The sequence below is a fragment of the Microlunatus aurantiacus genome (assembly GCF_039536605.1).
Classification (GTDB): domain Bacteria; phylum Actinomycetota; class Actinomycetes; order Propionibacteriales; family Propionibacteriaceae; genus Microlunatus; species Microlunatus aurantiacus.
This window is the reverse complement of sequence record NZ_BAAAYX010000013.1, coordinates 567,409-624,684: the sequence shown is the minus strand read 5'-3', so window position 1 is coordinate 624,684 and position 57,276 is coordinate 567,409. Positions and strand designations below refer to the sequence as shown.

Genomic DNA, 57,276 nt, shown 5'->3' with positions numbered 1-57,276 from the left:
GAGACCACCAACCGACGTACGCGCTCGGGGTGCTCGACCGCCAGCCGAAGGGCCACGGCACCGCCGACACTGAAGCCGAAGAGGTCGACCTCGGCCAGGCCCAGGTGGTCGAGAAGACCGACGATGTCCTGGGCCAGGAACTCGGTGGCCAGCGGCCGGTCGATGTCGTTGGTCCGGCCGTGTCCCTGGAAGTCGACGGCGACGACCTGGCGCCCGGCGGCCAGCCCCGGCAGCACCGCCCCGAACTGGAGGTCGATGTTGAACAGCCCGCCGTGCAGCAGCACCAACGGGACCCCGCCGTCGCCGTGGATCTCGTAGTAGAGCTCGAGGTCGCCGAGCGGGGCGTAGCCGGTGGCGACGGGGGAGGTCGGGTCGGTCATCTCGTGTCCTGTTCTCCGGGTGATGTCAGTGGCTAGACCCTGACGGGCCGCACAACTCATCGCCCGCCGACGGATGGCCACCGCAGCGCCCGCCGGAGCCGGGACCCGGCTCGGCGCAGCTGCGTCGGCAGCGGGATGACCGGCCGGTCCGGGTAGCCGCCCGCCGCCAGGCCCGCGTGCCGTTCGAAGGCGTGGCGCGCGGCGCGGTCGCCGGTCCGCAGCACCGACCAGCCCATCATGACGACGTAGACCGGGTAGAACGGCAGGCCGAGACAGCACAGGTACTGCCAGCTGTGCCGCTCCTCGTGCTCCAGCAGCCGCGGGGTCACCCGCAGCCGCTCCGCGAAGGTGCTGCCGGTGAGGACGACGTCCCCCACGGTGAAGGCTCCCGCCACCGGGAAGCTCAGCCGGTACCCCTCGGCCAGCAGCAGCCCGCGCGGCCCCCGACGGATCTCCGCGCGCCCGATCCGGGCGACGACCAGCCCGAGCGGGGTGGTCAGGTTGGTGACGTTGCCGATCCGGCGGACCCACTGCATGGCGCTCAACCGGGTCGGCGCGAGCGGACCGTCGGAAGAGGCGCTGACCATGACGGCATGCTGTCACCCCGCGCCACGTCTCGTCTGTCGGACGGGATGTTCATCAGTCGAGACGGGGATATGCCGGGATCGGCCACTCGCGCCTAGGCTGGGCAGCACATCCAGAGGGGACGAGGGACCGGCCCGTCGACTCCCCGGCAACCGGCTGACAGATCAGCCACGGTGCCAACTCCGGCCCGGTCGATCGTCGACCGGGTGCAGATGATGAAGGACTGATCGATGACTGCGGTCTTCTCGGCCGATCCCGCCACCGGCTGTCGCCCGGGCGCGTTCGGCAATGCCACCCACCTCGTCTGTCGCGCTTGTGGTGCTCACAGCCCACTCGGCCCGTTCTACGCGTGCCTGGAGTGCTTCGGTCCGCTCGAGGTCGGCTACGCGTACCCGACCATCACCCGGGCCGAGATCGAGGCCGGCCCCAAGTCGATCTGGCGGTACGCCCCGCTGCTGCCGGTGCCGGCCGACATCGCCACCTTCCGGTCCACCGATCCCGGCTACACCCGGCTCGTCGACGCCCGGCACCTGGCCGACGACCTCGGTCTGAAGCAGCTCTGGGTGAAGGACGACTCCGGCAACCCGACCCACTCCTTCAAGGACCGGGTCGTCGCCGTCGCCCTGTCCGCCGCCCGCGAGCTCGGCCTGCAGGTGCTGGCCTGCCCGTCCACCGGCAACCTGGCCAATGCGGTGGCCGCCGCGGCCGCCCGGGCCGGCATCAAGAGCGTCGTCTTCGTGCCCGAGAACCTCGAGCAGCAGAAGATCATCGCCTCGGCCGTCTACGACACCACCCTGATCGCGGTGCACGGCTCGTACGACGACGTGAACAAGCTGGCCAGCGAGATCGCCGCCGAGGAGGAGGGCTGGGCGTTCGTCAACGTCAACGTGCGCCCCTACTACGCCGAGGGCTCCAAGACGCTGGCGTACGAGATCGCCGAGCAGCTGGGCTGGCGGCTGCCCGACCAGGTGGTCATCCCGGTGGCCTCCGGCTCCCAGCTGACCAAGATCGACAAGGGCTTCCACGAGCTGATCAGCCTGGGTCTGGTGGAGCCGAAGCCGTACACGATCTACGGGGCCCAGGCCACCGGCTGCTCGCCGGTCGCGCAGGCATTCCGCGCCGGGCACGACGTCGTGCAGCCGGTGAAGCCGGACACCATCGCCAAGTCGCTGGCCATCGGCAACCCGGCCGACGGGCCGTACGTGCTGGACGTGGTCCGCCGGACCGGTGGAGCCATCGTCGACGTCGACGACGAGACGGTGGTGGAGAACATCCAGCGGCTCGCCCGGACCGAGGGCATCTTCGCCGAGACCGCCGGCGGGGTGACCGTGGGCGTGACGGCCAAGCTGATCGCCGACGGCCTGCTGGACCCGGCGAAGGAGACCGTGGTGATCAACTCCGGCGACGGGCTGAAGACGCTCGACGCGGTCGCCGATAAGGTCGGGCCGAAGACTACGATCCCGCCTCGCTACGAGGCTTTCACCGAGTTCTGGAAGGCACGAGGCTGATGAGCGCCACCGTCCGCATCCCCACCATCCTGCGCAGCTACACCGGCGGAGCGAACGAGGTCACGGCCGACGGCGGCACGCTCGCCGAGGTGCTGGAGTCCCTGGAGTCCGCCCATCCCGGTCTGCGCGCGCGGGTGCTCGACGACGCCGGAGCGCTGCGCCGGTTCGTCAACATCTACGTGGGTGACGACGACGTCCGGTTCATCGGCGGCCTGGAGGCCACCGTGGCCGACGGCGCCAAGATCTCGATCATCCCGGCCGTCGCCGGCGGCTGACCCTCGGGCCGGCCGGGCCTCGAGCGGACCCGAGCGCTGGACCCGTCGACGCCTAGCCTCTGCGGATGATCAGCGCGGCGGACCCGGCCCCGGGCCGGACCCTCCTACGGGTGGGTTGGGTGCTGCTCGGCGCCGCAGTCCTGCTGGCCCTGGCCGTCGCCGTCCTGGTGCTCGGACCGGGCCTGGCGCTCACCCAGCGCGCGGCCATCGGAACGACCCTCGACGTCGATGTCCCCGCCGGCCGTGACTGGGCGGTCTACACCTCTCTGCGCACCTGGCGAGCTGCCGGGTGCCAGGTCTGGGATGCGGACGGCCGAGAGATCGTGCTGAGACCGGACATAACACAGCAGCGGGTCATCGGCAGACCCACCTGGTACCCGCAGGGCTCGTTCCGACTCGACCGGGGCCAGTCGCTCACCGTCCGCTGCGAGGGACCGCCGGGGCAGTTCGCGGTCGGCCGATCGGTCGGGCTGGGGCACCTGCTGCTGACTCTCGGTGTCGGCCTTGTCGGTGCCCTCGTGGCCCTGGCCGGTCTGATCTTGGTCATCGTCGCCGCCGCCCGCGGGGGTCGCCGATCCGGTGCCGGTCAGGCGGGCAGCTGACCCCGACTCGCCAGATTCGACCACAGTGCACGGATCCCGATCTCCCACGGCGGTGCGCCCTCGCTGCTGGTGACCGTGTTGATCAAGGTCCCGAGCAGCGGCGTGGAGATGGTGACCACGTCGCCCTCGTGGTGGGTGAAGCCCATCCCCGGGGCGTCCCGGTCCTTGGTGGGGGCGAACATCGTGCCGGTGAACAGGGCGAACCCGTCCGGGTACTGGTGGTGGGCTCCGCAGGTGTGGGCGAGGAGCTGGGGCAGCGTACGGCTCATCTGGGACATGGAGCTGGTCGCGGTCAGGGTGAAGTCGTCGTCGGTGCCCTCGATCCGCAGCGACACGTCGGCGGCGGCGACGTCGTCGAGGGTGAAGCCGTCGTCGAACAGCCGGATGAACGGGCCGATCGCGCAGGACGCGTTGTTGTCCTTGGCCTCGCCGAGCAGCAGCGCGCTGCGACCCTCGAAGTCGCGGAGGTTGACGTCGTTGCCCAGGGTCGACCCGACGGCTCGACCATCGGGTCGAGCGACCAGCACCACCTCGGGCTCAGGGTTGTTCCAGGCCGAGCGTTCCAGGACGCCGATGGGAGCACCGGCGCCGACGGCGGACAGCACCGGTGCCTTGGTGAAGATCTCCGGGTCGGGGCCGATCCCGACCTCGAGGTACTGCGACCACAGACCCTCCGCCTGCAGGGCTTCCTTGACCGCCGTCGCCTTGGGGCTGCCCGGCTCGATGTCGGCGATCGAGCCGCCGATGGCGGACTGGACCCGGGCGCGCACCTCCTGCGCACGCTGCGGGTCGCCCGCCGCCCGCTCCTCGATCACCCGCTCCACCATGCTGATCGCGAACGTCACGCCGGCGGCCTTGATCACCTGCAGGTCGATCGGGGCGAGCAGGCGTACGGACGGGTCGTCGACGGCCCAGGAACGACCGGCCAAGGCGCTGATGGCGATCTCGCGGACGTCGGGTCGCTCCAGCAGGTCGGCCATCGTCGGGGTGATCGGGGTGAGATCGGCCAGCTCGTCGCCGCGGACCGCGACCACGCACGGGCCGTCGTCGGTCAGCACCCGGCCGACGAAGATCCCCTCGGACCGGTCGGCGGGCAGCAGCTGGCTGAGGGGCGGGGTCTGGGCGGCGGCGTCCATCTGCTCATTCTGTCAAGGCCCGCGCTGACGCCCCGATTCGCTACCCGACGCCCCCTCCGCAGGCGGTGCGTGAGCGGGCGAAAGGGGGCGTCAGCGGATCGGGGAGTGAGCGGGCGCCGTTCTGTGGGTGCCGGGGGGCACTATGGCGGGCATGGCAGTCGACACCACCCTGGCCCTCTCCAGCGAGGACGCCCTCCGCCGGACCATCGCCGCGATGGCCGGTCCGGACGCGGCACCGCGCGAGGACCAGCTGCGGGCGGTGGCCGAGCTGGTCGACCACCGGCGGCGGGTGCTGGTCGTGCAGGCCACCGGCTGGGGCAAGTCGGCGGTCTACTGGGCGGCGACCAGGGCGCTGCGTTCCCACGGTGGTGGGCCCACCCTGGTGGTGTCCCCACTGCTGGCCCTGATGCGCGACCAGATCGCCGCGGCCGAGCGGGCGGGTCTGCGGGCGGCGACCATCAACTCCACCAACATCGACGAGTGGGACCCGGTGCTGGCCGATCTCCAGCAGGGGCTGATCGACGTCCTGCTGATCTCGCCGGAGCGGCTGGCCAACCCGGGGTTCGCCCGCCGGCTGCCCGACCTGCTGGCTTCCTGCGGGCTGCTGGTCATCGACGAGGCCCACTGCGTATCGGACTGGGGCTTCGACTTCCGCCCCGACTACCAGCGCCTGACCCGCACGCTGCTCTCCCTCGCTCCGGACACGCCGGTGCTGGCCACCACCGCCACCGCCAACGAGCGGGTCACCAGCGACGTGGCCGCCCAGCTCGGCGACGACACCGTGACCCTCCGCGGCTCGCTGGCCCGGGCCTCCCTGCGCTTGGCGGTCGTTCCCGGGCTGACGCCGTTGGAGCGGTACGCCTGGGTGGCCGACGCGCTGACCGAGCTGCCCGGGTCCGGGATCATCTACGTGCTCACGGTGAAGGAGTCGGAGCGGGTCGCCGGCTTCCTGACCAGCCTCGGGCACGACGTGGCCGCCTACTCGGGGCAGACCCAGAACCGCCAGGAGCTCGAGGACCGGCTGCGCGCCAACCAGGTCAAGGCGCTGGTGGCCACCTCGGCGCTGGGCATGGGTTACGACAAGCCCGATCTGGCGTTCTGCCTGCACCTGGGGTCGCCGGCCTCGCCGGTGGCCTACTACCAGCAGGTCGGTCGGGCGGGTCGAGCCCTGGACGACGCGACGGCGGTGCTGGTGCCCAGCGAGGCCGACGAGAAGATCTGGGACTACTTCGCCACCGCCGGCATCCCGGTGGAGGGGCAGGTCGAGCAGATCCTGGACGTGCTGGCCGACGAGCCGCAGTCGGTGCCCGCCCTGGAGAACGCCACCGGCATCCGCCGGGGCCGGTTGGAGACGGTGCTCAAGATCCTCGCCGTCGACGACGCGGTGACCCGGCAGGGGTCGGGCTGGGTCTCCACGGGCAAGGGGTGGCACTTCGACGAGGCCAAGTGGGCGGCGCTACGGAAGGTCCGGGCCACCGAGGCGGACCTGATGCGTCGCTACGCGCACGGTGAGGGCTGTCTGATGCAGTTCCTCCAGCTGGCGCTGGACGACCCGGACCCCAAGCCGTGCGGGCAGTGCTCGGTCTGCGACGGCCGGCTGCCGGCCCCCGGGCTGCGGCCGTCGGCGCCCACGATCGAGGCGGCGCGACGCTACTTCCGGGGGCAGGACGTGCTGGTCGAGCCGCGCAAGATCTGGGTCAGCGGGCTGCCCGGCAAGAAGGGCAAGATCGGCTTCCTCGGCGAGGGCCGGGCGATGGCGTACGCGGACGACCCCGCCTGGTCGTCGGTGCTGGCCGAGCTGTGGCGGCAGGACGGCGAGGCGCCTCCGGAGGTGCTGGAGGCCGTGGTCGAGGTCCTGAAGCGCTGGTCGAAGACCTGGCAGCGGCCGACCGCAGTGGTGGCGATGCCGTCCCGGCGCTATCCGCGTCTGGTCGGCTCGGTCGCTGCCCATGTCGCGCTGATCGGGCGGTTGCCCCTGGTCGAGGCGCTCGCGGTGTCCGGGCCGCCGCCGACCGAGGACGCCGCCTCCAGCGTGCGGGCGCGCGACCTGCTGGCCCGGACGTCACTCCTGCCCGGCGTCGAGCTGCAGGGTCCGGTGCTGCTGGTCGACGACAGGATCCGTACGCGGTGGACCGTCACCGTGGCGGGTTCCCTGCTGGCCGAGGCGGGGGCGTCGACGGTGTTGCCGCTGGCGCTGCACCAGCTCCCCTGAGGAGGCCGGCCCGCCCAGGGGCTCAGCGGCGGCTCAAGGGCTCAGCGGCGAGTCAGGGGATCAGCGGCGGGCCGGGGGCTCACCGGCGGGCCCGGGGCTCAGCGGCGGAAGTCCTTCGGCGCCACGGTCTGGAACTTCCCGTCGGCGTCGACGTAGCGGACCTCCAGGCCCAGCGGTGCTCGGGCGCCGGTGGCGCCGGGAGGCAGCGTGTCGGACGGCCGCGCGGATGGCGTCGCGGCGGGGGAGACCGATGCCTCCGGGGCCGGGGTCGTGCAGCCGGCGAGCAACCCGACGGTGCCACCGGCCAGGACGGCGGCGGCGATCGTGGTCAGGGTGCTCGTGCGCATGATGGAGCCAGCCTACCGAGCCGCGCCAGGACCACCCCGGGCCGAGCGGCCGAGATCGGTCTGTCAGGTTGGTGGCATGACCGTTCTCGCTCCGGAGAGGCTGCCCCGATGACCGACCGCCCGCCCGTGTCCTGCTGGCTCACCGACATGGACGGCGTGCTGGTCCACGAGGAGCGGGCCATCCCTGGCGCCGCCGAGTTCATCGCCGCGCTCGAGCAGCACGGGCGGCGCTTCCTGGTGCTGACCAACAACTCCATCTTCACCGCCCGGGACCTCCGGGCCCGGCTGCTGTCGAGCGGGATCGACGTCCCCGAGGACGCCATCTGGACGTCGGCCCTGGCCACCGCGCAGTTCCTGGCCGACCAGGCGCAGGGCGGCTCGGCGTACGTGATCGGGGAGGCCGGGCTGACCTCCGCGCTGCACCACGAGGGCTTCATCCTGACCGAGTCCGATCCGGATTACGTGGTCCTCGGGGAGACGCGGACCTACTCGTTCGAAGCCATCACCAAGGCCATCCGGCTGATCGAGCGGGGTGCCCGCTTCATCGCCACCAACCCCGACGTCACCGGCCCCTCACCGGAGGGTTCGCTGCCGGCCACCGGATCGGTCGCCGCGCTGATCTCCCGGGCCACCGGGGTGCAGCCCTACTTCGTCGGCAAACCCAACCCGCTGATGATGCGGTCGGCCCTCAACCAGATCGACGCGCACTCGGAGAGCACGGTGATGGTGGGGGACCGGATGGACACCGACGTGATCGCCGGCATCGAGGCGGGGCTGCGGACGGTGCTGGTGCTGACCGGCTCCACCCGCGCCGAGCAGGTCGCCGTCTACCCCTACCGCCCCACCCGGATCGTCGACTCCATCGCGGACGTGGTGCCGCTGGTCGAGCAGCTCGCCCCGCGGGAGGACGAGGAGATCTCCGCCGACTGAGGCCTCGGTTGCCGGGGCGCGCCCGTCCGGCCCAGGTGTCCTGAACTATCCGTCACTCGACGGCTTCTGCTGCATCAGGCGGGGGCCGGGTGCTGCGATACCCGTCGAATGACGGAAATTTCAAGGGGCCCGGCGCGTTCAGAGGGCGACCTCAGTCGGCGAGCAGAGGCGCGCACACCTCGAGGTCGCTCGCCCGGTCCAGATCGGGGAGGGCCATGAAGATCTGCTCGACCCCGCGCTCGGTCAGGTCCGCCCAGCGGCGCCGGTGCAGCTCGACCGGTCCGACCGGATGCCGGGCCGCGTACGCCCGGGCGGTGAGCCGACCCCGGACCCGCTCGACCCGCCGTGCCGCGTCCTCCCGGTCGGAGCCGACCACAGGCAGGTCGAGCACGGTGATCATGGACCGCCGACCGGCGTCCTCGCGGTAGCGGGTGAACACGTCGATCTTGTGCGGCAGCGCCTCGTCGACCCGCAGGTTGCACCCGTCGCCGAGGGTGGCGGCGATCTTCAGCGTGCGCTGCTCACCGCCGCCCCCCACGACGATCGGCAGCGGTCCGACGGGCCGGGGGTAGCAGGTCGTCTCGGGCAGCTGGACCCGGCGACCCGCGTACGGCTTCGTGCCGGCGCCCCACAGCGTCCGGAGGGTCTCGATGGTCGCCTCGAGCCGATCGAGCCGTTCCCGGGCGGGCGGGAAGTCGACCCCGTACGCCGCGTGCTCGCGGTTCCACCAGCCGGCGCCCAGACCGCAGAAGGCCCGACCGCCGCTGAGCACGTCGAGCGTGGCCGCGGTCTTGGCGATCACCCCGGCCGGCCGCAGGGTCACCGGCGAGACCAGGGTGCCGAGTCGGAGCGACGTGTCCAGGCCGGCGAGGAGGCCGAGGGTCACCCAGGGCTCCGGGATCGGCTCCCAGGCCCGGCCGACCTGGGGGATCTGGATCAGGTGGTCCATCACGGCGATGCCGGCGAAACCCATCTGGTCGGCGGTCAGGGCCACGTCCCGCAGCCAGCCGGCGGGGTCGTCGCCCCAGCCGAACCGGGACAGCTGCAGGATGACCGGCACCCGGCCGGTGCCGGTCTCGACAGCGGAGGCAGGCTCCGGCCCCGGTTCGGGTGCTCCGGGCGCAGCGGTGACCATGAGGACCCGGTCCCAGCCCTCGGTCTGGGCCACGGCGAGCAGGGCGCGAACCCGCCGGAGCTGACCGGTGAGGACGTCGGCATGGACCGGGCGGTCGCGTCCCGCGTTCCGGGTCCGGCACAGGGGGGCGTCGGTGTCCAGGATGACCAGGACCGCTGGCAGACCGGCCGTACGCGCCCGGTCCCGCAGCGCCGAGCGTCGGTCCGGGTCCAGGCCCAGTGTGTCGACCACGGTGGTCAGGCCACGGCGCAGCCGGGCGTCGATGACCAGATCGGCGACGGCGAACGCGTCCACCGAGGCGTCGAGGTCGGCTGGGCCGGTGCCCACCACCGCGCGCAGGGCGTCGGTGGAGACGATCTCGGGGCGGGCGTAGCGAGCCGCCGCCCAGGTGGACTTGCCGGCCCCGGCCGCCCCGGCCAGCACCACCACGCAGGGATCGGGCAGCGGCGCCTCGGCGGACGTGGGGTCGGGGACGCTCACCCGCCCCATCCTGCCGACTCGGCGGTGTGGGTGGTGGGCCGGGCCGGCACGGCTTCTGACCGGCCCGGAGTCAGCTCAGCGGGAGGCGGCGTCCACCTGGTGGGAGTCGGACTTCCGGGGCATCAGCGCGACGCCGAGCAGCATGGCCAAGGCCACCACCGCCGAGCCCACGAACACGCGGTGCAGGGCGTCGAACAGCTGAGCGGGGTCCACCCCGTCGAGGGTGATGCTGCCGTGACCACCCGACGCCGAACCGGCCAGGGCGGCGTTGGCGATCGCGCCGAAGACGGCGATGCCGACCGCGGAGCCCATCGAGCGGGCGAACATGTTGGTGCCGGTGACCACGCCCCGGACGTGCCACTCGGCGGAGGACTGGGCGGCGATCAGGGTCGGACTGGCGATCCAGCCCATGCCGAGACCGACGACGAAGCAGGTCACCGCGACCAGCCAGACGGGCGAGTCGACGGCGAGCGTGGCCAGCAGGCCGGCCCCGACGAGCGCCACCACCGAGCCGATCAGCGCGGTCGCGCGGAAGCCGATCCGCAGGTAGACGCGACCGGCGGTGGCGGCGGCGATCGGCCAGCCGATGGTCAGTGACGCCACGGCGAAGCCGCCGACCAGGGCGTTGTGGCCGAGCACCCCCTGCACGTAGAGCGGCACGTAGGAGGTCAGTCCGACGAGCATGGCGCCGACCGAGAGGCTCACCAGGTTGGTGGTGTTGAGCAGCCGGGCCCGGAAGATCCAGCCCGGGATGATGGGTTCGGCGGCGCGCCGCTCGACGAGGGCGAAGCCGACCAGCAGCAGCAGCGCCCCGCCCAGCACGGCGACGCCGGCCGGCGAGAGCCAGGGCCACAGGACGCCGCCTTCCAGCAGGCCGAGGATCAGCAGCGAGGACCCGCCGGTCAGCAGCACCGCGCCACCGACGTCGATCCGGTGGCGGACCCGCTCGACGTCCTCGTGGAACCGACGGACCAGGGTCCAGCCGGCGAACAGGGCCAGCGGCACGTTGACGAAGAAGATCCAGCGCCAGTCGAGCACCTCGACGAAGATGCCGCCCAGGGCCGGACCGACGACGGCGGAGATGGCCCAGACGCTGGCCATGTAGCCCTGCACGGTGGCGCGCTCGGCGAGGCTGTAGAGGTCCCCGACGATGGTCATCGACGTGGGCATGATCGCTCCGGCGCCGAGGCCCTGCAGACCGCGGAACACGATCAGCGACGGCATGCTCCAGGCGAAGCCGCACAGGATCGAGCCGACCAGGAACAGCCCGACCCCGATCAGCATGATCGGCTTCCGCCCGTACTGGTCGGAGAACTTCGCGTAGATCGGCACCGACACGGCCTGGGCCAGCAGGAACACCGAGAACAGCCAGGGGAACTGGTTGAAGCCGCCGAGGTCGTCGACGATGGCCGGGATCGCCGTAGCCAGGATGGTCGAGTCGATCGCCACCAGCCCGACCGACAGCATCATCGCCAGCAGGATCGGACCACGACTCGACCGCAGACCGACCTCGGCCCGACTCACCTGCTGTTGCACCATGACCATTCGCAACCTGCGGGTGTGCAGATGCATTCCCGGTCTATGGGATCGAGGCCGGGGCCGAAGCCGGGGCAGGGGCGGTGCGGCCCAGGTTGGTCGGAGAACGTACGAGGGCCGGGTCCCGCTCACGGGGACCCGGCCCTCGGCCGTACGGACGTCGACGCGGGAGGACCCCGATCAGAAGGCCGGCGGGGTGTGCCAGATCCGGTCGATGTAGTGGCGCATCGAGCGGTCGGAGGAGAAGAACCCGGACCGGGCGACGTTGAGGATGGCCGACCTCGTCCAGGCGTCGGTGTCGGCGTACGCGGCCCCGACCTTGTCCTGCGCGTCGATGTAGGCGCGGTAGTCGGCCAGGGCCATGAACCGGTCCTCGTAGAGCAGGTTGCCGACGACGGGGGCGAATACGTCCCGGTCGCCGTCGGAGAACGCTCCCTGGGCGATCAGGTCGATGGCCCGCTTGAGGCTGGGGTCGGACTCGTAGAACGAGCTCGGCACGTAGCCCTTGGCATAGAGCGCCTCGACCTCGGGCTCCAGCAACCCGAACAGGAAGAAGTTGTCGTCCCCGACCAGCTCGCGGATCTCGATGTTGGCGCCGTCGTCGGTGCCGATGGTCAGCGCACCGTTGAGGGCGAACTTCATGTTCCCCGTGCCCGACGCCTCCTTGCCGGCCAACGAGATCTGCTCGGACAGGTCGGCGGCCGGGATGACCTTCTCGGCCAGCGTCACGTTGTAGTTGGGCGGGAACAGCACCTTCAGCCGGCCCTCGACGCGCTTGTCGTTGTTGACGACCGCGCCCACCCCGTTGATCAGGTGGATGATGTCCTTGGCGATCTTGTAGCCGGGCGCGGCCTTGGCCCCGAAGATGAAGGTGCGCGGCGTGATGTCGGCCGGCTTCACCTCCCCGGAGATGATCCGCTCGTACTCGGTGACGATGTGCAGCACCTTGAGCGTCTGCCGCTTGTACTCGTGCAGCCGCTTGACCATCACGTCGAGCAGGTGGGAGTCGTCGACGGTGAACCCGTCCCGCTCCACCAGCACCCGGTTCAACCGGCGCTTGTTGTGCGCCTTGACCTCGCGGAACCGGTCCCGGAACTCCTCGTCCTCGGCGTACGGCTCGAGCTCCCGCAGCCGCTCCAGGTCGGTCAGCCAGCCGACCCCGATGGCGTCGGTGATCAGCTCCGACAGCGCCGGGTTGGCCAGCCGGACGAACCGGCGTGGGGTGACGCCGTTGGTGACGTTGGTGAACTTGCCCGGGAAGAACTCGTCGAAGTCGGGCAGCACCTTGTCCCGCAGCAGCTGGGAGTGCAGCTCGGCCACACCGTTCACCTTGGCCCCGGCCACGGTGGCCAGGTACGCCATCCGGACCGCCCGCTCGGGGTGCTCGGCGATGATCGACATCCGGCTGACCCGCAGCTGGTCGCCGTCGAAGCGCTCGGACACCCGCTCGAGGAACTCCTCGTTGATCCGGTAGATGATCTCCAGGTGGCGGGGCAGGAGGCGACCGAGCAGGTCCACCGACCAGACCTCCAGCGCCTCCGGCAGCAGGGTGTGACAGGTGTAGGCGAAGCACTGCTGGGTGATGGCCCAGGCCTCGTCCCAGTCCATCTTCTTCTCGTCGATCAGCACCCGCATCAGCTCCGGCACCCCGATCACCGGGTGGGTGTCGTTGAGCTGGAAGATGATGCGGTCCGGCAGCTTGTGCAGGTCGAAGTCCTTCGGCAGGACCGAGTTCACGAAGTCGTGGATGGAGGCCGAGACGAAGAAGTACTGCTGCTGCAGCCGCAGCTCCTTGCCCTGGGGGGTGGAGTCCTCCGGGTAGAGCACCTTGGAGATGTTCTCCGCGAACGTCTGGGCGCGGACCGCCTCCTCGTAGTCGCCGGAGTTGAAGATCTTCAGGTCGAACGCGTCGGTGGCCTGCGCACGCCACAGCCGCAGGGTGTTCACCCGACCGTTCTGGTAGCCCGGGACCATGTAGTTGTACGGGATGGCCTTGACCTTCCAGCCCGCCACCCACCGGGAGCGCTCCACCCCGTCGGTGTCGGTGTACTTCTCGGTGTGACCGCCGAAGGTGACGATCTGCGCGGCTTCGGGGTGCGGGAACTCCCACGGCGCACCGAGGGCCAGCCAGGAGTCGGCCTGCTCGACCTGCCGTCCCTCCACGAAGGTCTGCCGGAAGATGCCGTACTCGTAGCGGATGCCGTAGCCGATGCAGGGCACGCTCATGGTGGCCAGCGAGTCGATGAAGCAGGCGGCCAGGCGGCCCAGACCACCGTTGCCCAGACCCGGCTCGACCTCCTGGGCCCGCAGGGCGGCCAGATCCACCCCGCACTTGCCCAGACCCTCCTCGACGATCTCGGTCAGTCCGGTGGCTAGCAGCGCGTTGCCGAGCTGGCGGCCGAGCAGGTACTCCGCGGACAGGTAAGCCACGCCCTTGGCCTGGGTCTCGGCCTGGCGGCGAAGGGTCTCCAGCCAGCGGGCCATCAGGTAGTGCCGGACCGTGCGGGCCAGCGCCAGGTACTGGTCGTTGACCGAGCTCGTGGACAGCGCGACGCCCTGGCCGTAGTTGAGCTCCCGGAGGAACTCGCGGACGAAGCCGTCGACCGAGCTGGCGGGCGAGCCGACCGGAGCCAGCGCGAGGGCGTGCGTGGCCTTGGGCTTCGCGGGCGCGGCCGGCGTACCGGTCTCCGGCAGGTCGTTCACCGGGAAGTCGTCTGTCGTGGGGTTCTCGGACACGGGGTAACCGTAGCGGCGTCACGTCACCGCCGTGTGTCACCGGCGCCGGGACGGAATCGGCCGGCCCTGTGCCGGTGCTGAGAATGCGCCGGCAGGCGCTGAGAATGCGGCGCGAAGTGTTTGCACTCACCATGCCAGAGTGCTAAACATGGCGTTAGCACTCTCGAACAGAGAGTGCCACCTCACCAAGCGGTGAGTCCGGAGCGGAGACCTCTGCGTCGAAGCGTACGGGCGTCCGTCGCGGGCACCGCTCGGCGAGACCCAAACATCTATCCACACCAACGCGCGGGGACAGCACCCCGCTCGCGGGAGGACTCGCGGAGAACATGCCGAAACTCATTCAGTTCAACACCGAAGCGCGGCGCGGCCTCGAGCGCGGGATGAACCAGCTCGCCGACGCCGTCAAGGTCACGCTCGGCCCGAAGGGCCGCAACGTCGTGCTCGAGAAGAAGTGGGGTGCGCCCACCATCACGAACGACGGTGTGAGCATCGCCAAGGAGATCGAGCTCGAGGACCCGTACGAGAAGATCGGCGCCGAGCTCGTCAAGGAGGTCGCCAAGAAGACCGACGACGTCGCGGGCGACGGCACCACCACGGCCACCGTGCTGGCCCAGGCCATGGTGCGCGAGGGTCTGCGCAACGTGACCGCGGGCGCCAACCCGATGAGCCTCAAGCGCGGCATCGAGGCGGCCGTGGCTGCCCTGATCGCCGAGCTCGCGCGGACCGCCAAGGACGTGGAGACCAAGGAGCAGATCGCTGCGACCGCCTCCATCTCCGCCGGTGACGCCAGCGTCGGCGAGATCATCGCCGAGGCGATGGACAAGGTCGGCAAGGAAGGCGTCATCACCGTCGACGAGTCCAACACCTTCGGCCTGGAGCTCGAGCTCACCGAGGGCATGCGGTTCGACAAGGGCTACATCTCGCCCTACTTCGTCACCGACACCGAGCGCATGGAGACCGTGCTCGACGACCCGTACATCCTGATCGTCAACTCCAAGGTCTCCAACCTCAAGGAGCTGCTGCCGATCCTGGAGAAGGTCATCCAGTCCGGCAAGCCGCTGGTCGTGCTGTCCGAGGACGTCGACGGCGAGGCCCTGGCCGCGCTGATCGTCAACAAGATCCGCGGCACCTTCAAGTCCGTTGCCGTCAAGGCCCCGGGCTTCGGCGACCGTCGCAAGGCCATGCTGACCGACATCGCCATCCTCACCGGCGGTCAGGTCATCTCCGAGGAGGTCGGCCTCAAGCTCGACGGCGTCGAGCTTGAGCTGCTGGGCCAGGCTCGTCAGGTCGTCGTGACCAAGGACGAGACCACGATCATCGAGGGCGCTGGTGACTCCGACGCCATCGCCGGTCGGGTCAACCAGATCCGCACGGAGATCGAGAACAGCGACTCCGACTACGACCGCGAGAAGCTGCAGGAGCGGCTGGCCAAGCTGGCCGGCGGCGTGGCCGTGATCAAGGTCGGCGCGGCCACCGAGGTGGAGCTCAAGGAGCGCAAGCACCGCATCGAGGACGCGGTGCGCAACGCCAAGGCGGCCGTCGAGGAGGGCATCGTCGCCGGTGGCGGCGTGGCTCTGCTGCAGGCTGCTCAGCACGTCACGGTCGACCTGACCGGTGACGAGGCCATCGGCGCGCAGATCGTCTTCACCGCGGCCGAGGCCCCGCTGAAGCAGATCGCCATCAACGCCGGCCTCGAGGGCGGCGTCGTGGCGGAGAAGGTCCGCAACCTGCCCGTCGGCCAGGGCCTGAACGCGGCCACCGGCGAGTACGTCGACCTGGTCGCGGCCGGCATCATCGACCCGGCCAAGGTGACCCGGTCCGCGCTGCAGAACGCGGCGTCGATCGCGGCCCTGTTCCTCACCACCGAGGCCGTCATCGCCGACAAGCCGGAGAAGGCTTCGGCCGCTCCGGGTGGCGACGGTGGCATGGGTGGCATGGGCGGGATGGACTTCTGATCTGACGATCAGGTCCTGACTGCTCGAACCGAGCACAACGGCGGCGGCGGTTCCCACTTCGGTGGGGACCGCCGCTGTCGCGTTCTGCGTTCCCGCCCGGATCTGCTCGGGTTTGTCGGACCTGCTCGGGCTATAGACCGAGCAGATCCGACAAACCCGAGCAGCAGTGCCCGGGAGTGCTGCAGGCGCGGCGTGGGTCAGGGGTGCAGGTGCTGCATCAGGGCGAGCACCCCGACGTCATCGTGCTGCGGTCCGACGATCTGCAGGCCGATCGGCAGGCACTCGTCGCTCAGCCCGACCGGGACCGTGCCGGCCGGCGAGCGGGTCAGGTTGAACACCCCGGTCGCCCGGATCCACGACACCGCCTCCCCGAACTGCGGTGGGTCCCGGTGCAGGGTCGGGGTGAGCAGCAGATCGCAGGTCTCGAACACCCGGACCAGCTCCAGGTTCAGCCGGTGGCAGGTGTCCTCGGCGGCCAGCAGGTCGCGGGCGGAGAGCCGGTCGGCGTCCTCGATCCCCTCGCGCACCTCGTCGCTGAGCAGCGAGCGGTCGAGCTCGCCGACACTGCGCTGCACGTACGCCGCGATCAGCGGGCCCCAGGCGTCGTACGGCTCGGAGGTGAAGACGCGGTCGATCTCGACCACCTCCACGCCCTCGGCCGCCAGCCGTTCCACGGCCGCACCGCAGGCGGCGAGGATGCTCGGCTCGGTCCAGGCGTAGCCCAGCTGCGGACTCCAGGCGATCCGGCGGGGCAACGGGGTGCGTCCCACACCCACCGAGAACGGCTCGCAGGGCGCAGGCAGGGAGCGCAGATCGGTGCGCTCGGGTCCGACCACCACGTCGAGGGTGGCGACCAGGTCGGCCACCGTACGGGTGATCACGCCCCGGGTGGTGACCAGCGGCCAGTCGACCGGGTGCGGACCGCCGTCCGGCACCCGGCCGAGCGACGGTTTGAAACCCGGCAGACCGCAGGCCGACGCGGGGATCCGGATCGACCCGCCACCGTCGGAGGCCGTGGCCAGCGGCACCATGCCCGAGGCCACCGCCACCGCGGCCCCGCCGGAGGAGCCACCGGCCACCCGGTCGACGTCGTACGGGTTGCGGGTGGACCCGAAGACCAGGTTGGACGTGTCCGCCGAGGTGGCGAACTCCGGGGTGTTCGACTTGCCGACCACCACGCAGCCGGCGGCCCGGAGTCGGGTCACGAGAACGGAGTCGCTCGTGGCGTGGGCCGTGTCGGCGAACAGCCGGGACCCGTGGATCGTGCGGTAGCCGACGGTGTCCTCGGTGTCCTTGACCGCGAGCGGCACACCGGCCAGCGGCAGGTGCTCGCCGGCGGCCACCCGCCGGTCGACCTCGACGGCCTGGGCGACTGCCCGGTCGGCGTCGCTCGCGACGATCGCGTTGAGCTCGGGGTCGAGCCGGGCGATCCGGGTCAGCGCGGCTTCAGCCGTCTCGCGCGCACTGGTCCGGCCGGTCCGGACGGCGGCGGCGGTGTCGAGGGCCGACGGGGCGGCTTCGTTGATCATCGGCTCTCTCCGAGACGGGTGATGGCCTGGGCGGTCAGGTCCATCATGGTCGCCCCGCCGTGCCCCTCGTCGACCATGATCAGCTCGCTCCCCGGCCACGCCTGCTGGAGCTCGTACGCGAAGCCGGCCGGGCCGCTGACGTCGTACCGGCCGTGGACCATGACGCACGGGATGCCCGCCAGGGTGGGGATCCGGGCCAGCACGTGATCATGGTCGAGGAAGCCGTCGTGGCTCCAGTAGTGGGTGACCAGGGTGCTGGTGAGCAGCTGCTGGTCGGGGTCGTCGTGGTACATCGGGGTGCCGTCGATCCCCGGTCCGAGCGAGATGTGCACCCCCTCCCAGCGGCACCAGTCGGTGGCGGCTCGCCGGCGCACCTCCGGGTCGGGGTCGGTCAGCCGACGCGCGTACGCGTCCACCACCCGCTCGCGGGGTCGACGGTCGGCGGCGCGGGCGAAGGCCGCCCACTCGACCGGGAACAGCATCCCGACGGTCTCGGTGATCCACTCGACGTAGGGGCGGGTGGTGAGCGCCACGGCGGTGAGCACGACCCCGCTGACCCGGTCGGGGTGGGCCAGGGCGTACGCGACCGCCAGACCCGTGCCCCACGAGACGCCGTGCAGCAACCACCGCTCGATCCCGAGGTGGAGCCGGAGCTCCTCCAGGTCCGCGATCAGCTGCTCGGTGGTGTTGGTCCCCAGCGAGTCGAGGTCCTCGCTGGCCAGCGGTCGGCTGCGCCCGGAGCCGCGCTGGTCGAGACCGACGATCCGCCAGCGGGCGGCGTCGAAGCGACGGCGGTAGCCCCCACCCAGGCGTCCGCCGGGACCGCCGTGCAGGAAGAGGGCCGGCCGGCCGGCCGGGTTGCCGGACGTCTCCCACCACAGCTGCGAGCCGTCGGCGACGTCGAGCAGACCGCTGGCGTACGGCTCTACCGGGGGTTCCACGCGGGCGAGGTTACCGGGAGCCGGCCGGCGACGGCGGCGATCAGCTCGTCGGCCGCCCGCTCGAGTTCTTCGTCGGTGACGTCGGCCTCGAAGGTGAACCGCAAGGCGGTCTGGGCCGTCTCGGACGGGATCCCCATCGCCGTCAGCACGTGCGAGGCCTCGTCGCTGCCGGCGGCGCAGGCGGATCCGCTGGAGCAGATCACGCCACGTCGCTCCAGGTCGAGCAGCACCGACTCCCCGCTCAGGCCGGGCAGCACGAACGAGGCGTGGCCGGGCAGCCGGTGATGGCGGTGGCCGGTCAGCCGGACGCCGGGCAGAGCCTGCTCGAGGCGGGTGAGGAAGGCGTCCCGCCGGGTGCGTACGGCAGCGGCGTCGGCGGTCCGGGCCAGGCGGAGCGCCGTGGCCAGTGCCACCGCGCCGGCCACGTCCTCGGTGCCAGAGCGCAGGCCGCGCTGCTGGCCGCCGCCGTGGATCAGCGGCTCGACCGGGGTGCGGCGGGCCACGTAGAGGACGCCGACGCCCTTGGGGGCGCCGACCTTGTGCCCGGACAGGCTGAGGGCCTGGACCCCGAGCCGGCCGACGTCGAGGTCCAACCAGCCCGCCGCCTGCACGGCGTCGGTGTGGAACGGGACGTCGTGCGCGCGGGTGAGCGCGGCGAGCTCGGCGATCGGCTGGATGGTGCCGACCTCGTTGTTGGCGTACTGGAGGCTGACCAGTGTCGTGTCCGGCCGCAGGGCAGCCTCGAGATCGCGCGGGGAGACCCGGCCGTCGGGGTCGACGCCCAGCTCGGTGATCTCGTAGCCGAGGCGGCCGAGCCAGCGCGCCGACTCCAGCACCGCCGGGTGCTCGACGGCGGAGACGATCACGTGCCGGCCGCGGGGGCTCGCCAGGGCGATGCCCTTGATCGCGGTGTTGGCGCCCTCGGTGCCGCCGGAGGTGAAGGTGATCTCCGCGGGCCGGGCACCGAGGATGTCGGCGACGACCCGGCGAGCGTCCTCCAGAGCGCGAGCGGCGGCCTCGCCCAGCTCGTGTTGGCTGGACGGGTTGCCGTACGTGGTCGTGAGGTACGGCCACATCGCCTGCAGCACCTCCCGGCGGACGGGGGTGGTGGCGGCCGCATCCAGGTAGCTCATCGGGCGCCCGCGACGACCACGTCCAGACCGAGATCGAGGGCGCGGACGCTGTGGGTGAGGGCGCCCACGCTGATCACGTCGACACCGGTAGCGGCCACCGCGGCGATGGTGTCCAGGGTGATGCCGCCGGAGGCCTCCACGATGGCGCGACCGTCGATCCGACGGACGCCCTCGACCAGGTCGTCGAGGGAGAAGTTGTCCAGCATGATCGTGTCCGGTCCGGCGGCCAGCACCTCGTCCAGCTGGCCGAGCCGGTCGATCTCCACCTCCAGGTGCATCGTGTGCGGGAGCTCGGTCCGAGCCCGGCGGATGGCGGCGCCGATGTCGTCGACCACGGCCAGGTGGTTGTCCTTGGCCATCACGGCGTCCGACAGCGAGTAGCGGTGGTTGTGGCCGCCACCGCACCGTACGGCGTGACGTTCCAGGGCCCGGAGTCCCGGCGTGGTCTTGCGGGTGTCGACGACCCGCGCGTCCGTACCGGCGACGGCCTCGACGTAGCGGGCGGTGAGGGTCGCGACACCACACATCCGCTGCACCAGGTTGAGGGCTACCCGTTCCGCCTGCAGGACCGTGCGCGCCGACCCCTCGACCCGGGCCAGGACCTGACCTGTGGTGAACAGGTCGCCGTCGGTGATCAGCAGGGTCACCTTGACGGTGTCGTCCAGGGCGGTCATGGCGACGCCGAACACGTCGGCGCCGGCGAAGACCCCCGGTTCCCGGGCCACGAGCTCGGCGGTGGCGGTGGTCGTGGCCGGCACGAAGGTCTGGCTGGTCACGTCGCCGAACGGCGCGTCCTCCTCGAGCGCCATGGTCACGACGCGCTCGATCTGGTGCCGCTGCAGACTCATCGGGCTCCTTTCCTGAATTTGCTCGGGTTTGTCGGATCTGCTCGATCTATAGCCCGAGCAGATCCGACAAACCCGAGCAGATCCGTCATCGGGCGAGGACCAGACCGGAGTGGACGGCCTGGGTCGGGTCGGTGGCGGGGAAGTCGGCGCGGAAGTGGCCACCCCGCGACTCCGTACGCCGCAGGGCACCCGCCGTGACGGCCCGGGCCACCAGCAGCAGGTTCGCGTCCTCGGCCGACTTGGCGTCGGTGACCTCGGGGGTACGCCAGCCGCGGAGGGTGTCCAGCGCCTCGCGCAGTCCCTCGGCGGTCCGCCGCAGACCGACCGACTCCCACATCAGGGCCTGCAGATCGGACCGGTTGTACGCCTCCGCGTCCGCGGCGTCACCCAGGTCCACGGGTTCCGGGACCTGCCACCCCACGGAGTCGTCGGCGTCGGTGGCGGCCGGGGCGACCAGGGGATCCGCCGGGTCGGCGTTGAGGTGGTCGGCGACGCGCCCGCCGTAGACGAGACCCTCGAGCAGAGAGTTGGAGGCGAGCCGGTTGGCGCCGTGCAGCCCGGTGCACGCGACCTCGCCGACCGCGTACAGACCGGGGACCGAGGTGCGTCCCCAGACGTCGGTGCGAACACCGCCCATCCAGTAGTGCGCCGCGGGCGTGACCGGGATCGGCTCGACGTCCCAGGCGAAGCCCTGCCGGCGGCAGCTGGCGTCGATGGTGGGGAAGCGACGGGCCAGGAAGTCCCGGCCGAGACCCGTGGCGTCCAACCGGACCGGGGCGCCGTGCTGGCGCGCCATCTGGTCGGCGATCCCGCGCGCCACGACGTCGCGGGGAGCGAGCTCGGCCGCCGGGTGGACGTCGAGCAGGAAGCGCACCCCGTCGGCGTCGACCAGCGTCGCGCCCTCGCCACGGACGGCCTCGGAGATCAAGAAGTTGCCCGCCGCGGCCAGCGACGTCGGGTGGAACTGGTAGAACTCCACGTCGGCCACCGCCGCCCCCGCGCGCAGGGCGATGGCCACCCCGTCCCCGGTGGCGACCTCGGGGTTGGTGGTGTGGCGGTAGAGCTGCCCCGCGCCACCGGTGGCCAGGATCACCGCGTCCGCCGTGATCTCGCTGCCGTCCAGCAGCCGTACGCCGACCGCCCGACCGCCGTCCAGCAGGACGTCGACCACGGTCGTCCGGGCCCGCAGGTCGATGCCGGCCTCGGTGACCCGGTCCACCAGCGCGGCGGCGATCGCCGCACCGGTCGCGTCGCCGTGCACGTGCAGGATCCGGGGGTGCTCGTGGGCAGCCTCCAGCCCGAGGGCCAGCCGCCCGTCAGCGGTGGTGTCGAAGTCGACCCCCCGCTCGGCCAGCTCGCGGACGGAGGCCGGTCCGCCCTCGCAGAGCACGGTGGCCGCCGCCACGTCACTCAGCCCGGCACCGGCCACGAGGGTGTCCGCGACCTGGCTGGCCGGCGAGTCCGGCGGCGAGGTGACGACCGCGACGCCGCCCTGGGCGTACCGGGTGTTGCTCTCCGAGGCGTCGGCCTTGGTCAGCACCAGCACGTCGTGCTGGGGGTGGAGATCAAGAGCCGCGGTCAGTCCGGCGACACCGGAGCCGATGATGATCACGCGCATGCTGCGTCCCTTCGGGTGATGGTGGCGGTCGGGGATCGGCCGGCGGTCAGCGGGGCAGCGCCGCGAGCATCCGCTCGAGCGCGACCTTCGCGTGGACCGCCACCTCGTCGGGGACCACGATCTCGTTGCGGATCTCGCCCTCGACGAGTCCGTCCAGCGTCCAGGCCAGGTAGCCGGGATGGATCCGGTACATGGTCGAGCAGGGGCAGACGACCGGGTCCAGGCAGAAGATCGTCTTGTCCGGGTTCTGGGCGGCCAGCCGGTTGACCAGGTTGACCTCGGTGCCGATGCCGATCACGTCGCCCGGCTGCGCCGCGGCCACGAACGTGCGGATCGCGTCGGTGGACCCGGACGCGTCGGCGGCGTCGACCACGGGCATCGGGCACTCCGGGTGCACGATGATCTTGACCCCGGGGTGCTCGACCCGGGCCTGCTCGATCTGCGCCACGGTGAAGCGCTTGTGCACCGAGCAGAACCCGTGCCACAAGATCACCTGGGCGTCCTGCAGCTGGGCCGGCGTGTTGCCGCCGAGCGGCTTGCGCGGGTTCCACATCGGCATCTGCTCCAGCGGCACGCCCATCGCCTTGGCGGTGTTGCGACCCAGGTGCTGGTCGGGGAAGAACAGCACCCGCCGGCCGCGGGCGAAGGCCCACTCGAGCACGGTGGACGCGTTGGAGGAGGTGCAGACGATGCCGCCGTTCCGACCGCAGAACGCCTTGAGGGCGGCCGAGGAGTTCATGTACGTGACCGGGATGACCGAGGCCAGCCCGTCGGCGTCCAGACCGTCGGGCCCGGTCTCGTCGGCGTAGAGCTCCATCAGGTCCTCCCAGGCGGCCTCGACGGAGTCCTCGTCGGCCATGTCGGCCATCGAGCAGCCGGCGGCCAGGTTGGGCAGGATCACGTGCTGCTCGGGCCGGGCCAGGATGTCGGCGGTCTCGGCCATGAAGTGCACGCCGCAGAACACGATGGTGCTGGCCTCGGGGCGGGTGAGGGCGGCGTTGGCCAGCTGGAAGGAGTCCCCGACGAAGTCGGCGTACTGCACCACCTCGTCCCGCTGGTAGAAGTGGCCCAAGATCACCAGGTCGCTGCCGAGCTTCTCCTTGGCCGTACGGATCCGGGCGTGCAGCTCGTCGTCGCTCATCCGCTGGTACGCGGTCGGCAGCTGCCCCGGGCGGGTGACCGGCTCGGGGATGACGTCGAGCTCGGAGGCGCCCGGTCCGTAGCCGGGGGCCAGGTCGAAGTCCCACGGTCCGCGGGCCAGATCGGCGTCACAGCTGGCGCTCGGGGCGGCCGTGATGACGTCGTTGACGGAAAGGGTGATGGCAGTCATGAGCGGAGCCTCTCGGGAGTGCAGGAGCGATTCTGAACGACACGTTCTTCGTCGTTCGGAATCGTGACGAACGAGCGAGACGTTGCGGAGCTCAGGACCACGGAGCGCGGAGCGCGACCATCGGACAGGGTCATCGTGGGTTCCTGTCGCTGGAGGTGACCTGGAAGCGGTAGAGAGCTGGTGGTCGGTGGCTGGTGCCGGTGAGCTGGCTGCCGGTCGGGACCAGGGTCTTGGTGGCCAGGGCCTGGCGGCGGAAGTTGGCCGGGTCGATCCGCTTGACCAGCACCGCCTCGTGGACCGCCCGCAGCTCGGCCAGGGTGAACTCCGGACTGAGGAAGAACCGGGCGATGGGGGAGTAGGTGATCTTGGCCCGCAGCCGGTTCAGCGCGTACTGCACGATGCCGTCGTGGTCGAAGGCCAGCTCGGGGATCTCGTCGGCCACGCACCACTGCACGTTCTCCCCGTCGACGGCGCCGGCCACCTCGTCGGAGCGGACCAGAGCCCAGTAGACGATCGAGACGACCCGCTGCGGCGAGCGGTCGACCGCGCCGAAGGAGTAGAGCTGCTCGAGGTAGCTCGAGCTGAGACCGGTGGTCCGTTCCAGGGTGTGGCGGGCGCTGGCGGCCAGGTCCTCGTCGGGGAGCAGCGGTCCGCCGGGCAGCGCCCAGCGGCCCTCGTGCGGCTGACGGATCCGGCGCACCAGCGGCAGCCACAGGGTGGTCTCGCCGGTCGTGGGGTGCGGGCGCAGGGCGAAGATCACCGTGGAGACGGCGAGCTCGATGCCCTGGTCGGTCATGGCTCGGCTCCTCGTCGCTGCTCGGTGGGACTTCTGGTTAACCTGACCTTAAGTCGCTGGATCGAGCCTACGCCGCAGGTTATGGTCAGGTCAACTCTTACTGCCGTGACTCAGCCCACACGTGAGCCGGGACTACGGTCGGCGCGTGCAGCTGGCGGATTTCGTCGACCTGGCCGACCGGGTCGGCCCGATCCTGGTGTTCCTGGTGGCGATCACCGTGGTGGCGGAGCTGGCCGACGGCATCGGGCTGTTCGCGATCATCGCGCGCTGGGCGGCCGTCGTCGGCCGAGGCTCGGTGCTCGGTCTGTGGCTGCTGGTGGTGCTGGTCGCCTCCGTGGCCACCGCGGTGCTGTCGCTGGACACGACAGCTGTGCTGCTCACCCCGGTCGTGCTGGTGCTGGCCCGGCGGCTCGGCCTCGGGCAGGAGCTGTTCGCCTTCACCGCCGTCTGGCTGGCCAACACGGCCTCCCTGGTCCTGCCCGTGTCCAACCTGACCAACCTGCTGGCGTACGCGCGGCTGCGGCCGGCCGGGGTGGCGTTCACCCCGCTGCTGTGGGCGCCGGCCCTGGCCGTCTGGGCGGTGACGGTGGGGCTCCTGGGGGTGGTGTTCCGGCGTCGGCTCCGCGGCCGGTACGAGGTGCCGACCCCGTTCCCGGTGGAGGACCGACCGTTGCTGGTGGCCGCCGGGGTGGTCTGTGCCGGGCTCGGCCCGGCCTTCGTGCTCGGCGTCGACGTCACCGTGGCCGCCGTGGCGGGTGCCGTCGTGCTGGTCGTCGCCTGCCTCGTCCGCCGGCCGCGGCTGCTGCGCTGGAGCCTGCTGCCCTGGCCCCTGGTGCTCGGGGTCAGCGTCTTGTTCGTCCTGGTCCAGGGCGCGCACGCGTACGGGCTGTCGACGCTGGTGGGCGAGCTCGTGGGGCAGGGCGACGGCTGGCTCGAGCTGCTGCGCCTGGCGGGTGTGTCGGCCGTCGCGGCCAACCTGCTCAACAACCTGCCCGCCTACCTGGCCGTGGAGCCGACCGCCCTCGACTCGCCCGTCCGGCTGGCCGCCCTGTTGGTCGGGGTGAACGCGGGACCCTTGATCACCCCGTGGGCGAGCCTGGCCACCCTGCTGTGGGCGGGCCGGTGCCGCGCCGCCGGGTTGCAGGTGTCGTGGCTGCGCTTCGCACTGCTCGGCGCCCTCCTGGTGCCGCTGTGCCTGGTGGCCGGGACCGGTGCGCTGGTCCTCGCCGGCTGACCGCTCAGCGCGGGAGTCGGGTGATCGTGTCGACCGAGGGGACGTAGTCGGTCAGCTGAGCGGGATCGGGGACGGGCGTGGGCCACTCGGCCGTCGCCCACCCGAGCTCGGGTCGTGACGTGGCGTACCAGAGCCCGACCGAGGTCGGCGTGGGCGGACCGATCCGGGTGGAGCCGTCCGGCGCCGGGCTCACGGCCAGATTCGGCAGGTTGGCCGTGCCGGGCAGCACGACGTCGACCCGCGTGGTGCCCCGCGGGAGGGCGGGGTAGGTGGTGACCAGCTGGGCGGAGCCCCCGGCGGCGCGCAGACCGATGGCCCAGAAGTCCAGGTTGGTGCACAGGCACTCGAGGAAGCGGCGGTCCTCGTACGTCCCGGTCGTCCAGCGCGCCCGGAGTGCCGGTCCGCTGCCCACCGAGAGGGTGGGACCGCTGGCGGCGTTGGTGCTGAGCACCGGCGTGTCCTCGGCCGGGACCGCCACCAGGGGAGGTCCCAACGGCACCACGAGGAAGGCCCGCTGACCACTCATCGACCGCAGGGTCCAGCGGACGGTGGTCGAGTCCGCGTCGGCGAGCACCTGATCCACCCGCAGCGTGGCCGTGCGGCGGGTGTCGGCTCCGTCGTCGGTCTGGAAGTACTGGGGGGCGGTGAGCGGTGCCACCGGCTCGGCCGGGCGGGCGAGGTCCGCCGGGTGGGTGGCGGTGGGGACGTGGTCCTCGGGCGTGACCGGCAGGTGGCCGAACGGCGGCAGGGTCGCCGCGACGACGTCGACGAAGCGGACCGAGGCGGGCAGAGCGGGGAAGGCGACCTGGAGGAGGCGCGTCTCACCGAGGTGCAGGTTGGTCTGAGCCGCCCAGATCGGGGTGCACAGGCACCTGTAGGCCTGGTTCCGGCCCCGGTGACTCAGCGGGCGGTAGACCCGCTTCGAGCGCGGGTCGACCAGCACGATGTTCACCCCGCCGGCCGAGCTGCGGTCCAGGCCCAGGTCGAAGCCGGGCGGCACCTCGTCGCCGGCCCGGCGGTCGGGCGCCGTCAGCGGGGTCACCGACCAGTCGAGCACGGTCAGACCCGCCCCCCGGCGGACCGCGTGCACGGCGATCCGGGAGGTGACCTGCTGACCCTCCGCGCTGGTCCAGGTCGTCTCGCCGGCTACCGGCAGCAGCGGGTTGGTCGGTGCCGGGGGCAGGGGGGTCGGCGGCGCCGTGGACGGATCGCGCCGCTGCAACAGACCGGGCTCGGTGTCGGACCAGGTGCATCCGGCCAGCACGAGCAGGGTGAGAGCGAGGCAGAGCGCCACGGTGCGCACGGACTCGATGGTAGGACCCGCCACCGCCCGCGGATCGGATGGAGTTGTCACCGACATCGGAGACGATCGCGTCCGATCAAGGTGAAGGGCCTCAGAAGTCGTGGAGGTCCCGGTCGGTAGCGCCGGCGCAGCGGGTGCAGCGCGTGGGCACCTCGGTCCAGCCGCGTGCGATGAGCAGCGCCGCCACCTGCCGGGCCACCTGGCACGGCCGCTCGGTGATGTCGGGCCAGCCGTACCGCAGGGTGAGGTCGCCTTCGAGCAGGGTCGCGTTGTCGCGGTCCATGTCACGGAACCGGCCGAGGATGTGCAGCCGCCCGTCCAGCTCGACGATGGTGCCGAACGCCTCGTAGCGCATGTCGCGGAACTCCTGACCGCGCCGACCACGAGCCTGCCGCCGGGCGGGTGGCAGGTGGTGCGGGCGCTGGACGTCACGCAGGTAGCGAAGTTCGAGGGCCGACTCGGCGCCGTCGCCCACGTCCTGAAGCATCTGCTGCAGCAGCTGACGGTGCGGCATCCGGGCGCGGTCGCCCAGACGCTCCTCGATCCTTAGCGCCGTGGTCCGCCGTGACTGCACGGCCCGGCTCAGCAGACCCGCGAGGTCTCGGGGCCGGGCGAGGCTGCACAGGTCGAGGACCGTGTCCTCGACGGTGGTCCGGGGCGGTGATCCGGGACTCCGCGACAGTCGGACGCCCGGCCGCTCCTGCTGGAAGGTCCACGGACCCGGGTGCCTGTGCAGTCGGCCGTGCGGGACCAGCACGCTGATGGACGCCGGCGGCTCGTCCACGAACCCCCACAGGAATCCTGCCGCCCGGAAGCCGAGCCTGGCGACGGTGCCGCCCATGAGCGCTCCCGCCCAGGCCTGACCCACCCAGGTGGGTTCGCCGGCGCCGAGGTGGTAGATGCCCCGGGCCAGCCGGTTCCAGCTGCGCTGGTTCACCAGCCGGTCGGCGCAGCGGAGGCTGTAGCCGAGCAGGACGACCTGCTCGGCGCTGATCACCCCGCCCTGCGCGACGGCGGTGCGCAGCACGTCGTCGGGTGGGTCCTGGCGGTGGTGCACACCTGCACTCTGCGGATGTCGGCGCGATTCGGACGGGGTGCCGGGCAAGCTGTGGACGACGCTCGGGACGCCACAGTCCCTGTGGATGGAGTTGTCTCCGACATCGGTGACAACTTCATCCGCTCGTGCCGGTCGGGGCGGGTGCGGCTGACAAGATGGCGCTCATGGTGACGCGGCCGGTGGTGGACGGACACAACGATCTCCCGTGGGCGATGCGCAAGGTCGGCTACGACTTCACCGTGCACGACATCGCGCAACCGTGTCCGGAGCTGCACACCGACCTGGGCCGGCTGCACGCCGGTGGGGTGGCCGGTCAGTTCTGGTCGGTGTTCGTGCCCTGCTCCTACCGCGGAGCGGCTGCGGTCACCGCGACCCTGGAGCAGATCGACGCCGTGCACTCCATGGTGGGTCACTACCCGCACGCCCTGGCGCTGGTCACGTCGGCGGAGGGACTCCAGCTCACGGCCGAGCAGGGTGGTCCGATCGCCAGCCTGCTCGGGGCCGAGGGCGGACACAGCATCGACAACTCGCTCGGCACGCTGCGTTCCCTCTACCGGCTGGGGGTGCGCTATCTGACCCTCACCCACAACGAGAACACCGACTGGGCCGACTCGGCCACCGATGAGCCCCGCCTGGGCGGGTTGAGCGAGTTCGGTCGCGAGGTGGTCCGGGAGATGAACCGGATCGGCATGCTGGTCGACCTCTCGCACGTCTCCGCCGACACGATGCGCGACGCGCTGGCCGTCAGCGCGGCGCCGGTGATCTTCTCCCACTCGTCGGCCCGCGCCGTCTGCGACCACCCGCGCAACGTGCCCGACGACGTGCTGGCCCAGCTGCCGGACAACGGGGGGCTCTGCATGATCACCTTCGTGCCGGCCTTCGTCTCGCCGGCGGTACGCGAGTGGCAGCTGGGGGTGGAGGCGCAGGCGCGGGCCGCCGGGGTCGACGTGCGCGACCTGGCGGCCATGGACGAGTTCGTCCGGCCGCACCTGGCCGACAAGCCGACCGCCACGCTGGCCGACGTGGTGGCGCACTGCCAGCACGTCCGCGAGGTGGCCGGGATCGACCACATCGGGCTCGGCGGCGACTACGACGGGGTGGATGCGCTGCCGGAGGGTCTGGCGGACGTGGCCGGCTATCCCCGGCTGCTCGACGCGTTGGCCGACCACGGCTGGTCGGAGGACGATCTGGCCAAGCTGGGGTGGCGGAACGTCACCCGGGTGCTCGGTGAGGCGGAGCTCGTGGCGACCGAGCTGCGCGAGGCCTGCGGCCCCTCCCTGGCCACCATCGAGGACCTGGACGGCGGCTCCGAGGCGAGCGAGGTGTCGCCGTGAGCGGCGTGCTCGAGGTCATCGCGCTCCAGGCCGCCGACGCGGAACGCGCGGAAGCGGGTGGGGCGGACCGGATCGAGCTGGTCGGCACGATGACCAGCGACGGGCTCTCGCCCGAGCCGGCGCTGGTCGGTCAGGTGCGGCGGGCGACCAGCCTGCCGATCCGGGTGATGCTGCGACTGCGGGAGGGCTTCGGCACCGACGGGGGTGAGGTGACCCGGTTGCAGGGTCTGCTGTCGTCCTACCGGTCGGTGGGTGCCGACGGGGTGGTCCTCGGGTTTCTCAACGGGCACACCGAGATCGACGCCGAGGTGGTGCTGGAGATCGTCGGCCCGGAGCCGGACTTCGGCTGGACCTTCCACCGCGCTGTGGACTCCTGCTTCAGCACCGATAAGGCGTGGCGCACGCTGCGCCGGCTGCCGGGACTCGACCAGGTGCTCACCGCGGGCTCGGCGCGCGGGGTGACGGAGGGCCTGGAGGAGCTGGTCGCCCGGGCGCGGACTGACGAGTTCGCCCGCGACACGATCATGGCCGGCGGTGGTCTCCTGCCCGAGCACGTGCCCTGGCTGGCCCGGGCCGGCGTCCGCGCCTTCCACATCGGCTCGTCGGCGCGACCGCTCGGGTCCTGGAAGGCGTACGTGGACGCCGATCTGGTCGGCACCTGGCGCCGGCTGATCGACGACGCGACCCGCCGGGCCGAACCGGGCTGACCGGCGTCGTGGCGATCTTCATCGACCCACCGACCTGGCCCGGACACGGTCGGCTCTGGTCGCACATGATCAGCGACACCGCGTACGCCGAGCTGCACGACTTCGCTGCCTCGGTGGGGATCCCGCCGCGGGCCTTCGAGCGTGACCACTACGACGTCATCGCCGACCGGTACGAGGTGGTGGTGGCCGCCGGTGCGCGACCGGCGACGTCGCGGGAGATCGTGGCCCTGCTGCACCAGGCCGGGCTCCGCCGCCGGCACCGCTCGGTGCTCGCCCCGCCCCTGGGTCGGTTCTGGCCGCGACCGCTGGCGACCGGGGACCTGGTGGCGGTGGTGTCTCCGTCGGGTCCGGTGGCGCCGGAGCGGCTGGAACCGGGGGTGGTCCTGCTCGAGTCCTGGGGTCTGCGGGTCCGGCTGTCCCCGCGGGTGCTGGGCAGCTACCGGCCGCTGACGTACCTGGCCGCCGATGATCAGGACCGGGCCGCCGACCTCACCGCCACCTGGACCGATCCGGAGGTCGCGGCGGTCTGGGCGGCCCGCGGCGGCTACGGGGCGCAGCGGATGGTCGACCTGGTGGACTGGTCCGCCGTCCGGGCGGCCGGACCCAAGACCTTCGTCGGCTTCAGCGACATCACCGCGCTGCACGCCCGGCTGGGTCGCGATCTCGACCAGGTCACCGTCCACGGACCCGTGCTGGGCTCGGTCGACCAGCTGGCCGACCCCGAGACCGTACGGGCGTTGCGGTCGATGATCATGGATCCGCCGGCGGCCGGGGCGCGGCTGGCGGCCGGTCGCAGTGCCGTGCCGGGCGTCGGTCAGGGCCGCCTGGTCGGCGGCAACCTGTCGCTCGTGGCTGCCGACGTCGGGGTCGAACCGCCCCCGGAGGTGTCCGCGGTGGCGGTCTTCGAGGACGTCGGCGAGGACGGCTACCGGATCGACAGGATGCTGACCCAGCTGCTCCGCTCGCGCTGGTTCGACCAGGTCCGCGGGGTGGTGGTGGGGGAGTTCAGCCCGGTCCCCGGGGCGTCGCCGATCTCGTCCGGACTGGCCGCGGCGGTCATCGCGGACCGGTTGGAGCGGCTGCGGATCCCGGTGCTCACCGAGGTCGCCGTGGGCCACGGCTCCCGCAACCTGGCCCTGCCGCTGGGGGCGGCGGTCACCCTCGCGGCCGGCCCACCCGGCACGCCGGGCACCCTCACCCTCGCCTGACCCACCACGGGGCCGGTCGCAGAACTGCCGCCGACGGCCCCGGAGGTGCTCAGGACCCGTCGTCGTCCGACAGGCCCTGGAAGGTGCCGAAGGCGACGGCCGCGGCGCCGTCGCGGTCGCCCGCGGCGCAGAGACGGATCAGCTCGTCGTGCTTGCCGACCGAGTTGCGACCGTCGATGGAGGCGAACCGGAGCCGCTCGACGCGTCGCAGCACCGGCGTGAACTGCTCGAGGACGGTGATCAGCGAGCGGTTGCCGCACACGCTGACGGGAACCCCGTGCAGCGCGTCGTCGGCCTCCAGTGCACCGTCGACGTCCCCGGCCGTGACGGCCCCCTCGAACCGGGCGTTGGCCTCGCGCATGAGCTGGAGGTCGTCCCCGGTCAGCCGGGGTACGGCGTCCCGCACTGCCAGCTGGTGCATGGCCGCCACGACATCGCGCGCCTCCCGAAGCGCACGCGAGCTGATCCCGCTGACGATGGTGGAACGCCCTGGCTGCGCCACGACCAGCCCTGTCTGGCCGAGGCGCAGGAGGGCCTCGCGGATGGGGGTGCGACTGACACCCAGCCAGGTCGCGAGCTCCGCGTCCCGCAGCTGCTCGCCCGGTTGGAAGGTGCCGTCGATGATGGCATCGCGCAGGTGGCCGTAGACGTCGTCGCGCAGCAGCCGTCGGTCGGCACGGTCGGAGGACGTCGGGACGGGCATGCCCTGTATTGCACAGGGGAGGCCCCGGCGAGTCAACGCACCGTGTGATGAGGCGACGGTGGTGGCGGGGCTCATCGGCTGCCGGCAGGAACCTGCTCCGCGATCGTGGCCGAGGCGGCGGCGACGATCACGTCGGTGACGACGTCGGGCCTGGTCAGGTAGACGGCGTGGCTCCCGGGCACTGTCGTGATGCGGGCGCCTGCGCGCTCGGCCATGTGCTGGAGCATCGCCTGGTCGAAGGCCCGGTCCTCGGTGCCGAACACCGCCCAGCTCGGCTTGTGCCGCCACGCGGCCTCGGTGACCGGCTGCGCGAAGACGGACATGTTGACGGGGACCTGGCTGTCCCGCAGGAACGCCGCGTCGGCGTCGCCCGCGTCGTCGGCGAAGCCCTTCTGGAACGTGTCGTGGTCGAGGAAGCCGAAGCCGTCCGCGCCGACGTCGATCACGAAGTCGGGGGTCGCAGCGAAGCCCTCGTACTGCTGGCCCGAGCTCTCACCGGTGTCCGGCACGAGGGCCGCGACGTAGACCAGACCGGCCACCTTGTCGTGCCGGCCGGCCTCGGTGACGACGGTGCCGCCCCACGAGTGCCCGACGAGGATCGTCGGTCCGTCCTGCCGATCCAGCACCCGGTTGGTGGCGGCGACGTCGTCCTCGAAGGACGTGAGCGGGTTCTGGACGATCGTGACGCGGTAGCCCCGACTGGTGAGGCGGTCGTAGACGCCGCGCCAGCCCGAACCGTCGGCGAACGCGCCGTGCACGAGCACCACGTTCGTGGTGGCGCCGTCGATGGTGGCCATCTGCTCCTCGTTCCTGCCGGTGTCGGCCCGTCGGTGAAGGTAATATGTAATATATTGCAGCGGGGCGACACCGTCAAGAGGGCATCGCTGGGCGGCGACCGACTCAGGCGGCGGGGGCCGCGTCCAGGGCGCCGGGGAGCGGCGCGGCGTGCACGACGACGAGCGAGGTGACCGCGCGGGTCAGGCAGACGTAGAGGCGGCGGAGCCCGGTGACCTCGTCCGGTTCTCCGGCCACGATGTCGGCCGGCTCGAGCAGCACCACGTGGTCGAACTCCAGGCCCTTGGCCAGCGAGGCCGGGACCAGGTCGACGCGGGCGTCGAAGACCTGGGCGTCCTCGCCCAGCAGGTCGTAGCGGACCTCGGCCCGCTCGAGCGCCGCGCGGGCGGTCGGCACCGCGGCATCGGGCACGATCACGCCGACGGTCCCCTCCCGTTCCAGCGCCTCCCGGGTGGCGGCGGCCAGATCGCCGCCGACGGCGGTGCTGAGGCGCAGGTCGAGGGCGCCGCGGTTCCGGCGCACCGAGTGCGGGGGCGTGAGCTGCGGAGCGATCCGGGGCAGCAGCCGGGCTGCGAAGTCGATCACCGCGCCGGGCACCCGGAAGCCGGCCACCAGCTCCTCGACGTCGGCGTCCGGGTGGCCGAGATGAGCCATCGACTCCGCCCACGACGAGGTGGCCCACGGGGTCGTGGCCTGCGCCAGGTCACCCAGCACGGTGACCGATCCCGTGCTCGCCCGTCGGCCGACGGCCCGCAGCTGCATGGGGGACAGGTCCTGGGCCTCGTCGACGATCACGTGCCCGAGACTCGGTGTCCGGTTGATCAGGTCGGCGGTCTCGTCGATCAGGACCACGTCGGCCAGGGACCACCGGGCGGTGGCCGCGCTGCGGGCCGGCTTGGTCATCATGATCAGCTGCTGTTCTTCCCGGGTGAGGATCCCGTCCGCCGCGGTGGCCAGGAAGCCGGCGTCGGTGAGCAACCGGAGGACCAGCTTGGCCGGGTCGAGCCGGGGCCAGAGCAGGTCGGCGTACGTCTTCACCGGCTTGCTCCGGGCGACCGCGTTCTGCACCCGGTCGTCGGGGGAGTCGCCCGCCGCCTCCATCCGGAGCAGCACCTGGTGGGCCAGGCGCTGCGGCAGCATCGTCCGGCCGGCCTCGTAGCGGACGCCGCGGCTGGTCAGCTCGTCGACGATCTCCACAGCGAGGTAGCTGCCCACCCGCCACTGGTAGGCCCCACGCGGCACGACCAGCGCCTCGGTCGGCCGGGTCACGTGGCCCCAGACGGCCCGGCGCAGGACGGTGGCCATCCGGGCGTCGCCCTTGACCAGCGCGGCCGGCACCAGGTCCAGTCCGCGGATCGCGGCCCCGGTGGCCTCGCTCACCAGCGAGGACACGGTGGCCTGGGTGGCGTCGATCTCCCCCAACGCCGGCAGCACGTCGCCGATGTAGGACAGGAAGCTGTCGTTGGGTCCGACCACCAGCACCCCGGACCGGGCCAGCTGGTCGCGGTAGGCGTAGAGCAGGTAGGCGGCGCGGTGCAGGCCGACGGCGGTCTTGCCCGTGCCTGGCGCGCCCTGGATGCACAGGGAGTCGCTCAGTCGGGCCCGGACGATCCGGTCCTGCTCGGGCTGGATCGTGGCCACGATGTCGCGCATCGGCCCGGTCCGTGGCCGCTCGATCTCGGACTCCAGGATCTCCGACTCCAGCCCCGAGACCCCGCCGACGCTGGTGAGGTCCTCGTCCTCGTACGCGGTCAGCTGGCCGTGGGAGAAACCGAACCGGCGCCGCGAGCGCACGCCCATCGGCTCACCGGGACGGGCCTGGTAGAACGGCAGCGACATCTGGGCCCGCCAGTCGATCACCAGCGGTTCGCCGCCGATCTCGCCGGTGACGTGGCGACGCCCGATGTAGAGGGTCTCGTCCAGCTCGCCGCCGAGCCGGGTGTCGTAGTCCAGGCGGCCGAAGAACAGCGGCACGACGGGGTCGTCCTCGAGCGCCTTCATCCGGCGGTAGAGCACCTGCTTGAGGTGCTCGGTGGAGACGTGGTCGCCGCCGATGGCCGTCAGACCGGCGGTGTGTTCGCGCATCCGGCGCAGGGCGGTCCGGGCATCACCCAGGTGACGGCGTTCCCGTTCCAGCGTGTGGTCGACCGGGGGCTCGGGTGACTGTCCTGTCGCGGGTCGCTCGGGCGCTGACTCTGGGGCGGGCATGCGGCGGCCTCCGACGGACTCGGCGAGGGTGGTGAGGAGCCGGGTCACGCTAGCAGAGCCCCCATCGGCCGTCGACGGCTTTTCCCGCCGCCGATGGGCGCCGCGCCGAGGGGGAGCCTCGTCGCGCCGGCTCCGCACCGCGGCGCTCGCCGCCCGGTCCGTACGCTGACCGACGTGAGCGACGAGAGCGGCCGCAGGTACGAGATCCCCGACGACCCGGCCGACCGACCCGTCCGGACCCGGCGCGCGGTCCGCGTGATCGTGGTCGGGCCGGACGACCGGGTGCTGCTGTTCGAGGACAGCGACCCGGGCGTACCGGGGGTGACCTGGTGGGTGACACCGGGTGGCGGGATGGATCCGGGCGAGTCCGAACGGACCACAGCGGTCCGGGAGATGGCCGAGGAGACCGGGTACGTGCTCGACGAGGACGCGCTGGTCGGGCCGCTGGCCACGCGCTACGCCGTGCACGGGTACTCCGACCAGGTGCTGGAGCAGGACGAGACCTTCTACCTGGTGCGCGTGCCCGCGTTCGAGATCGACATTTCCGCGCACACCGAGGAGGAGCAGCTCACCCTGCAGGGGCACCGCTGGTGGACCCGGACCGAGATCGAGGCCGGTGGCGCCTGGATCTGGCCGGAGCAGCTGCTGGAGCTGTGGGACCGCGCCGCCGGGCCGACGCTCCCACCGCTGGGGCTCGGTCGGCAGGAGGAGTCCACCGTCCCGGTCTGACCACCCGCCGACGCACCCTCTCGCTCACCCGCGCACCCCTCGCTGGGGGTGCGTCGGCGCGCGAAACGGTGCGTCAGCGGGGTCGTGGTGGGTCAGCCGACCGGCGGTGCGACGGTCGCCGGCGGCGTCGGGCATGCCACCGCCGCGAGGCGACCTCTGCGGGGGCAGGTCGCCTCGCGGCGGCGGACGGTTCAGCCCAGCACAGCCAGCAGCTGGTTGAGCAGCTTGGTGAGGTTGGCGAGGATCCCGTTGAGGCCGGTGGCCCCGTCGAGCAGCCCGGCGACCGCACACAGCAGGTTCCCCAGCAGGTTGCCGGGACCGCCCTCGGCGGTGATGTTGAGCTTCACCGTGTCGAGGTGCACCTTGAGCCCGAGCAGGTTCAGGTCCAGCGGTCCGAGCACCAGGTCGAGCACCTGGCAGCTGAGCGGTCCGGGGGCGGCCGCCGGGGCGAGCTGCTGGTTCCTGGCGACGTCGTCGGCACCGGCCACGGGAGCCGTGGCCAGCGGGATCGCGATCTGCTTGCTCCCGGCCGTGACCTTGCCCGCGGCGTCGGTGATCGTGCCGGTGAACCTGCCGACAGCCACGAGCTCGCCGTTCCGCTTGGCGAACTTGGTGATGTTGAAGAGCCCGTCGACGCTGCCCGTGCCGTCCTGCAGGGTGCCGGTGATCGGCGCGCTGAGCGCGGTGGGCTTGGCCTTCTTGACGGCCGCCGCCTTGACCGGCGCCGGGTCGTGGGGCGCGGCCTGCGTCGTCGGAGCGGTGCCGAGCGCCATCGACATGGTGGTGGCGAGGGCGACGAGCGCCAGGACGGCCTTCCGCCGGAACCGGGTCGGGGACGCCGGTGAGGTGGGCTGCTGCATCTGTGGTGCCTTCCTGTGGTGACGGTGGGCTGCGCCGCGTCACGTCGCTGGGACGCGGTTGCCGCCCTTCGCCGAGGAAGACCCGTGCGACTCGCCGCCATGACGCGGCCCCGCCCTGAGGGAGACCCTCATGGGGGTGCTCGGACCACCCGCTCCACGCCCGAGGCGGCGTGCCGTCAGGGCGATCCGGCCACGGGCTCGCGTCATGTGAGGGCGGCCGAGGAGTCCGCTCCGTCAGCCAGCCCGGCCCGGGTCAGGTGGAAGGCGGAAGGTGGCGAGCAGGAAGAACTCCGACGCCGCCCCGGAGTCGCTGGTCACCCTGGCCGGCGCGGCGGGGACGACCACCCCCGAGGGTGGTCATCGCGGAGGATCGGTTCAGAGGACCAAGGTCCCGCCGGCTCCGAGCCGGGGGCCTCTGTCCCGGGCGGGCCGGAGTGGGCAAGATGGGGTGACACCGACCAACGAGTGAAGGGGCACCGATGGCGAAGCACCTGATCGTCGGCATCGACGGTTCGCCGGAGAGCGAGACCGCCATGGGCTGGGCGCTGGAGGAGGCGATCCGCCGCGACCTCGAGGTCGAGCTGGTCTACGCCCTCGCGGTGCCCGTGGTCTCCGACGCGTACGGGATGGTGATGACCCGCCCGGACATCGACGAGCTGACCGACTACTCGCGCAAGCTGCTGGACGCGGCCCTCGCCTCGGCCCAGGCCCTCGCGCCCGGCCTGGCCGTCACCGCCCGGTTGGCCAGCGGACCGCCGGCCGCCGTCCTGATCGAGGCGTCCAAGCGGGCCGAGGGTCTGGTGGTGGGGACCCGTGGTCTCGGCGCGATCAGCGGCCGGTTGCTCGGTTCGGTGAGTGTGCGGCTGGCCGGCAAGTCCGTCTGCCCGGTGTTCATCGTGCCGCCGGAGTGGCGGGAGCACCCGCTTCCGGACGCCCCGGTGCTGGTGGGCGTGGACGGCTCGGAGCACTCCGACGCCGCCCTGCACCTCGCCCTGGAGGAAGCCCGCTGCCGCGGCGTCGGTCTGACCGTGCTGTCCGCCTACCACGTGCCGTGGCTGGCACGCCCGGTCGAACCGGCCCTGATCGCGGAGTTCGAGCAGTCGGAGCGATGGCTGGCCGAGAAGACGATCGGGGAGTCCCTGGCCAGGGTGAAGGGGCACAACTACGCGGACGTGCCCATCGAGCAGGTCGCGGTCAAGGCGCTGCCCGCGGACGCGCTGGTGGAAGCGAGCCGGCGTGCCGTCCTCACCGTGGTCGGCTCACGTGGCCGCCGCTCGTTCAGCCGGGCCATCCTCGGCTCGGTCAGCCGCAGCCTGATGCAGGACGCCGTCCGCCCCGTCGCCGTGGCGCACAAGGCGACCCGCAAGCACGGCCAGTCCGGTGAGCAGCCCCGCCCGAACCCGCCCCAGAACGCCGACGCCTGAGGCGCCTCGCCCCACCGGCGAGCTGACGACTACACCGCCTCTTCGGCGTCCATGATCGTGTACGCGTAGCCCTGCTCGGCCAGGAACCGCTGCCGGTGCGCGGCGAAGTCGGCGTCGACGGTGTCACGGGCCACCACCGCCAGGAACCGGGCGGTGGTGCCCTCGGCCTTGGGGCGGAGCAGCCGGCCCAGGCGCTGGGCCTCCTCCTGCCGGGAGCCGAAGGCCCCGGAGACCTGGATGGCGACCTGCGCACTGGGCAGGTCGATGGAGAAGTTGGCCACCTTGCTGACCACCAGCAGGTCGATCTCGCCGGACCGGAACGCCTCGTACAGCCTCTCCCGCTGCCGGACCGTGGTCTGACCGGTGATCAGCGGGGCGTCCAACCGGGCCGCCAGGTCCTCGAGCTGGTCGACGTACTGGCCGATGACCAGGATCGGCACCCCCCGGTGTTTGGCCACGAGGTCGATGACCACCTGGGTCTTGGACTCGGCGGTGGAGGCCAGCCGGTACTTCACGTCCGGCTCCGCGACCGCGTACGTCATCCGCTCCGGCTCGCTCAGCGTGACCCGGACCTCGACGCAGTCGGCCGGCGCGATGTAGCCCTGGGCCTCGATGTCCTTCCAGGGCGCGTCGTAGCGCTTCGGGCCGATCAGGGAGAACACGTCGCCCTCCCGGCCGTCCTCGCGCACCAGCGTGGCCGTCAGCCCGAGCCGGCGACGGGCCTGCAGGTCGGCGGTCATCCGGAACACCGGCGCCGGCAGCAGGTGCACCTCGTCGTAGATCACCAGACCCCAGTCGCGGGCGCTGAACAGCTCCAGGTGCGGATGCACCCCGCCGCGCTTGGTGGTGATCACCTGGTAGGTGGCGATGGTGACCGGTCGGATCTCCTTCTTCGCCCCGGAGTACTCCCCGATCTCCTCGGCGGTCAGGGTGGTCCGGCGGAGCAGCTCGTCCCGCCACTGCCGGGCGGAGACCGTGTTGGTGACCAGGATCAACGTGGTGGCCTGGGCGTGCGCCATCGACGCTGCGCCGACGATCGTCTTGCCGGCCCCGCAGGGCAGCACGACCACGCCGGAGCCGCCGTGCCAGAACGAGTCGGCGGCCTGCTTCTGGTACGGCCGCAGCTCCCAGCCGTCCTGGTCCAGGGCGATCTCGTGCGCCTCACCGTTCACGTACCCGGCCAGGTCCTCGGCCGGCCAGCCGAGTTTCAGCAGCACCTGCTTGAGGTGGCCGCGCTCGGACGGGTGCACGACGACGGTGTCGTCGCCCAGCCGGGCACCGACCAGACCCTTGACCTTGGCCGACCGGAGCACCTCCGTCAGCACGGCGCGGTCGGTGCTGACCAGCACGAGTCCCTGGACCGGGTGCTTCTCCAGCCGCAGCCGGCCGAAACGGTCCATGGTGTCGGCGACGTCGACCAGCAGCGAGCTGGGCACCGGGTAGCGGGAGTAGGTCAGCAGCGTGTCGACGACCTGCTCGGCGTCGTGCCCGGCGGCGCGGGCGTTCCACAACCCCAGCGGGGTGAGGCGGTAGGTGTGGATGTGCTCGGGGGCGCGCTCCAGCTCGGCGAACGGCGCGATCGCCATCCGGCACGCGTCGGCGTCGGGGTGGTCGACCTCGAGCAGCAGGGTCTTGTCGGACTGGACCACCAAGGGTCCAGACGTCGCGGTCATGAGAAGTCTTCCTGGTCGACGTCGCCCGGCTGGCTGGAGCCGGCCGGGGCGGGGGGAGCGAGAGCGGGCCCGTCGGTGGAGTCACCGGCGGGCGGGCTCGGGCTGGTGGAGGGGGGGAGCGTGGTGGACGGATGGGGGTTCGGGGGCGGGGCGCTGGGGCTCGGTCGCACCACGAGCAGGGTCGGGCTGGAGGGGCCCTGGTTCCCGACCGCGTCCAGAGCCTGCACCTGGACGACGTGGGTGCTCGAGTCGTTGAACCACGCGAGGCTGGCGTGGTGCTGCTGGGTGTCCAGCACCAGGAAGCCGTTCAGCCAGACGCGGTAGCTCACGACGGCCACGTCGTCGGAGGCCTCCGGCCAGCTCACGCTCAGCCGCTCCGCGTCGAGCCGGGTCACGGACACCCGACCCACCGCCCCGGGCGGGGTGTGGTCCCGGCCGGGTACGCCGGCGGTGGCCGCCGCCATCCGGGTGGTCGTCGCGCTCGCACTCCGGGCGGTGCCGGCGCCGGCTTCGGTGCTGGTCGCCGGACCGCCGACCTGCGCACCCGACGGAGCGGACGGCAGCGTCGACCCGGTGGTCCCGGCCGAGAGGCTGGAGGTTGCTGCCGGTGACGTGGTGAAGGCGACCGGGCCGGCGGTGTGACCCGGGCTGACGGTGTGGTCCGGGCGGCTGGTGGGCAGGTCGTGCCGGGCCGGCGCGGAGCCGAGCCCGACGGGGGCTCTGGCGATGCCCGGCACCAGGTACAGACCGCCCACCCCGGCGAGGCAGACGCCGAAGACCAGGAGTCTTCGGATGGTCGCCGGCTGCATCCGCTCAGTCTAGTGGCGAGGTCCGCACCGCAGGGTCGACCGACGAGACGCGGGACATCGCGATCGACACGGTCTCGGCACTGGCGACGTCGACGCCGCGGACCAGCCCGGCGTCGGCGCGGACCGCCCTCAGCTCGCGGGCGGCCGGTCGTCCGTCGGCGGCGACGTAGCGGATCCGTACGGGCTCCTGGGTCTGCTCCGCCGTGGCCAGCCGGCTCAGGTTCGCGGCGGTCGCGCCGGGGTCGGCCCCCGGCCCTGCGCCTGCGCCCGCCTGCACACTCCGCCGGGTGTGGCGGCTCTGCTCGCCGAGCAGCACGGCCGCGGCTGCCTCACCCGCCTGCACGTCCGGGCGAGGACGGTGCGCCGACCGCCGGGGCGCGCGGAGCGGGTCGGGGGCGGTGACGGAGCGACCGGAGGAGTCCTCGCCCGCCGGGCTGTGCCCGATGCGGTGCAGGAAGTCGACCACCTCGTACGGCTCTGCCGTGGCGACCAGGACCCCGGGCGCCAGCTCTCGCAGGCCCAGCACGCTGGCGTCCGGGTGGGTCAGGAGCGCGGCGACCTGCGCCGGGTCGGCGATCCGCACGTACGCCTGGGCGGGGCCGACCCGGATGCTGCCGTGGTGCCGCGCGATGTCGTCGATCAGGTAGGCCAGCGGCTGGGGTGGGTCGGTGGTGGCGTGGTGCTCCAGCCAGCGGTGCACGTCGGCCGCGGACCAGCCGGCGTCGAAGGCGCGCCGCAGCGAGGCGCCGCTGAACCGGAAGACGGCGGCGCCGCCGCGCGACTCCTGGTCGGCCAGCAGGCGGAGCTCGCGCGCCAGCCGGTAGGGCACGGGTCCGGGGGCGACGGCGGTCAGATCGGCCTGCAGCACGATCTGCTCCACGGTGGCCGGGAAGGCCTCGGCGAGATCGGCCGGCAGCGGGTGGGTGTCCGCCGCGAGCGCGGCGCCGGCCAGACCTGACACGGCCCCGAGGCTGCTGATCCCCAGCCAACCCGCCTCCCGCCAGGTCCAGGACAGCACCGACTCCAGCGCCACCCCGCCGACCCGGACGAGCCGGGGCCGGTGCCACGAGACCACGTCCAGCAGGTCGGTGAGATCGAGCACGGTGCCGACCGGCGCCTGCGCCAGCAGCTCGGTCAGCAGGCCACGGACACTGGCGGCCCCCGGGGCCTCCGACTCGGGTCCGAGAGCGTGTGCGCCCGGCTCGCTCGCGGCACCCGGCAGCCGGTCGCTGTGTCGCCAGGCGGCGGCCAGCGCGCGCCAGCGGTCGGCCGGTTCGCGCTCGGCCCAGCGGTCGTAGTCCACCGTCGGCAGCAGCCGGCCGCCGTCGCCGACGGCCAGCAGCCCGCTCGCGGCCCCGCACTCGAGGACGAAGGTGGCGTGCTGGTGGTCGGTGCCGAGGACCCGGCCGAGTCCGGTGACGTCGCGGACCGCGACACCGCCTTCCCGGAGCAGCCGGTGCGGGGTGCTCTGCAGGGTGTGGGCCACCAGCTCGACGTCGTGCACGAACCCGTACGCGGCCCCGACCGCTGCACGGTCGACCAGCGCCGGGGTGCGGACGCGTCCGGTCAGGGTCGGGGCCGTGACGGGCACCGGCTCGGGGGTGAACCGCTCGCCGCGCAGGTGCCAGGCCACCTCGCGGGGCAGCAGCACGGTGTCGGATCCGGCTGGTCGCAGCAGCCGGCGGGCCAGCAGCTGCTCCAGCGGCGTCCGCGCCGTCCCCACGGTGACGGCCCGGTCGGCGCCGCTGACCGCCCCGGCGGGACTCCACAGCAGGCGGTCGACGACCGCTCGCGCTTCGGGTCCGGCCTCGGCCAGCAGGGTGTCGACGGTCCCGGGATCCAGCGGTCGCGACGACGGCGGGGTCAGACCACCGGGATACGGCCCGAGGTGGTCGCGAGCGGCGCGCACCAGGTGCAGCTCGTCGTCGGCGCCCCAGAGCAGGGCCCGCTCGCGCAGGTCCACGACGGCGGCCGAGCAGCCGGCGGGCTCGGCGCCCAGCAGGGCGGCGAGGTCGCCCAGCGCGGCCGGATCGGGGAGGGCGGCCAGTGCCTCGGCCACCACCCGTTGCCAGGCGTTCAGCCCGTCCAGGGCGCGGGTCACCGAGCTCGTCGTGGTCGCCTGGGCCGACAGCTCCGCCACGTCCGCGGGCACCGGGTAGGCCAGATCCGGCCGGAGGCCGAGCAGCCGGGTGAGAGCGTCGGCGTCGAACCGTCGCAACGCCTCGGTCAGCGTACGGACGCCGACGGGCGTCGGCGGGGGAGTGGCGCTCACGGTCAGCGGCGCGGGGTCGGGGGCGGATCCGGACGGCCCTGCTTCAGGGCCCGGTAGCCGGCGATCACGGCGGCGACGATCATCACCCAGCTGCCGAAGCAGGCCCAGCCGGCCACGGTGTCCCACCACTGGGAGAACAGCCCGTCGGCGGTGATCAGCGACAGCAACCCGACCAGACCGAGGAAGGCCAGCACCGCGGCGAAGGCGGTGCGGGTGACCTTGCGTCCGTACGTCATCCGGCTCGAGAGCAGGAACGCCACCACGATGGTGACCGGAGCCAGCACGGCGATGAACCCGCCGATCACCAGGGTCAGCAGGACACCCGGGGTCACCGCGGCGAGCACGGTCCGGGCGTTGGGCGGGGCGGCGGGCGGCATCGGCGGCGGGTAGCCCCCGGGTGTGAACCACTGCGGCGTGCCCGGGGCCGGGAACGGACCGCCCGTGGCGGGCTGACCCGGGGCCGGGAAGGGCTGACTGCCAGCTGCTGAGGCCCCCGGCGGCGGTGGCGGGTTGCCGGTCCACGCGTTCTGCCCGTACCCGGGCTGTCCGTACCCGGGCTGTCCGTTCGCGTTCTGCCCGTACCCGGGCTGTCCGTTCGCGTTCTGCCCGTACCCGGGCTGGCCGGCGGGGGAGGGGAGTTCCGGCGGGTAGCCGGTGGTCGGATCGGCGGAGGTGGCCGAGGACGCGGGCCGCTGTCCGTTGCCCGTGGGAGCGATCGGGTGCTGACCGTTCCCGGTGGGTTGCTGGCCGTTCGTGGCGGGCCAACCGGCCAGGCCGGACGGTGCTCCCGGGGCGTACGGGGCCGCTTGACCGGACGCGGGTGTGGCCGGCCGACCGGGAACGGTGGGGGCGGGTTGACCGGGAACGGTCGGGGCCGGCCCGGACGACGGGGGCGCCGCCCAGTGGGTGGAGGCCCAGGCCGAGGACTCGGCGGTCACCAGGCTGCTGGCGACGTCGAACGGCTGGTGGGGGTCGCGCTCGGCCGGCGGCGGGGGCACCAGGGTGGCCAGGGGCGGGACGGGCTGCCCCGGGTCGTCGAAGACCGGGCGCTCGAGGGGCGCCGGAGGGGGCGGCGGCACGGCCGGCGGGGCCTCGAGGCCCACGGTCGCGGCGGAGGGGTCGGCGAACTCGTCGGGTCGCTCATAGGGCGCGTACTCCGGCCCGTCCTCCCAGGTCGCCATGTCCGCCATCCTAGGTGCGGCTCCGGCGCACCCGGACTCGCTGACGGACGCCCGCGACCGCTACGCACGTGGGCAGCGGCCGCTGCCGGCGCGGGGGCGTGCGTGAGTGGACAGCCGAGGTGGTGTCCCCGGTCGCCGGTCTGGTGAGATGACGGGGACCATGACTGCCCCTGACCCGTTGAGCACCGAGCCCGACCGGACCCTGCTGCGCCCCGGTATCCCACTGGTGATCGCCGGCACGGTCGGGCGAGGCCGTCGGCCCGCGCAGTACTACGCCGGACCGGGCAACCGGTTCTTCGATCTGCTGCAGGGCAGCGGGTTGGTGCCCGAGCGGCTGGACCCCGACCGGGTGGACCGGCTGCCGGCACTCGGGGTCGGGCTGACCGACCTGGTGACCGAGCGGATCCTGCTGCCCGGCCGCGAACCGGAGGCCGTCATCTACTGGCGCGAGCTGGACCGCGCGGTCACCGAGGTCGGGCCGGCCGTTGTCGCGTTCGTCAGCAAGACGGCAGCCACCTGGTACGCCCGCGGTGTCGGGCACCGGCTGCCGAAGGACTACGGCGAGCAGCCGTGGACGGTGGCCGGGGTGCCTGCCTTCGTGCTGCCGGGACCGTCCGGCGCCAACAACGGCATGCCGGTCGCTCTGCGACTGGCGTTGTGGACCGACCTCGCCGACTTCCTCGACCACCTCCGGCGGGTGGCGTGATCCTGCCGGAGGTCCGTGACCCGCGGCTGATCACCCTCCGGCGGGGCGGGTCGCTGTCCGACGCCGACCACCACCGGCTCGCCCTGTGGGCCGCTCTCTGCGCGGAGCACGTGCTCGGGCTGTTCGAGGCCGAGGCGCCCGACGACCCCCGTCCCCGGCAGGCGATCGAGGGAGCCCGGGCCTGGGTCGTCGGTGAGCTCGCGATGAGGGCGGCCCGGGCTCTCGGCGGCCACGCCATGGCTGCCGCCCGCCCGTTGCGGGGTTCGGCGCGCTTCGCCGCGTACGCCGCGGGCCAGACCGCCTGCGTGGCACACGTCCCCGAGCACGACCTGGGCGCCGCTGCGTACGCCATCAAGGCGGCGCGTGCTGCTGTCTTGCCCGCCGAGGCCGAGGCCGCCGCGCGGGCCGAGTGCGCCTGGCAGCGGGACCAGCTGCCTCCCGAGATCCGCGACCTGGTCCTGGCGGACCAGCGGCGGCGTAACCCGATCTGCTGGTCGGTGTTCGTCGACTGACTCAGCCGACGTGCTCGGGGAACGGGACTCGGCTGTTCCCCACCGGCGAGTCACGTTCGGCGGGTCGGCGCGCCCAGGCGGCTGCCGCTTCCCACCGGGGGGTCACGTACGGCGGGTCGGCGGCCCGGGGGACTGCCGGACGCCGCCCGCGAGTCACGTACGGCCGATCGACGGCGTGCCCGTGGGACTACCGTTTCCCACCCCCGAGTCACGTACGGCCGATCGACGCGCCCGAGCAGCGGCCGTTTCCCGCCACCGAGTCACGTACGGCCAGCCGGCGCGCCCGAGCAGCGGCCGTCTCCCACCCCGGAGTCGGAAACGGATACCCGACCGACGAGGCGACGGCCCCGGACCAGGCGGCCCTCCCGGGCCGGGCGACCCCGACCCGGGTCAGTGCTGGACGATGTGCAGCGGCGAACGGCTCTGCTCGCGGTGCAGGTCGACTTCCAGGCCGAGGTGGGCCTGACGAGCGATGGCCACTCCGGTGAGCAGCGCCATCAGGGTGACCAGACCCCCGCACAGGAACATGCTGGGTCGGGCGCCGAAGTGGTCGATCAACCAGCCCACGGCCGGGCCACCGATGGCCTGCCCACCCAGCAGCACCAGGATGTAGACGCTCATCACCCGGCCACGGACGGAGGGCTCCGAGCGGGTCTGGACGAGCGAGTTGGCCCCGGTGAGGAACAACAGGGTGAGCAGCCCGGAGCCGACCAGCATGGCTCCGAACAGCCAGATGGTGGGGGCGAGGGAGGCCAGCACCAGCACCACCCCGAGAGCGGACAGGGTGGTGACGAGCACCCGCAGCCGGAGCAGCTCGGTCCGTCGGGCCGACAGGATCGCCCCGGTCAGGGCGCCGATGGCGGTCAGCGAGTTGAACAGGCTGTAGCCGCCGACCCCGGTGGCGAACTCGTGATCGGCGAACGCGGCCAGGATCACCGGCATGTTCAGCCCCAGCACGCCGATGGTGCCCACCAGCACGATGGTCCAGGCGACCTCGGTGGTCTGCTTGATGTAGGTGAGGCCCTCCCGCAGCTGGCCCTTGGCCCGGACCGGTCGGTCCGACGGCGCGGCCGGCAGGCGGATGACGGCGACGATGGTGACCACCAGCAGGCAAGACGCGAAGTTGATCATGAACGACCAGCCCTGGCCGACCGCGTGGATCAGCAGTCCCGAGAGGGCCGGGCCGAGCAGGGCGCCGAACTGGAAGACCGAGGAGTTGAGGCTGACCGCGTTGCGGATGTGGCGGGTGCCGACCAGCTCGGAGACGAAGACCTGGCGGGTCGGGTTGTCCACCGCGGTGACGAAGCCGAGCATGGTGGCGACCAGGAAGACGTGCCAGGCCTGGACCACCCCCGTGAGGGCGAGCAGCCCGAGCGTCAGGGCCATCGACGCGGCCACCGACTGGGTGATGATCAGGATGCGGCGCTTGGGGTAGCGGTCGGCGATCAGCCCACCGACCAGACCGAACAGCAGCACCGGCAGGAACTGCAGGGCGACGGCCACGCCGACGGCGGTGATGCTGCCGGTGAGCTCGAGCACCAGCCAGTCCTGCGCGATGCGCTGCATCCACAGGCCGGTGGTGGCCACGATCTGCGAGCTGAGGTAGAGGCGGTAGTTGCGCACCTCGAGGGCCGCGAGCGTACGCGGCCACCGAGATCCGACTCGGCGTGCTTCGGCGACGGCCGAGGTCACAAGGATCTCCAGTGCTGGAAGAGGACGAGGGGGCGACAGACGGCCCGAAAGAGGAAGAGAACTCATCGTCGAGTCCTGTCGTCCAACCTAGGTTGAACCGTTCCTATTCCACAACGACATAGTGCCTATATCTCCTATTACGATTGCTTATGAAGACCGTCTATCGAGCTGAGAGGTCGGAGGATGACCGAGGAGAAGACGTTCGACCCGGTGCTGCTGCGGACCTACCTGGCTGTGGTGAACGGGCTCAGCTTCACCCGGGCGGCGGAGCGGCTGGGGATCAGCCAGCCGGCCGTGTCCCAGCACGTCCGTCGGCTCGAGGAGGCGGCGGGCCGGCTGCTGCTGCGCCGTGACACCCGTACGGTGGCGCTGACCGACAACGGCGAGGCCATGGCCGGGTTCGCCCGGACGATCCTGGCTGCGCACGACGACGCGGTGGCCTACTTCACCGGGTCGGCGATGGCCGGACGGCTCCGGTTCGGTGCGGCCGACGAGCTGGCCCTGAGCGAGCTGCCGACGATCCTGCGCGAGTTCCGGCAGCTCTACCCGCGGATCAACCTGGAGCTGACCGTCACCCAGAGCGGCATCCTGCAGCGCCGGCTGCAGGGCAACCACCTCGATCTCATCTTCATCAACCAGCACGCCGACTCCGGTGAGGGCCGCCTGGTCCGCCGGGACCGGTTGGTCTGGGTCGGGCACGAACGCGTCCAGATCGAGCCCGACCGGCCGGTGCCGGTGATCACCTACCAGGCGCCGAGCCTGAGCCGGTCCGCCGCGATCACCTCGTTGGAGGAGGCCGGCCGCACCTGGCGGATCACCTGCAACACCCGCGAGATCAACGGGGTGCTGGCCGCCGCCCGCGCGGGCATCGGCATCTGCGTGCTGGCCCGCTCCCGCGTCCCGGCCGACCTCCGGATCCTCACCGGCCGGTTCGAGCTGCCCGACCTGCCGGACGTGGAGATGGCGTTGCTGGCCAACCCGCGCTCAGCCGCGGAACCGGTGGAGGCGCTCAGCCGGGCCATCGTCAACCTCCCCCTCGCCCCCCTGCGCCCCTGATCTGACCCGGGGTCGTCAGCGTGGGCGGTGGTTCGGGCGACAGCGGGCGATGACAACACGGAGCGGGTCGCGCCGGGGAGGTGAAGTCGGTTGGGCTCGGGTGGTGTACGCACTAGTCTGGGCGGGCTGAGAAGGTGTGGGTGCTCGTCGACGTCGGTCGGCGGGGTGGTTCGAGTGAGGGTGGACGTGCCAGTAGGCAAGGTGAGGTTCTACGACGCCGACAAGGGTTTCGGCTTCTTGACCAAGGACGAGGGCGGCGACGTCTACGTCCGGTCCACAGCGCTGCCCGACGGTGTGACCACGCTCAAGCCGGGTCAGAAGGTCGAGTTCGGTGTCGTCGAGGGTCGGCGCGGCGAGCAGGCCCTGTCGCTGCGGGTGCTGGAAGCCCCGCCGTCACTGTCCAAGGCCCAGCGCAAGCCGGCCGACCAGATGGCCGTGATCGTCGAGGACCTGATCAAGATGCTGGACAACGTCGGCAACGGCTACCGTCGCGGACGCCATCCTGACTCCAAGGCCGGTGGCAAGGTGGCCAGCGTGCTGCGGGCCGTCGCCGACGAGCTCGAGCTCTAGGCCGGTCGTGGCTGCTCCCGCGCGCGCTCGCGCCGTCAAGCCCGATCAGGTCGGCGCCGAAGCGATCGACCTCGCCCGCTCCGTCGCGGAGGAGACCGCCGGCACCCTCGGGGTCGGCGAGCACCTCGGCATCGAGGCCGACGCCGACCGCGTCGTCAGCCACTTCTTCGCCTGCCCGCACCCCGGGTACGCGGGATGGCGCTGGTCGGTGACCCTGGTCCGGGCCGCCCGGGCCAAGACGCCGACCGTGAACGAGGTCGTGCTGCTCCCCGGTGGTTCGGCTCTGATGGCCGAGGAGTGGGTGCCCTGGGCCGACCGGATCCAGCCGGGGGACGTGACCGCCGGTCTGCTGATGCCGACCGCGCCCGAGGACCCGCGCCTCGAGCCCGGCTACACCGGGGGCGAGCAGGCGACCGACACCGATCCGGCCGAGGCCAGCGAGATGCGTGCCGTGGTGGCCGAGCTCGGCCTGGGCCGCGAGCGGGTGCTGTCCCGGGAGGGCCGCGACGAGGCCGCCGAGCGCTGGCTCGCCTCCGACGGGGGGCCCGACAACGAGATGACCCGGCAGTCGCCGGGCGTCTGCGAGAGCTGTGGCTTCTTCGCCCGGATCGAGGGCTCCCTGGGCGTCCTGTTCGGCGTGTGCGCGAACGCGTACTCCCCGTCCGACGCCCACGTCGTCAGCGTCGACCACGGCTGCGGGGCACACTCGGCGGTGGTCGCGGAGAACCGGGCCGAGGAGCTGCCGGCGCCCGCCTGGGAGACCATCGCCTGGGACGAGCCGATCTCTCTGTTCGACTGACCGCCCGTTCGACTGCGGCCTGTTCGCCTGACGGTTCCTAGACTGAACGACGTGCCCGACCCGATCCCGACCACACCCGCCGCCGTCTCCGGGCGGTCGTTGACCGTCCTGGCGGCGGCCACCGGGCTCGCGGTGCTGATCGCCGTGACGATCCTGGCCGCCACGGGCGCTCTGGCCCCGATCACCCCGGCCCTGTTCGACCCCGGGGCGCTGGTCCGCTGGGGTCGACCGATCGCCCGTACGCTGCACGATCTCGCGGCGGCCGCCACCATCGGGCTGCTGGTGGTCGGCACCTTCCTGGTGCCGCCCGCCCGGGGTCAGCGAGCGGACGCCCTGGAAGGCGACCGGCTGCGCCTGGTCCGGGCTTCAGCCGTGGCGGCCCGGTGCTGGTTCGGTGCGGCGCTGGCCGTCGCCCTGCTGACCGCCGGCGACGCGACCGGGAGCCCGCTGTCGGCCCCGGGCTTCCTGTCCCTGGCCTCCTCCTTCTGGACCCAGACCGAGCTGGGCCAGACACTCGTGGCGATCTGCCTGGGTGCCGCCCTGACCGCCATCGGCGCCACCCTGGCCCGGACCGTCATCGGTGCCGCCTGGGCCGCCGCCCTCTCCCTGGTGACCCTGGTCCCGTTGGCCCTGGGCGGCCACGCCGCCGGCTCACTGGACCACGGCAACTCCGTGGACAGCCTGCTGCTGCACCTGGTCGGGGTCTGCCTGTGGGTCGGCGGGCTCGCGGTGCTGCTCGTCTTCGGCCGCGGTCTGGGTGATCGGCTGCCGGTGGTGGCCGCCCGCTACTCGACCCTGGCCGGCTGGAGCTTCGTGCTGGTGGCGGTCTCCGGTCTGGTCAACGCCTACCTCCGCCTCGGCGGGCTGCAGAACCTGACGTCCACGTACGGAGTCCTGGTGATCGGCAAGGCGGCCGCGCTGGTCGTCCTCGGGGCCGCGGGCTGGGTGCACCGCCGGGCCACCGTCCCCGGTCTCGGCGGGGGAGCACCCAAGAACCACTGGTTCGCCCGGCTGGCCTCCGTCGAGGTCGTGGTGATGGCAGCGACCATGGGGCTGGCGGTGGCCCTGGCCCGTTCCGCCCACCGGTGGAGCCGGTGGTCTCCGATGCCGCCACCTCGCTGCTCGGCTACCCGCCGCCGCCCCCGCTCTCGGTGAGCGGCTGGTTGACCAACGGCTACCCGGCGATGCTCTGGCTGACGGTCTGTGCGCTGATGATCGGTCTGTACGTGGCCGGCGTGGTGAAGCTCCGGCGCGGCGGCAACGCCTGGCCCGTGCACCGGACGGTGCTGTGGCTGCTCGGCGCCCTGCTGCTGGCCTTCCTGACCAGCGGCGGCCCGGCGGTCTACGGCCGGATGAGCTTCAGCGCGCACATGGTGCAGCACATGTCGCTGATGGTGCCGCTGCCCCTGCTGCTGGTGGCCGGGGCGCCGGTGACGCTGGCCATGCGCGCCCTGCCCACCCGCCGGGACAAGAGCTTCGGGCCGCGCGAGGTGCTGCTGGCCCTGGTGCACTCCCGGTTCCTGAGCACGATCGGGCAGCCCGTGGTCGCTGCGGTGATCTTCACCGGCAGCCTCATCGTCTTCTACTACACGTCACTGTTCGAGGTGGCGATGTTCACCCACATCGGGCACGTGCTGATGACTGTGCACTTCCTGCTGACCGGCTACCTGTTCATCTGGTCGCTGGTCGGGATCGACCCCGGACCGAAGCGCCCGGCTTATCCCATCCGGCTGCTGATCCTGCTGATCGCGATGGCCTTCCACGCCTTCTTCGGTCTGTCGCTGATGCAGTCGGCCGCCCTGATCGGCCCGGACTGGTGGCACGCCCTCGGGCAGAGCGACGACGCCGTCCTGCTGGCCGACCAGCAGCTCGGCGGCGGCATCGCCTGGGGGGCGGGGGACATCCCGGCCCTGCTGATCGGCCTCGCCTTGATCGTGCAGTGGGTCCGCAGCGACGCGAAGGAGACCAAGCGGTTGGACCGCAAGGCCGACCGCGACGACGACGCCGAGCTCAGGGCCTACAACGAGCGCCTGGCCGTCCTGGCGAAGAAGGACCGCCAGGACTCCTGACCCGTTCGCGGCTGCGGGCGGACGGCCCGGGGTGCCCGGATGTCGCCGGGGAGTCACGTCTGGTTGTACGGGTGGTGCCGGGGCTGTTCGGATGTCGCCGGGGAGTCGCGTCTGGTTGTACGGGTGGTCCCGGGGTTGCCCGGATGTCGCCGGGGAGTCGCGTCCGGTTGTACGGGCGGCGCCGGCCTGACCGTTGGTGCCCGGATGCCGCCGGGGAGTCGCGTCCGGTTGTACGGGTGGTCCCGGGGTTGCTCGGATGTCGCCGGGGAGTCGCGTCCGGTTGTACGGGTGGTCCCGGGGCTGTCCGGATGTCGCCGGGGAGTCACGTCCGGTTGTACAGGTGGTCCCAGAGTCGCCCGGATGTCGCCGGGGAGTCACGTCCGGTCGTACGGACGACCCGGCCCGCAGAGTCGCCCAGATGGCGCCGCGGAGTCACGTCCGGTCTTCGGGGCGGTCCGAAGCGGCCCGGATACCGCCGGGGAGTCACCTCCGGCGGATCCGGGCGCCGGACTCGGGCGTCCGATACCGACCTCAGCGCTTCTTCTTGGTCACCTGCACCACCGTCGGTCGTGGTCCGCGCCAGTCACCCCGGTCCGGCCTCTGGCCGGCGGCGACGTAGTCGGGGAAGTAGGACCGGGGCTCGGCCCAGGTGCCCTCCTCGCCGGGGTGTTGGACCGCCACGAAGACCGAGTCGTCGGTGTCGTGGATGACCGGCCCGCAGGTCTCGGCGTCCCGGGGCACGGCCAGGAACTGCTGCACGTGGCCGCGCTCGGAGCCCTCCAGCGGCACCTTGAACAGGCCGTCGGCCTTGGCGATCGTGCCCGGTGCGCCGTCGGTGGAGATCCACAGGTTTCCCTGCGTGTCGAAGGCCACGTTGTCGGGGCACGAGATCGGCGCGACCGGACCGTCCCAGCCGGCGAAGTAGGTCTGCACCGCCGTGTCGGCCGGGTCGCCGCAGAGCAGCAGGATGTTCCAGCTGAACGAGGTCGCGCCGGCACGGTTGCGGTGCTCGGTGAGCTCGATGACGTGGCCGTTCTTGTTGCCGGCCCGCGGGTTCGCCGCGTCCGGACCGGGCTTGCCGGCGGTGACCCCGCGCTGGGTGTTGTTGGTGCAGGCCACGTACACCTTGCCCGTGGTGGGGTTGGGCTCGACGTCCTCGCACCGGTCCATCGGGGTGGCCTTGACCAGATCGGCCGCCTCCCGGGTGAACACCAGCACCTCGTCCACGCTCATGCCCGGCACGGTCGACTCGCCGTCCAGCACCAGCGGCACCCAGGCGCCGCGGCCCAGGTTGTCCCCGTCGGGGCGCTGTTCGCCGCTGAACCGGGCCACGTAGAGGTCCCCCTCGGTCAGCAGGGTCAGGTTGTGGCGGCGGGCGGCGGCGCTCTTGCCCGGACGGTACTTCCGCTTGGCCACGAACTTGTAGAGGTAGTCGAACCGCTCGTCGTCGCCCATGTAGGCGGCCACGGTGCCGTCGCGGTCCACCCGGACGTTGGCGCCCTCGTGCTTGAAGCGACCCATCGCCGTGTGCTTCCGCGGGGTGGAGGACGGGTCGGACGGGTCGATCTCGACGATGTAGCCGAACCGGTGCGGCTCGTTGGCGTACGCGCTGGTGGTGGCGTCGAACCGCGGGTCGATCTTCTCCCAGCCGTACACGCTGGGGGTGTTGGTGAGGCCGTAGCGCTTGCTGCCCCGCGCCGCCGGGTCGGCCCGGAAGTAGCCCTGGAAGTTCTCCTCGCCGGACAGGATCGTGCCCCACGGCGTGGTGCCGCCGGAGCAGTTGCCGAAGGTGCCGGCCACCCGTCGCCCGGTCGGGTCGGCGGCGGTCCGCAGCAGCGGGCTGCCGGCGGCCGGGCCGGTCACCCGGAACGTGGTGCTGGCCGTGATCCGGCGGTTGCGGCGGCCGCCGCGGACGTAGCGCCACGGCTGCCGGCGGGCCCGCCGCTCCAGCTCGACGACGCTGAAACCGTGCGCGGCCATCAGCGTGCGCAGCACCTCGGCCTCTTCGTCGGCGCCGGCGGTGGGCGGGAACATGATCGGCCGGTTCGTGTACTCGTGGTTGCAGCACAGCAGTCCCGTACGACCCCGCGGGTCGACCAGGATGTCGAGGTAGTCGTTGTTGTAGCCGAACTGCAGCGCCTGCGCCTGCGCGTCGGGACGGTTCGGGTTGAACGCGGGCGAGGAGGCGAACAGCGGGTCCCCCCAGCGCAGGATCGGGGTCCACTGGTAGCCCGCCGGCACGGCCAGGGTGTCGGCCTCCTCGGACACCGGGGCGATCCCGGTGAAGGCGAGTGGACCGGCGTCGCCGGGCCTCGGGGCGGCGGCCGCTCGTTCGGGCCAGACCACGGGCAGCGCGGCCGCGGCGGCCAGGGCGCCACCGCCGGCCAGCACGGCCCGCCGGGACAGCTGACGGCCGGCGATCTCGGCGAACGTGGGTTCGGTCGACGGGTTCGGGTCCGGCCGGGAGCACTGGCTGTCGCACTTCAGGTGACACGTCACCGCGCTGCGGTTGCCGTGGGTGAGGCCGAGCATGGGCAGGTTCGTCACGGTGCTACTCCTCAGGTGGGGGTCGCGGCCGACTGCGCGGGGCAGCCCGGACGCACCCGGGGGATGGTCCTACGACTCGGGAGACTGCCAGGCGGTCAATGACGCGGACCCCGCGATCGGGCAACGTCCAGGTGAACTCTGGGTGTCCTTCGTCGCGAGTCTGGTCGTGGCGGCGCCGGTGGTCGGGGCGCGGCCTTCGCCGGCAGGTGCGGGAGACGTCGGCGCCGCGGTGGTCGTGGGTGCGGCGTCGTCGAGCAGGTGCGGGGGACCGGTGGCCGCTGGTCGTGTCAGGGGTGGGCGGCCGGTGCGGCCCCCCACCCTGACCCCATCCGGGCCGGCGGGCGTCGGCGAGGATGGGGTCATGGTCGAACAGGCGGACGGGGCCCAGACGGAACAGGCCGACCCTGGACGGCCCGCGGCAGGGCCGCCGTCGGGAGCGTCGGTGCCGGCCCCCGGGGGCGAGGTGGCCGACCTGCGCCGGTTGGTGGCCGCCTACGTCGCCGCCGGGGCCGACGAGTCCGTCCAGCGGGTGATCACCTCGGTGCACCGGGTCTCCCGCCGCCTCAACCAGTGGTACGACCAGCAGCTGGCCGACCTCGACGTGTCCGGCGGCGAGTGGACCGTGCTCAGCGAGCTCGCCCGCGCCGAGGGCAACCGGCTGACCCCGACCCAGCTGGCGACCGCGGCCCACGTGGCCCCGTCCTCGATGACCCACCGGCTGGACCGGATGGTCGAGCGCGACCTGGTGGACCGGACGACCGATCCCAGCAACCGCACCCGGGTGCTGGTCGGGTTGACCGAGCACGGCTGGCAGCTCTACGGCACGACCATCCGGGAGTCGAACCTGGTGGAAGCCGATCTGATGCGTGGACTGACCGCCCGGCAGGTGGAGGAGCTGGCCCACCTGCTGGAGAAGCTGCTGGCCGGTCTCGACGACTCGAAGCTGTGAGCGTCCCGGGCGTCCGGTCAGGCCGAGAGCTTCTCGCCGCGGCGGCGTCGCCGACGCCGGTCGTTGGTGTAGACGAGGCTGATCAGCCCCAGACCGAAGCCGCTGATCCCCACCCCGAGCCACCAGCCGTCACCGGCCGCGGCCAGCGTGTCGTAGCCGACCGCCATGATCACCGTCGCCACCGCGAAGACGCCCGTCCCGACCGACGCGGCCTGGACCCCGTCGACGTCCAGCGGCGGCACCTCGGCCTGCTGGATGAGATGGGCGTCCGGGTGCCGCTCGGGGGAGGTCGCCGGGTCGCTCACAGGGTCAGGGTAGTGGCCGGCGGAGCCGGCGTGGGGTCGACGGCACCGCAGGCCCGACCGGCCCAGGCGCTGCCCGGTCGATGAGCGGAGCACCCGAGGGTCCCGGTGCCGTGGCAGGCTGCGGTGTGCGCCGTCGGACCTTCCTCTTCGCCTCGACGCCGATCACCGCGCACACCATCAACCCGCTGCCGGTGGCGGCCCGGCTGACCGGCCGCGGCCACCGGGTCCTCTGGTACGCCGCCCGCCGGTTCCACGACCGGATCGCTGCGGTGGGGGCGGAGCCGTACGGGTTCACCGAGGCCCGCGAGCACGCCGACCTCGCCGCGGCGTACGGGGGGGCCGGAAGCCCGCGGGCGATCGCCGGGCTCCGCCAGGGGTTCGCCGACCAGCTGGTCGGGGACACGGCCCGGCGGGTGCGGGATCTGGAGCGGCTCGCCTCGAGCGTGAGCATCGACGCCGTCCTGACCGACGCGGTCTTCGTGGCGGCCCGGCTGTGGCACGAGCGCGGCGGGCCGGTGTGGGCCAGCCTGGGCGACGGTCCGCTGACGTACGCCGACGTGGACACCCCGCCGTACGGGTCCGGTCTGCTGCCGATGCGCGGTCGGGAGGGCCGGCGGCGCAACCGGGTGACCTCCCGGATCCTGCGTCGCCTGATCTGGGGCCCCGCGCTGCAGCGGCTGATCTCGATCCGCACCGAGCTCGGGCTGGCTCCGACCGGCCGGTCGGTGGTCGAGGAGGCGATGTCGCCGCACCTCCACCTGCAGGCCTGCGTCCCCGAGTTCGAGTACCCCCGCCGCGATCTGCCCGACCGGATCCGCTTCATCGGGGCGCTGCGCCCGGAGCCCGAACCGGACCGGGTGCTGCCGCCCTGGTGGCCGGAGTTCCTGGCCGACCGGCGGCCGGCCGTGCTGGTCAGCCAGGGCACGCTGCGCCCGGACCTGACCGAGCTGGTGCTGCCCACCGTCGCCGCCCTGGCCGGCACCGGGCTCCAGGTGGTGGTGACCACCGGGGCCGGGTCGGTGGACGAGCTGGTCGCCGGTCTGGGCGGCAGGACACCGGACGGGCTGCGGGTGGCCCGCTGGATCCCGTACGAGGAGGTGCTGCCCCGGGTCGGGGCGTTCGTGACCAACGGGGGGTACATCGGGGTCACGTCGGCCCTGGCCCACGGCGTCCCGCTGGTGCAGATCGGCAGCAGTGAGGAGAAGGCGGAGATCGGGGCCCGGATCGTCTGGTCCCGGGTCGGTGTACGACGACGCTGGCGGCCCTCGCGGCACCGGCTGCGCCGGATGGTCGAGGACGCGCTCACCGATCCGGGGATCCGCGCCGGTGTGGAGGCGATGCACGCGTCGTTCGCCCGGCACGACGCCGCCGGCGAAGCCGCCGACGCCCTGGAGCAGCTGGCTCCTTCGCACGCGTCCCAGCAGCGCTGACGCCCCCTTTCACGCGCTGACGCACCCCCTGCTGTGGGGGCGTCGCGCAGCGAAAGGGGGCGTCGGCACGAGGGTGGGAGTTGTATTTAGCATTGCTAAGTAATATTGTTGGGTCGTGCCCACGTACGAGTCGATCCTGCTGCTGGCCGGGGAGCTGCGTCCCGCGGTGTTCCGGCTGGCCCGGCACCTGCGGCAGGCACGCGCCGACGCGGAGGAGCTGACCCCGAGCCAGCTGTCCGCGATGGGTGTGCTGCTGCGGGAGGGCGAGCTGCAGATCGGTGAGCTGGCTGCGTACGAGCAGGTCCGGGCACCGTCGATGACCCGCCTGGTCGACCACCTGGAGGGCCGGGGACTGCTGCGGCGGACCCCGAGCCCGACCGACAAGCGCGCCATCGTGGTCGGGCTGACCGACCAGGGCAGCGAGCTGCTCGAGGCCAACCGGCAGCGCCGCAACGAGTGGCTGGCGGTGCGGCTGGAGAAGCTCACCGAAGCCGAGCGGGCCACCCTCAGGACGGCGATCCCCGTCCTGCGCAAGATCGCCGAGACGTAGCCGGGAGCTCGCCGACCGCGAGCCCGTTCCATGATCACCGAGACCGTACCGCCCAGGGAGGCGACCGCCACGAGCGCGACGACCGACAGCACCGAGACCACGTCCACCAGCGACACCGCACCCGTCACCCAGGAAGCCGACCAGCAGCCGAAGAGCGGCATGTTCGCCGCCCTCTCGGTGCCGAACTTCCGGGTCTACGTGACCGGGTCGTTCGTGTCCAACATCGGCACCTGGATGCAGCGGGTAGCCCAGGACTGGCTGGTGCTCGAGCTGTCCGGCGGGTCCGGGGTGGCCATCGGCATCACCACCGCGCTGCAGTTCCTGCCCATGCTGCTGCTGTCCGCGTACGGCGGGCTGGTCGCCGACCGCTTCGACAAGCGGCTCGTGCTCAAGATCACGCAGGCATGGCTGGCCGTCTGCGCCGGCACCCTCGGCGTCCTGGCCATCACCGGCATCGCCACGACCCCGATCGTCTTCGTGATCGCCTTCGCCTTCGGTCTGGGCACCGCCTTCGACAACCCCTCGCGGCAGGCGTTCGTGCCCGAGGTGGTCGGTCGGGACCGGCTGCCGAACGCCATCGGT

General features: G+C 72.4%; 50 protein-coding genes and 1 riboswitch (2 of these 51 cut by a window edge). Of the genes, 23 read left to right on the top strand and 27 right to left on the bottom strand.

Going from position 1 to position 57,276, the window contains the following annotated elements; translation table 11 throughout:
* Together ABD714_RS16755 and ABD714_RS16750 are read right to left on the bottom strand one after the other, a co-directional pair.
* Nucleotides 1-380: the 5' end (the start) of an alpha/beta fold hydrolase gene (locus tag ABD714_RS16755; RefSeq protein ID WP_344813548.1), read on the bottom strand. Its footprint begins 448 nt before the window's first position; only the first 380 of its 828 coding nucleotides appear in the window; its start codon is at nt 378-380; its stop codon lies beyond the left edge, outside the window.
* Nucleotides 381-436: 56 nt separating this feature from the next.
* Nucleotides 437-967, bottom strand: a complete 531-nt coding sequence (locus ABD714_RS16750; protein WP_344813547.1) for a hypothetical protein — start codon at nt 965-967, stop codon at nt 437-439.
* A 104-nt stretch (nt 968-1,071) separates the two neighbouring features.
* Nucleotides 1,072-1,184, top strand: a riboswitch (SAM riboswitch).
* Nucleotides 1,185-1,195: 11 nt separating this feature from the next.
* Between ABD714_RS16750 and thrC the strand changes: the two genes are divergently transcribed.
* The 3 genes from thrC (at nt 1,196) to ABD714_RS16735 (ending at nt 3,350) form a co-directional block, all read left to right on the top strand.
* Nucleotides 1,196-2,473, top strand: coding sequence for a threonine synthase (thrC, locus tag ABD714_RS16745; RefSeq protein WP_344813546.1), 1,278 nt, complete (start codon nt 1,196-1,198; stop codon nt 2,471-2,473).
* Nucleotides 2,473-2,748 (top strand): MoaD/ThiS family protein, encoded by a 276-nt coding sequence (locus ABD714_RS16740; RefSeq protein ID WP_344813545.1) that lies wholly within the window; start codon nt 2,473-2,475, stop codon nt 2,746-2,748. The genes thrC and ABD714_RS16740 overlap by 1 nt, the downstream gene beginning before the upstream one ends.
* Before the next feature lie 65 nt (nt 2,749-2,813).
* Nucleotides 2,814-3,350: a hypothetical protein gene (locus ABD714_RS16735; protein ID WP_344813544.1), complete on the top strand. Its 537-nt coding sequence runs from the start codon at nt 2,814-2,816 to the stop codon at nt 3,348-3,350.
* Here ABD714_RS16735 and ABD714_RS16730 read toward each other — a convergent pair.
* Nucleotides 3,335-4,486, bottom strand: a complete 1,152-nt coding sequence (locus ABD714_RS16730; protein ID WP_344813543.1) for a fumarylacetoacetate hydrolase family protein — start codon at nt 4,484-4,486, stop codon at nt 3,335-3,337. The two genes, ABD714_RS16735 and ABD714_RS16730, sit on opposite strands and share 16 nt — an antisense overlap.
* A gap of 151 nt (nt 4,487-4,637) precedes the next feature.
* Between ABD714_RS16730 and ABD714_RS16725 the strand changes: the two genes are divergently transcribed.
* Complete coding sequence (locus ABD714_RS16725) at nt 4,638-6,698, top strand: DEAD/DEAH box helicase (RefSeq protein WP_344813542.1); 2,061 nt, start codon at nt 4,638-4,640, stop codon at nt 6,696-6,698.
* 98 nt (nt 6,699-6,796) lie between these two features.
* On the opposite strand, the gene ABD714_RS16720 is transcribed toward ABD714_RS16725, so the two are convergent.
* On the bottom strand, nt 6,797-7,045 hold the full coding sequence (locus tag ABD714_RS16720; RefSeq protein WP_344813541.1) for a hypothetical protein: 249 nt from the start codon (nt 7,043-7,045) through the stop codon (nt 6,797-6,799).
* A 108-nt stretch (nt 7,046-7,153) separates the two neighbouring features.
* Between ABD714_RS16720 and ABD714_RS16715 the strand changes: the two genes are divergently transcribed.
* On the top strand, nt 7,154-7,975 hold the full coding sequence (locus ABD714_RS16715; protein ID WP_344813540.1) for an HAD-IIA family hydrolase: 822 nt from the start codon (nt 7,154-7,156) through the stop codon (nt 7,973-7,975).
* Between the two features lie 151 nt (nt 7,976-8,126).
* On the opposite strand, the gene ABD714_RS16710 is transcribed toward ABD714_RS16715, so the two are convergent.
* The 3 genes from ABD714_RS16710 to ABD714_RS16700 form a co-directional block, all read right to left on the bottom strand.
* A complete protein-coding gene (locus ABD714_RS16710; protein ID WP_344813539.1) occupies nt 8,127-9,590 on the bottom strand; it encodes an LLM class flavin-dependent oxidoreductase in 1,464 nt (487 codons plus the stop codon).
* 75 nt (nt 9,591-9,665) lie between these two features.
* Nucleotides 9,666-11,135: an MDR family MFS transporter gene (locus ABD714_RS16705; protein ID WP_344813538.1), complete on the bottom strand. Its 1,470-nt coding sequence runs from the start codon at nt 11,133-11,135 to the stop codon at nt 9,666-9,668.
* 171 nt (nt 11,136-11,306) lie between these two features.
* Nucleotides 11,307-13,862: a glycogen/starch/alpha-glucan phosphorylase gene (locus tag ABD714_RS16700; RefSeq protein WP_344813537.1), complete on the bottom strand. Its 2,556-nt coding sequence runs from the start codon at nt 13,860-13,862 to the stop codon at nt 11,307-11,309.
* Between the two features lie 326 nt (nt 13,863-14,188).
* On the opposite strand from ABD714_RS16700, the gene groL reads away from it, so the two are divergent.
* Complete coding sequence (gene groL / locus ABD714_RS16695) at nt 14,189-15,817, top strand: chaperonin GroEL (protein WP_344813536.1); 1,629 nt, start codon at nt 14,189-14,191, stop codon at nt 15,815-15,817.
* A 197-nt stretch (nt 15,818-16,014) separates the two neighbouring features.
* On the opposite strand, the gene ABD714_RS16690 is transcribed toward groL, so the two are convergent.
* The 7 genes from ABD714_RS16690 to ABD714_RS16660 all read right to left on the bottom strand — a co-directional run bounded on the left by ABD714_RS16690 (nt 16,015) and on the right by ABD714_RS16660 (nt 24,012).
* Complete coding sequence (locus ABD714_RS16690; protein WP_344813535.1) at nt 16,015-17,346, bottom strand: amidase; 1,332 nt, start codon at nt 17,344-17,346, stop codon at nt 16,015-16,017.
* Nucleotides 17,343-18,287 carry an alpha/beta fold hydrolase gene (locus ABD714_RS16685; protein ID WP_344813534.1) on the bottom strand — a complete coding sequence of 315 codons (945 nt, stop codon included), beginning with the start codon at nt 18,285-18,287 and terminating at the stop codon, nt 17,343-17,345. Before ABD714_RS16685 ends, ABD714_RS16690 begins: the two co-directional genes overlap by 4 nt.
* On the bottom strand, nt 18,272-19,420 hold the full coding sequence (locus ABD714_RS16680) for a cysteine desulfurase family protein (RefSeq protein ID WP_344813533.1): 1,149 nt from the start codon (nt 19,418-19,420) through the stop codon (nt 18,272-18,274). Before ABD714_RS16680 ends, ABD714_RS16685 begins: the two co-directional genes overlap by 16 nt.
* Nucleotides 19,417-20,268, bottom strand: coding sequence for a carboxylating nicotinate-nucleotide diphosphorylase (nadC, locus tag ABD714_RS16675; RefSeq protein WP_344813532.1), 852 nt, complete (start codon nt 20,266-20,268; stop codon nt 19,417-19,419). The genes ABD714_RS16680 and nadC overlap by 4 nt, the downstream gene beginning before the upstream one ends.
* A gap of 85 nt (nt 20,269-20,353) precedes the next feature.
* Nucleotides 20,354-21,886 (bottom strand): L-aspartate oxidase, encoded by a 1,533-nt coding sequence (gene nadB / locus ABD714_RS16670; protein ID WP_344813531.1) that lies wholly within the window; start codon nt 21,884-21,886, stop codon nt 20,354-20,356.
* A 46-nt stretch (nt 21,887-21,932) separates the two neighbouring features.
* Nucleotides 21,933-23,216, bottom strand: a complete 1,284-nt coding sequence (gene nadA / locus ABD714_RS16665) for a quinolinate synthase NadA (protein WP_344813530.1) — start codon at nt 23,214-23,216, stop codon at nt 21,933-21,935.
* A 130-nt stretch (nt 23,217-23,346) separates the two neighbouring features.
* Nucleotides 23,347-24,012, bottom strand: a complete 666-nt coding sequence (locus tag ABD714_RS16660) for an NUDIX hydrolase (protein WP_344813529.1) — start codon at nt 24,010-24,012, stop codon at nt 23,347-23,349.
* 145 nt (nt 24,013-24,157) lie between these two features.
* Here ABD714_RS16660 and ABD714_RS16655 point away from each other — a divergent pair, with 145 nt between their 5' ends.
* On the top strand, nt 24,158-25,246 hold the full coding sequence (locus tag ABD714_RS16655) for an SLC13 family permease (protein ID WP_344813528.1): 1,089 nt from the start codon (nt 24,158-24,160) through the stop codon (nt 25,244-25,246).
* 4 nt (nt 25,247-25,250) lie between these two features.
* Here ABD714_RS16655 and ABD714_RS16650 read toward each other — a convergent pair whose 3' ends face one another.
* Together ABD714_RS16650 and ABD714_RS16645 are read right to left on the bottom strand one after the other, a co-directional pair.
* Complete coding sequence (locus tag ABD714_RS16650; protein ID WP_344813527.1) at nt 25,251-26,549, bottom strand: hypothetical protein; 1,299 nt, start codon at nt 26,547-26,549, stop codon at nt 25,251-25,253.
* A 91-nt stretch (nt 26,550-26,640) separates the two neighbouring features.
* Nucleotides 26,641-27,606 carry a hypothetical protein gene (locus tag ABD714_RS16645; protein WP_344813526.1) on the bottom strand — a complete coding sequence of 322 codons (966 nt, stop codon included), beginning with the start codon at nt 27,604-27,606 and terminating at the stop codon, nt 26,641-26,643.
* Nucleotides 27,607-27,770: 164 nt separating this feature from the next.
* Between ABD714_RS16645 and ABD714_RS16640 the strand changes: the two genes are divergently transcribed.
* From ABD714_RS16640 to ABD714_RS16630, 3 genes are read left to right on the top strand one after another with little or no spacing between them, the layout of a single operon-like run.
* Nucleotides 27,771-28,940: a dipeptidase gene (locus ABD714_RS16640; RefSeq protein ID WP_344813524.1), complete on the top strand. Its 1,170-nt coding sequence runs from the start codon at nt 27,771-27,773 to the stop codon at nt 28,938-28,940.
* Nucleotides 28,937-29,647: a copper homeostasis protein CutC gene (locus ABD714_RS16635; protein WP_344813523.1), complete on the top strand. Its 711-nt coding sequence runs from the start codon at nt 28,937-28,939 to the stop codon at nt 29,645-29,647. The genes ABD714_RS16640 and ABD714_RS16635 overlap by 4 nt, the downstream gene beginning before the upstream one ends.
* A gap of 8 nt (nt 29,648-29,655) precedes the next feature.
* Nucleotides 29,656-30,855 carry a DUF4031 domain-containing protein gene (locus ABD714_RS16630; RefSeq protein ID WP_344813522.1) on the top strand — a complete coding sequence of 400 codons (1,200 nt, stop codon included), beginning with the start codon at nt 29,656-29,658 and terminating at the stop codon, nt 30,853-30,855.
* 49 nt (nt 30,856-30,904) lie between these two features.
* Here the strand turns inward: ABD714_RS16630 and ABD714_RS16625 are convergent, their stop codons facing one another.
* The 3 genes from ABD714_RS16625 to ABD714_RS16615 form a co-directional block, all read right to left on the bottom strand.
* The gene (locus tag ABD714_RS16625) at nt 30,905-31,558 is read right to left on the bottom strand and encodes a GntR family transcriptional regulator (protein ID WP_344813521.1); all 654 of its coding nucleotides are present in this window, start codon (nt 31,556-31,558) and stop codon (nt 30,905-30,907) included.
* A gap of 71 nt (nt 31,559-31,629) precedes the next feature.
* Nucleotides 31,630-32,355: an alpha/beta fold hydrolase gene (locus tag ABD714_RS16620; RefSeq protein ID WP_344813520.1), complete on the bottom strand. Its 726-nt coding sequence runs from the start codon at nt 32,353-32,355 to the stop codon at nt 31,630-31,632.
* Between the two features lie 103 nt (nt 32,356-32,458).
* Nucleotides 32,459-34,561, bottom strand: a complete 2,103-nt coding sequence (locus ABD714_RS16615) for a HelD family protein (protein ID WP_344813519.1) — start codon at nt 34,559-34,561, stop codon at nt 32,459-32,461.
* A gap of 174 nt (nt 34,562-34,735) precedes the next feature.
* Between ABD714_RS16615 and ABD714_RS16610 the strand changes: the two genes are divergently transcribed.
* Nucleotides 34,736-35,290: an NUDIX hydrolase gene (locus tag ABD714_RS16610; protein WP_344813518.1), complete on the top strand. Its 555-nt coding sequence runs from the start codon at nt 34,736-34,738 to the stop codon at nt 35,288-35,290.
* Nucleotides 35,291-35,481: 191 nt separating this feature from the next.
* Here ABD714_RS16610 and ABD714_RS16605 read toward each other — a convergent pair whose 3' ends face one another.
* Entirely contained in the window at nt 35,482-36,150 is a 669-nt protein-coding gene (locus ABD714_RS16605) for a hypothetical protein (RefSeq protein WP_344813517.1), read from the bottom strand.
* 479 nt (nt 36,151-36,629) lie between these two features.
* Here ABD714_RS16605 and ABD714_RS16600 point away from each other — a divergent pair, with 479 nt between their 5' ends.
* The gene (locus ABD714_RS16600; protein WP_344813516.1) at nt 36,630-37,574 is read left to right on the top strand and encodes a universal stress protein; all 945 of its coding nucleotides are present in this window, start codon (nt 36,630-36,632) and stop codon (nt 37,572-37,574) included.
* A gap of 29 nt (nt 37,575-37,603) precedes the next feature.
* Here the strand turns inward: ABD714_RS16600 and ABD714_RS16595 are convergent, their stop codons facing one another.
* Genes ABD714_RS16595 through ABD714_RS16580 form a run of 4 tightly spaced genes read right to left on the bottom strand, consistent with a single transcriptional unit; the run spans nt 37,604 to nt 43,509 of the window.
* On the bottom strand, nt 37,604-39,247 hold the full coding sequence (locus tag ABD714_RS16595) for a DNA repair helicase XPB (protein WP_344813515.1): 1,644 nt from the start codon (nt 39,245-39,247) through the stop codon (nt 37,604-37,606).
* A complete protein-coding gene (locus tag ABD714_RS16590; RefSeq protein ID WP_344813514.1) occupies nt 39,244-40,056 on the bottom strand; it encodes a hypothetical protein in 813 nt (270 codons plus the stop codon). The genes ABD714_RS16595 and ABD714_RS16590 overlap by 4 nt, the downstream gene beginning before the upstream one ends.
* A gap of 4 nt (nt 40,057-40,060) precedes the next feature.
* Nucleotides 40,061-42,328: a helicase-associated domain-containing protein gene (locus ABD714_RS16585; protein WP_344813513.1), complete on the bottom strand. Its 2,268-nt coding sequence runs from the start codon at nt 42,326-42,328 to the stop codon at nt 40,061-40,063.
* A gap of 2 nt (nt 42,329-42,330) precedes the next feature.
* Nucleotides 42,331-43,509, bottom strand: coding sequence for a hypothetical protein (locus tag ABD714_RS16580; protein WP_344813512.1), 1,179 nt, complete (start codon nt 43,507-43,509; stop codon nt 42,331-42,333).
* Nucleotides 43,510-43,669: 160 nt separating this feature from the next.
* On the opposite strand from ABD714_RS16580, the gene ABD714_RS16575 reads away from it, so the two are divergent.
* Nucleotides 43,670-44,215: a mismatch-specific DNA-glycosylase gene (locus ABD714_RS16575; protein WP_344813511.1), complete on the top strand. Its 546-nt coding sequence runs from the start codon at nt 43,670-43,672 to the stop codon at nt 44,213-44,215.
* Entirely contained in the window at nt 44,212-44,727 is a 516-nt protein-coding gene (locus ABD714_RS16570) for a putative immunity protein (protein WP_344813510.1), read from the top strand. Before ABD714_RS16575 ends, ABD714_RS16570 begins: the two co-directional genes overlap by 4 nt.
* Nucleotides 44,728-45,117: 390 nt before the next feature.
* Here the strand turns inward: ABD714_RS16570 and ABD714_RS16565 are convergent, their stop codons facing one another.
* Nucleotides 45,118-46,419: an MFS transporter gene (locus ABD714_RS16565; protein WP_344813509.1), complete on the bottom strand. Its 1,302-nt coding sequence runs from the start codon at nt 46,417-46,419 to the stop codon at nt 45,118-45,120.
* Nucleotides 46,420-46,602: 183 nt separating this feature from the next.
* Between ABD714_RS16565 and ABD714_RS16560 the strand changes: the two genes are divergently transcribed.
* The 5 genes from ABD714_RS16560 (at nt 46,603) to ABD714_RS16540 (ending at nt 50,913) form a co-directional block, all read left to right on the top strand.
* Nucleotides 46,603-47,475, top strand: a complete 873-nt coding sequence (locus ABD714_RS16560) for a LysR substrate-binding domain-containing protein (protein ID WP_344813508.1) — start codon at nt 46,603-46,605, stop codon at nt 47,473-47,475.
* Nucleotides 47,476-47,661: 186 nt separating this feature from the next.
* A complete protein-coding gene (locus tag ABD714_RS16555) occupies nt 47,662-48,045 on the top strand; it encodes a cold-shock protein (protein ID WP_344813598.1) in 384 nt (127 codons plus the stop codon).
* 7 nt (nt 48,046-48,052) lie between these two features.
* The gene (locus ABD714_RS16550; RefSeq protein ID WP_344813507.1) at nt 48,053-48,844 is read left to right on the top strand and encodes a DUF3027 domain-containing protein; all 792 of its coding nucleotides are present in this window, start codon (nt 48,053-48,055) and stop codon (nt 48,842-48,844) included.
* Between the two features lie 51 nt (nt 48,845-48,895).
* Nucleotides 48,896-49,999 carry a copper resistance D family protein gene (locus tag ABD714_RS16545; RefSeq protein WP_344813506.1) on the top strand — a complete coding sequence of 368 codons (1,104 nt, stop codon included), beginning with the start codon at nt 48,896-48,898 and terminating at the stop codon, nt 49,997-49,999.
* Entirely contained in the window at nt 49,939-50,913 is a 975-nt protein-coding gene (locus ABD714_RS16540; protein WP_344813505.1) for a cytochrome c oxidase assembly protein, read from the top strand. Before ABD714_RS16545 ends, ABD714_RS16540 begins: the two co-directional genes overlap by 61 nt.
* A gap of 531 nt (nt 50,914-51,444) precedes the next feature.
* Here the strand turns inward: ABD714_RS16540 and ABD714_RS16535 are convergent.
* Nucleotides 51,445-53,460 carry a PhoX family protein gene (locus tag ABD714_RS16535; RefSeq protein WP_344813504.1) on the bottom strand — a complete coding sequence of 672 codons (2,016 nt, stop codon included), beginning with the start codon at nt 53,458-53,460 and terminating at the stop codon, nt 51,445-51,447.
* A 361-nt stretch (nt 53,461-53,821) separates the two neighbouring features.
* Between ABD714_RS16535 and ABD714_RS16530 the strand changes: the two genes are divergently transcribed.
* Entirely contained in the window at nt 53,822-54,409 is a 588-nt protein-coding gene (locus ABD714_RS16530) for a MarR family winged helix-turn-helix transcriptional regulator (protein WP_344813503.1), read from the top strand.
* Nucleotides 54,410-54,426: 17 nt separating this feature from the next.
* Here ABD714_RS16530 and ABD714_RS16525 read toward each other — a convergent pair whose 3' ends face one another.
* Entirely contained in the window at nt 54,427-54,714 is a 288-nt protein-coding gene (locus tag ABD714_RS16525) for a DUF2530 domain-containing protein (RefSeq protein WP_344813502.1), read from the bottom strand.
* Nucleotides 54,715-54,794: 80 nt separating this feature from the next.
* Here ABD714_RS16525 and ABD714_RS16520 point away from each other — a divergent pair, with 80 nt between their 5' ends.
* The 3 genes from ABD714_RS16520 to ABD714_RS16510 form a co-directional block, all read left to right on the top strand.
* Complete coding sequence (locus ABD714_RS16520; RefSeq protein WP_344813501.1) at nt 54,795-56,144, top strand: nucleotide disphospho-sugar-binding domain-containing protein; 1,350 nt, start codon at nt 54,795-54,797, stop codon at nt 56,142-56,144.
* A gap of 115 nt (nt 56,145-56,259) precedes the next feature.
* Complete coding sequence (locus tag ABD714_RS16515; protein WP_344813500.1) at nt 56,260-56,694, top strand: MarR family winged helix-turn-helix transcriptional regulator; 435 nt, start codon at nt 56,260-56,262, stop codon at nt 56,692-56,694.
* Between the two features lie 30 nt (nt 56,695-56,724).
* Nucleotides 56,725-57,276 carry the 5' portion of an MFS transporter gene (locus ABD714_RS16510; RefSeq protein ID WP_344813499.1) on the top strand. The gene runs 819 nt beyond the window's last position, so 552 of the gene's 1,371 nt are visible here — the first part of the coding sequence; its start codon is at nt 56,725-56,727; the stop codon falls past the right edge of the window.

Coding starts and splice junctions, on each gene's coding strand:
- ABD714_RS16750 (WP_344813547.1), bottom strand. CDS start 967: ATGGTCAGCGCCTCTTCCGACGGTCCGCTCGCGCCGACCCGGTTGAGC.
- thrC (WP_344813546.1), top strand. CDS start 1,196: ATGACTGCGGTCTTCTCGGCCGATCCCGCCACCGGCTGTCGCCCGGGC.
- ABD714_RS16740 (WP_344813545.1), top strand. CDS start 2,473: ATGAGCGCCACCGTCCGCATCCCCACCATCCTGCGCAGCTACACCGGC.
- ABD714_RS16735 (WP_344813544.1), top strand. CDS start 2,814: ATGATCAGCGCGGCGGACCCGGCCCCGGGCCGGACCCTCCTACGGGTG.
- ABD714_RS16730 (WP_344813543.1), bottom strand. CDS start 4,486: ATGGACGCCGCCGCCCAGACCCCGCCCCTCAGCCAGCTGCTGCCCGCC.
- ABD714_RS16725 (WP_344813542.1), top strand. CDS start 4,638: ATGGCAGTCGACACCACCCTGGCCCTCTCCAGCGAGGACGCCCTCCGC.
- ABD714_RS16720 (WP_344813541.1), bottom strand. CDS start 7,045: ATGCGCACGAGCACCCTGACCACGATCGCCGCCGCCGTCCTGGCCGGT.
- ABD714_RS16715 (WP_344813540.1), top strand. CDS start 7,154: ATGACCGACCGCCCGCCCGTGTCCTGCTGGCTCACCGACATGGACGGC.
- ABD714_RS16705 (WP_344813538.1), bottom strand. CDS start 11,135: ATGGTCATGGTGCAACAGCAGGTGAGTCGGGCCGAGGTCGGTCTGCGG.
- groL (WP_344813536.1), top strand. CDS start 14,189: ATGCCGAAACTCATTCAGTTCAACACCGAAGCGCGGCGCGGCCTCGAG.
- ABD714_RS16690 (WP_344813535.1), bottom strand. CDS start 17,346: ATGATCAACGAAGCCGCCCCGTCGGCCCTCGACACCGCCGCCGCCGTC.
- ABD714_RS16680 (WP_344813533.1), bottom strand. CDS start 19,420: ATGAGCTACCTGGATGCGGCCGCCACCACCCCCGTCCGCCGGGAGGTG.
- nadC (WP_344813532.1), bottom strand. CDS start 20,268: ATGAGTCTGCAGCGGCACCAGATCGAGCGCGTCGTGACCATGGCGCTC.
- nadB (WP_344813531.1), bottom strand. CDS start 21,886: ATGCGCGTGATCATCATCGGCTCCGGTGTCGCCGGACTGACCGCGGCT.
- nadA (WP_344813530.1), bottom strand. CDS start 23,216: ATGACTGCCATCACCCTTTCCGTCAACGACGTCATCACGGCCGCCCCG.
- ABD714_RS16660 (WP_344813529.1), bottom strand. CDS start 24,012: ATGACCGACCAGGGCATCGAGCTCGCCGTCTCCACGGTGATCTTCGCC.
- ABD714_RS16640 (WP_344813524.1), top strand. CDS start 27,771: ATGGTGACGCGGCCGGTGGTGGACGGACACAACGATCTCCCGTGGGCG.
- ABD714_RS16625 (WP_344813521.1), bottom strand. CDS start 31,558: ATGCCCGTCCCGACGTCCTCCGACCGTGCCGACCGACGGCTGCTGCGC.
- ABD714_RS16620 (WP_344813520.1), bottom strand. CDS start 32,355: ATGGCCACCATCGACGGCGCCACCACGAACGTGGTGCTCGTGCACGGC.
- ABD714_RS16615 (WP_344813519.1), bottom strand. CDS start 34,561: ATGCCCGCCCCAGAGTCAGCGCCCGAGCGACCCGCGACAGGACAGTCA.
- ABD714_RS16605 (WP_344813517.1), bottom strand. CDS start 36,150: ATGCAGCAGCCCACCTCACCGGCGTCCCCGACCCGGTTCCGGCGGAAG.
- ABD714_RS16600 (WP_344813516.1), top strand. CDS start 36,630: ATGGCGAAGCACCTGATCGTCGGCATCGACGGTTCGCCGGAGAGCGAG.
- ABD714_RS16595 (WP_344813515.1), bottom strand. CDS start 39,247: ATGACCGCGACGTCTGGACCCTTGGTGGTCCAGTCCGACAAGACCCTG.
- ABD714_RS16590 (WP_344813514.1), bottom strand. CDS start 40,056: ATGCAGCCGGCGACCATCCGAAGACTCCTGGTCTTCGGCGTCTGCCTC.
- ABD714_RS16580 (WP_344813512.1), bottom strand. CDS start 43,509: ATGGCGACCTGGGAGGACGGGCCGGAGTACGCGCCCTATGAGCGACCC.
- ABD714_RS16575 (WP_344813511.1), top strand. CDS start 43,670: ATGACTGCCCCTGACCCGTTGAGCACCGAGCCCGACCGGACCCTGCTG.
- ABD714_RS16560 (WP_344813508.1), top strand. CDS start 46,603: ATGACCGAGGAGAAGACGTTCGACCCGGTGCTGCTGCGGACCTACCTG.
- ABD714_RS16530 (WP_344813503.1), top strand. CDS start 53,822: ATGGTCGAACAGGCGGACGGGGCCCAGACGGAACAGGCCGACCCTGGA.
- ABD714_RS16520 (WP_344813501.1), top strand. CDS start 54,795: ATGAGCGGAGCACCCGAGGGTCCCGGTGCCGTGGCAGGCTGCGGTGTG.